We start from the raw sequence: 55,143 nt of genomic DNA on the forward strand, positions 1-55,143 counted from the left end.
TCGCGCCGGCAGTTCCCGCAATGCCGGACATGCCGGGCGCCCCCGATCTTTCCTTGCCCGCCGTGCCCGAGCCACCAGACCTGCCCGTGGTCATGGAGGCCATCGCCAAGGCAGTCCCTGCCGCCGTGCAGGCGATCGAGAAGGTGAAGAGCCTGCCGGCCTCACCCTTCGCCGACTACGCCGTGCCCGCGCTGAACGCCCTGGACGCTGCCCTGGTCGCCCTTCCGCCGGGGCTGGTGCCTCCGGCCGTGCTGGCCGCGCTCGACGAAGTCAGGCAGGGACTGGCCGAAGCTCAGAAAGCCTATGAAGAGGCGGCTGCGAAGGTCGCCGAGCTTGCGGCGAAGGCGCAGCAGAAGATCGACGAGTTGAAGCAGCGCTACAACGAGCTTCTGGCCGAGAAGAAGAAGCTCGAGGACCGCATCAACGAGGCGCGGGCCAAGGCCGAGAAAAAGCTTCAGGAAGCCCGCGAAAAATACGAAGCGGCAAAGGCCAAGATCGAGGAGGCGAAAGCCAAATACGAGGCCAAGAAGGCCGAGTTCGAGGCCAGGAAGGCCGAACTGAAGAAACATATCGACGACGCCAAGAAGCTCGGCAAGGACCTGTCGAAACAGGCGAAGGAATGGGCGAACAAGAAGCCGCCAAGCCTGCCCAAACTGCCCAGCCTGCCCTCCTTCCGCTGAGGATCGCCCCTCGGCTGGCATTGCCGGTCCGGCTCCGATCGGACCAAAAAGAGAACCGGCGGGCGTCGCCGCCCGCCGGTTCACGATAGGTCGCCGCGAAACCCTATTCCTTGGCGTGCAGGTCGGTTCCGAGCGTATCCCTGACGAAGAGCATGCCGACGACCAGCGACATGGCCGCAATCGCGATGGGATACCAGAGGCCGAAATAGATGTCGCCCTTGGCTGCGCTCATAGCAAAGACCGTCGCCGGCAACAGGCCGCCGAACCAGCCATTGCCGATGTGATAGGGCAGCGACATGCCGGTATAGCGGATGCGGGTCGGGAACATCTCGACCAGGATCGCCGCGATCGGCCCGTACACCATCGTCACGTAGAGGACGAGGATGAACAGGATGCCGATCACCATCGGCCAGTTCACCTGATCCGCTGCCGCCACCATGGTGAAGGCGCCGGCGGCGGGGATGCTGAAGGCGGTGATCTCGGTGGCGCTGCCGGCTTCCTCTGCGGTCACCAGCTTGTCCTTGATTGCCTGCGCCACCGGCACCGTCTTCTTCTCGCCGGCGCGGATGGCCGCCGCGTCGAGCGTCAGTTCCGGATTGGCGGCGACGAAGGCGTCGAGCTTCTGGTCGGCGACGGTCGCGGCGCCGCGGACGAGCGGATATCCGCCGCCGTGGAGCGCGATATTGACCGCCTTGTTGAACGCGGCGGTTTTGGCCGTTGCCTGATCGCCCGCCGCCACCGCGTCGAACGATTCGATGGTTTCGTTGCCAATCTTCACCGTCGCCGGCGACCCGGCGGGACCGGCGACCACGTCATACGGCACCGAGTTGCGGGTGAGGAACGACGTAGCGATATCGCAGGACGTGGTAAACTTGGCGGTGCCGACCGGGTTGAACTGGAACCTGCAGTCGCCCGGAGCGGCGGTCACGGTGGCGCGCGTGTTCTGCTGCGCGGTGGCCAGAGCAGGATTGGCGGCCCAGGTCAGCGCCTTGAACAGCGGGAAGTAGGTGACGATGGCGAGCGCCAGGCCGGCCATGATGATCGGCTTGCGGCCGACCTTGTCGGAGAGCCAGCCGAACACCACGAAGAAGATGGTGCCGAGCGCCAAGGCGATGGCGATCATGATGTTGACCGACACGGCGTCGACCTTGAGCACGTTCTGCAGGAAGAACAGCGCGTAGAACTGGCCGGAATACCACACCACGGCCTGGCCAGCGGTAAGGCCGAGCAGCGCGAGCAGCGCGATGCGGGCGTTCTTCCACTGGCCAAAGGCCTCGGTCAACGGCGCCTTGGAGCCCTTGCCCTCCTCCTTCATGCGCTGGAATGTCGGCGACTCGTTGAGCGAAAGCCGGATCCAAACCGAGATGCCGAGCAGGATGAACGACAGCAGGAACGGGATGCGCCAGCCCCAGGCGGCGAATGTTTCCTTCGACATCGATCCCTGGATGATGAGGATGACGACCAGCGACAGGAACAGCCCGAGCGTAGCCGTGGTCTGGATCCACGAGGTGTAGTAGCCGCGCCGGTCGTCCGGGGCATGCTCCGCCACATAGGTGGCCGCGCCGCCATATTCGCCACCCAGCGCCAGGCCCTGCAGCATGCGCAGGGCGATCAGGATGATCGGCGCCGCGATGCCCCAGGAGGCCGAACCGGGCAGCAGGCCGACCAGGAAGGTCGAAAGGCCCATGATCAGGATGGTGACGAGGAAGGTGTATTTGCGGCCGACGAGGTCGCCGATGCGTCCGAACACCAGCGCGCCGAACGGCCGGACAAGGAAGCCGGCGGCAAAGGCAAGCAGCGCGAAGATGTTGCGCGTCGCTTCCGGGTAGCTCGAGAAGAAGGTCGCGCCGATGAAGGCGGCAAGCGATCCGTAGAGATAGAAATCATACCATTCGAAGACGGTACCAAGCGACGAGGCGAAGATGACCTTCTTCTCCTCCCGCGTCATGCCGCGCCCCCTTGCGTCGGCCGTTCCTGCCATTGCCATCGTTGTCCTCCCTTGGCGATGCGCCGAAGCCGGTCGCGACTCGTCGTCCCGTCCGGCTGGAGGAAAAAATGCCAGAAACCGCTCCCGAAAATGAGAGCGTCTTTAGGATTATGACTATGGGATTACAACTTTGGTAGCAGAAGCTTTGTGCTGCTATTTACAAGCATTGTTCCGGCGCATCCTCAACAACTGCAAGGAGCAACCTCTGAACCTGTATCCTGAGCAATGTGGCAGGCGCTGACGGCTTCGTAGCCAGCACTCTGAGGCGAAGATATCCGGGCCGGCGGCCTGCACCGGCCCGGATCGAGGATGCTCAGGCGTCCAGCATCGCGCGCGCCGCCGCCCGCTCGGGCTTGCCGGCGAGATAGCCGTTGTCGCGCAGCCATTTGGCGATGATGAGTTCGACCAGCGAGGAAACCGAACGGTGATCCTCTTTCGCCGCCGAAGTCAGCGCCTGCTTGATCTCCTGCTCAATCCTGAAGCCGAGGGGATGGGTCTTTGCCATGTGTCGTTCCTCTAAATTTGACGGCTCACGAAGCTCCGGTTGGAGATGGTTCGTATGGCCGTGGTCGTGACTGTTGCTTGAAATGGTCCGGCGGACGCCGAAGCAAGCGCCGGCAGGTCGCGTCAGGCGAAACTGGTGGCCGGTGGCGCGCGGGCTTGCGTGCCGGCAGTCTCGGACCGTTCCGAGGTTGCCGACGCGGGCGCCATGCCAAGGGCAAGGCGCGGGGGAATGCCGTTCGAATAACAGGTCGGAGGCAGGCCGAAATGATCACTGGCCTCGGCAAGGTCGTTGCCGGGCGTAGGGCCGTCCGGATCGTCCGGCGCGGAGACGCAGGCCTGGTAGGCAACTGCGCCGTGGAACGGATCGGAGCCGCTCGCCGAAAGCGTCTGCTCAGCGACGTATCTGTAGGCCGAACGGCCGGCGAACTCCGACACCGACGGCGCCTCGCCGAGCGCGATGACAGCAACAAGCCAGAGCATCGTCCTGTAGAGGGCGATGAGAAGACGCTCCGTGGGTTGCTTGCCGCTACCTGTCATCGACCTTGGGCCGCTTCGTCCTGATTCCCTGAAAGATTCAGACTATGCCGTTCATACGCGTTGATGGCTGTCGTGATCAACACGTCGGAGATCATACAAAGTAGGAGCATTGCTTTGCCGGCGCAAGCGGGGGTTTTTTCTTGCCCTCCCATCAAATCGGTGTGACGATGCCGGACAGGCAGGAGCAGTCGAAAAAATGCCCCGCCCGCGACGGTCGCAAGGCCGGCCGCCGCTTCAAGGAAACGCTTGAGTGGAGGTCAGCCATGGGTACACGCGCCGGAGGCAGGCGTACGGGACCGAAATGCATCGCCATTGTCGGTCCCTTCGCCAGCGGAAAGACAACCCTTCTCGAAGCCATTGTCGCGCGAGCCGGCGCGATCCCGCGGCAGAACGCGGTCGGCTCCGGCAATTCGGTCGGCGACCATTCGCCGGAAGCCCGCGCCCACGCCATGAGCGTCGAGGCCACAGTCGCGACCGTCGACTTCATGGGCGAGCAGATCACCTTCATCGACTGCCCCGGCTCGGTCGAGTTTTCTTTTGAGGCGCAGCCCATACTCGCCGCCTGCGATGCAGCCATCGTCGTGACCGAAAACGACGAGAAGAAAATTCCCGCCCTGCAGCTCATCATGCGCAAGCTGGACGATCTCGGCCTGCCCCGCATCCTCTTCCTCAACAAGATCGACAGATCGGCCGCCGGCGTGCGCGATACGCTGAAGCTTCTGCAACCCGTGAGTGAAGCGCCTCTGCTGCTGCGCCAGATTCCGCTGCGCCGCGACGGCATCGTGGTCGGCGCGATCGACCTGGCGCTGGAGCGCGCCTATGTCTGGCGCGAGCACGCCGCCAGCGAAGTGACCGAGATTCCCGACGACGAGAAGGCCCGCGAAATCGAGGCGCGTTTCTCCATGCTGGAGACCCTGGCGGACCACGACGATCATCTGATGGAGCAGCTTCTGGAAGAAGTCGCGCCGGCGCAGGACGAGGTGTTCGACGATCTCGCCGCCGATCTGCGCGACGGCAATGTCACGCCTGTGCTGATCGGCACGGCCGAGAAGGGCAACGGCGTGCTGCGCCTGCTGAAGACCATCCGCCACGACGTCGCCGACGTGGAAGCGACGCGCAAGCGGCTGGGCGTCACGGAAAGCACTGGCACGATCGTTCAGGTGCTGAAGACCATCCACACCTCGCATGGCGGAAAACTCTCCGTGGCGCGCATCCTGTCGGGCGCGGTCAATGACGGCAACGAACTGACGCTGCCGGACGGGGGCACGGCGCGCGTCTCCGGCATCTACCGGCTGCTCGGCAAGGACCAGGCCAAGCTGCCCTCCGCCAAGCTGGGCGATACGGTGGCGCTCGGCAAGCTGGAAGGTGCGCGGACCGGCCAGACGCTGGGTTCCGGCAAAAGCGGCGCCACACAACTTGTGGAAGCGACGCCTTCGCAGCCCGTCTTCGCCATCGCGCTCAGGCCTCGGGAACGTAAGGACGACGTTAAAATGTCAGCGGCGATCCAGCGGCTCGCCGAGGAGGACCCGTCGCTGGTGGTGGCCCATCAGGACACGGGCGAGACCATATTGTCCGGCCACGGCGAGATGCATCTGCGCGTCACCGTCGAGCGGCTGGACGGCAAGAACCAGATCCCCGTGGAGCAGGGAACGCCCGCCGTGCCCTACCGCGAGACCATCCGCAAGGCCGCACAGCAGCGCGGCCGCCACAAGAAGCAGTCGGGCGGCCACGGCCAGTTCGGCGACGTGGTGATCGAGATCAAGCCGCTGCCGCGCGGCTCGGGTTTCCAGTTCACCGACACGATCACCGGCGGCGTCGTGCCGAAAACCTACATCCAGTCGGTCGAGACCGGGGTGCGCGACTTTTTGAAGACCGGTCCTCTCGGCTTTCCGGTGGTCGACGTGGCGGTGAACCTGTCGGACGGCTCCTACCATTCGGTGGATTCCTCCGACATGGCGTTCCAGATGGCGGCGAAACTCGCCATGAAGGAAGGTTTGACAGCCTGCTCGCCGGTGCTGCTGGAGCCGATCATGAAGGTGCAGATCTTCACGCCGTCGGACGCCACCGCGAAAATCACCGGCATCGTGCCGCAGCGGCGCGGCCAGATTCTTGGCTACGACGCCCGGCCGGGCTGGAAGGGATGGGACGTGGTCGAGGCGACCATGCCGCAATCGGAGATCGGCAATCTGATCATCGAACTGCGCTCGGCGACGGCCGGCGTCGCCAGCTACCAGGCGAGTTTCGACCACATGGCGGAACTGACGGGGCGGCTGGCCGACGATGTGATGAACAACGCGCGCGGCAAGGCGGCATAGCGGACGAACGATCGGATGCGCCGGCATAAGGCCGGCGCGTCCCGGTCTGTTCAGGCGTTGCCCGACAGCGGCGCATCCTCGAACTGGCCGCGCGACGCCGCCCACTGCAACAGCGCGTCCAGCGCCGGGCAGAGCGACTGCCCCCAGTCGGTAAGCCGATACTCGACCTTAGGCGGCACCTGATGGTGGACGATGCGGCGCACGATGCCGTCGGCCTCCATTTGCCGCAGCTGCTGGATCAGCATCTTCTGCGAGATCGCCGGGATGGCGCGCTCCAGATCGGAAAAGCGCAGCACCTTGCCGCCGAACAAATGGAAAACGATCACCAGCTTCCAGCGTCCTTCCAAGATGCGCAGGACATTCTCGACGCCGCTGGCTGCGGATACCGGCGTCGGGTATGCCACCTTACTTTCAGGTAAGTACCTTACTTTTTCGTCGGTTCTTGTCATTTCTTCAGCCTAGCGCCAAGTTTGGTGGCAGGCAAGCAGAGGCGCTTCCTCGCAACGATTGCCGAAAATCGAAAGGATATGTGATGACCGTGGAACTCCCTTCCGCGCTGGAAAGCTATTTTGCCGCCAAGAACCGCAAGGACATCGACGCGATGCTTTCGCCCTTCGTCGCCGACGCCGTGGTGCGCGACGAAGGACACGAACATCACGGCCGCGAAGCCATAAGAGCCTGGATGGAAGAGACGACTCGCAAATATGGCGTGAGCGTCGAGGTGAGGGAAGCCGAGCGTAGCGGCGACCGCATCGTCGTAAAGGGGCTCATCTCCGGCGACTTCCCAGGAAGTCCCGCCACCCTCACCTACCGGTTCCGGCTGCATGATACGATGGTAGCCAGCCTGGAGATCGGATGATGAACGCCGCTCCGAAGTTTCCGATCATTCCGGGCGAGTTTGCCGGGAAGCGTATCCTTGTAACCGGCGGCACCAAGGGCGCCGGTCTGGAGATCGTCCGCCGGTTTGCCGCGACCGGCGCCGTCGTCGCCACGGCCTCCCGCTCGCAACTGCCGGAAGGCCAGCCTCCTGACACCCACGTCCAGGCGGACCTCGGCACCATCGCCGGGGTGGATGCAGTCGTGCAGGCCGTTGTCGCGCAATGGGGCGTCGTCGATATTATCGTCCACACGCTGGGCGGTTCCTCCGCGCCGGGCGGCGGTTTTGCCGTACTGACGGAGGAGTTGTGGCAACAGGAATTGAACACCAATCTACTGGCGGCCGTCCGCCTGGATCGCGCCTTGCTGCCGGCAATGGTGGAGCGTGGGTCGGGCGTCGTCATCCACGTTTCGTCGATCCAGCGCAGGCTGCCGCTCCACGAATCCACCATCGCTTATGCGTCGGCCAAGGCGGCGCTATCGGCCTACAGCAAGGTGCTGTCCAAGGAACTCGGGCCGAAAGGAATTCGCGTCAATACGGTCGCTCCCGGATGGATCATGACGAGCGCCGCCGAGGCGATGGTGAAACGGCTTGCCGAGCACGCCGGCAGCGACGAGGAAACCGCACGGCAGGGCATCATAGACGCGCTGGGCGGCATCCCGATCGGCCGCCCCGCCTGGCCCGAGGAAGTCGCCGAACTTGTCGCCTTCCTCGCCTCTGATCGCGCCGCCTCGATCCACGGCGCCGAATACGTCATCGACGGCGGCACGATCCCAACGCTTTGACGTGCTTGCGAGCCGCCGGTAGCTTCCGTAGCGGGTATAGGCGGCACACGATGTCGTGACAGGCGGAAAAACCCGATCCTCTGTAACGTTCGTACCTTGCCGTGCGAATAAAGACGCAAGACCGATCGATCCGGTTGCCGCGAGATTGCGCCGGCATCGTGCCGTCGCCGGAGGATTTTGCATGGTTTTTTCGATCCGCAGCCGCCCGTCCTGGGCGATCCCAGAGGCGCTGGCGACGCCCGAAACGGCCTTCGTCGACCGCCGCACGCTGCTCGCCGGCATGGGGCTGGGCCTTGCGGGCGCCACGCTCGGCCTGTCCCGCAAAGCCCGCGCCGAGGATGCCGATCCGACTGCCGACCTCTATCCGGCGAAGAAGAACGAGGCCTTCAAGCTGGACCGCGATCTGACGCCCGAAGACGTCAACGCCCACTACAACAATTTCTACGAATACGGCACGCAGAAGGGCATCGCCGAGGCGGCCCAGGCACTGAAGACGAGGCCCTGGGATATCGAGATCGGCGGACTGGTGGAAAAACCCTTCACCATCGGCTTCGACGAGCTTGTCCGGAAGATTCCGCTGGAAACAAGGCTTTACCGGCATCGCTGCGTCGAGGCCTGGTCGATGACCATTCCTTGGGCCGGCTTTCCGCTGAACAAGTTGGTGGCGCTGGCGAAGCCGCAGGCTTCGGCAAAATACATCCGTTTCGAGACTTTTCTCGATCCGGAAATGGCGCCCGGCCAGAACGACTTTCTATATCCCTGGCCCTACATCGAGGGCGTCACCGTCGAGGAAGCCGCCAATGATCTCGCCTTCGTGGTGACCGGCGCCTACGACAAGCCGGTGGCGAAACAGCATGGCGCGCCGATCCGGCTGGCGCTGCCGTGGAAGTACGGGTTCAAGTCGATCAAGTCGATCCGGAAATTCGATTTCGTCGAGGAACAGCCTGTTGGCCTGTGGGAAGCGATCCAGCCGCAGGAATACGGTTTTTGGGCGAATGTGAACCCCGAGGTTCCACATCCGCGCTGGAGCCAGGCGATGGAGCGCGTGCTGCACAGCGGCGATTTCGTGCTGACGCAAATCTACAACGGCTATGGAGCGGAGGTGGCGAGCCTTTACGCCAATCTCGGCAACGAGCGCCTGTTCATGTGACAGGCGGCGCACTGCCCAATTCCAGGCAGCGGCGGCCAGTGCCTATATTTTGATTGACGGTCGGACTTGGCGGATTTCTGCCAAACGCCGCGCGGTTGCGTCGCAGTATTCCACCTTTGCAGTGCAGCAGAAAATGCAAGGAATCCAAGGCCCAAGAATCAAAAAAGCCGGATCTGGAAAGACCCGGCTGAGTTGATTGGAAGTGCCTGAAAAGGCTGAACCTCCAGAGGGGAACACTCAAGGGCGCTAATGGGAGGAGGAACGCGCCCCGGAGATGATGAATATATGAGCCTGCCTTGCCCAAGAAACAAGCATGACGTTTGCAAGGCACCCATGCAAAAACGATACCTCTGTGGTCCAATTTTCCAACAGTGTCGAATAGGACAGAATGACGTTGCGGCACGCCTGGGCGGCGTTGCCGAAAGGATGGATTTCGGGAGGCTTCGGCATTGCGCAAAAGCTCGGCGGCACTCGGCAGTGTCCTGTTCTTCATCTTCGTACCTTGCGTCGTTGCCGGGCTGGCGCCGTATCTGCTGACGGATCGCTACCGCATGACGGTCCCGCCTCATCCCGCCGTCGCCGTCGTGGCGGGCATCCTCATCGCCGTGGGGCTCGGCGTGCTGATCCATGCCTTCGTGCGCTTCGCAGTAGAAGGGCTTGGCACGCCCGCGCCCATTGCGCCGACCGCGCGGCTGGTGGTTGGCGGCGTCTACCGCCATGTCCGCAACCCGATGTATCTGGCTGTCCTGTCGATCATTCTCGGACAGGCACTGCTGTTCAGCGCGGTCCTTGTGGCCGTCTACGCGGTAGCGGTCGCAGCCGCGGTGGTGTCCTTCGTTCGCTTCTACGAGGAACCCGTGCTCGCCAGCCGCTACGGCGCCGAATACGAAACCTATCGCCGCGCCGTTCCCGGCTGGCTACCGCGCCTTACGCCATGGCGGCAACCGTAAGCCCTCTGGCCGGCGGCCTTTGGAGCCGTCCCTCAGAACGACCAGTTGCGGGCCTTGGAGATGACGAAGTCGCGGAACGCATGCAGCTTCGCCTGGTTCTTCATCGCGTCGGGATAGCAGAAATAGGTGTCGAAGGACGGCACCTCGGTTTCCGGCAGGAGCTGCACGAAGCCGGAATCCTTGTCGACGAGATAGTCGGGCAGCATGGCGATGCCGGCGCCGCGCTGTACGGCGCGCTTGATCGAGATGATGTCGTTGATCTGCAGCGTGGCGACGCGCTGGCCACCCTCGAAGTCGCCGACCGTCTCCAGCCAGTTGAGTTCGCTGAGATGGGTCGGCACCGGCAGGCCGAAAGTGACGATGCGATGGTTCTTGAGATCTGCGATGGAACCCGGCTTGCCGTGCTTGTTGACGTAGGCCGGCGCGGCGAACAGGTGGAAATGCACGGTGAACAGCCGCCGCTGGATCAGGTCGGGCTGCTGCGGCTGGCGCAGGCGGATCGCGCAGTCGGCCTGCCGCATGGTGAGGTCGAGTTCCTCGTTGGCGAGGATGAGCTGCAACTGGATGTCTGGATAAAGGTCGAGGAATTCCGGGATGCGCTCTGTCAGCCAGCCGGCCCCGAGACCCACGGTAGTCGTCACGCGCAAGATTCCGGACGGCCGGTCCTTGGCCTCGGTCAGGCGCGTCCGCACACTTTCCAGCTTCATCAGCACATCGTGGGCGGTGCGGTAGAGCAGTTCGCCCTGCTCGGTCAGCACCAACCCGCGCGCGTGGCGATGAAACAGCGGCACGCCGACATCGTGCTCAAGCGCGCTGACCTGCCGCGAGATGGCCGATTGCGACAGCCGCAGCGTCTCGGCCGCATGGGTGAACGACCCGGCCTCCGCCGCGGCATGGAACACGCGCAGCTTGTCCCAGTCCAATGACATTGTATTCCCCTGCTCCGCCGACATTGGACTGCCGGTCTAAAATCAATCAATATTCACGCACTTGCGGCCCTGCAATGGGCTTTCGGCGCTCCCGCTACTATACGGCACCGTGCCCAGAACGGTTTTTCGAACTCGTCATGCATCTTGCCGCAGCCTCCCGGCTTCGGCAGACTGCGGTCTACTCCGCGGCCTCGCGGAGTTCCTCGATACTCGCGATGTATTTTTCCGCGTCCAGCGCCGCCATGCAGCCCAAGCCGGCCGCGGTCACCGCCTGGCGGTAGACATCGTCGGCGACGTCGCCCGCCGCGAACACGCCCGGGACGTCCGTGTTGGTGGTGCCCGGCGCCGTCCACAGATAGCCGTTGGGCTTTTGCTTCAGCTTGCCGACGAACAGCTCGGTCGCCGGCGCATGGCCGATGGCGACGAAAATGCCGTCGACCGGCAGATGCGACACCTGGCCGGTGACGACATTGCGCAGCTTCAGCCCATCCGCCGTCGGTGGCAGCGGCGCCTTGCCCGGCCGGCCGGTGATCTCATCGACAACCGTATCCCAGATGACGCGCACGTTTTCCTTCTTCGCCAGCCGCTCGCGCAGGATGCGCTCGGCGCGAAAATCGTTGCGGCGATGGATCACGGTCACGGATTTCGCGAGATGCGACAGATAGAGCGCTTCCTCGACCGCCGAATTACCGCCGCCGATCACCGCCACATCCTTGCCGCGATAGAAAAAGCCGTCGCAGGTCGCGCAAGCGGAAACGCCGAAACCCTTGTAGGTATCCTCGGTCGGGATACCCAGCCATTTGGCCTGCGCGCCGGTGGCGATGATCAGCGCGTCGCAGGTGAAGGTGAGGCCGGCGTCGGTCTTGACACGGAAGGGGCGGACATCGAGATCGACCTCGGTGACGATGTCATTGACGATCTCGGTGCCGACATGCTCGGCCTGCTTCAGCATCTCGCCCATCAGCCAGGGACCCTGGATCGGCTCGGCGAAGCCCGGATAGTTTTCGACGTCGGTGGTGATGGTGAGCTGGCCGCCCTGCTGCAGGCCGGCGATCAGCACGGGCTTCAGCATGGCGCGCGCCGCGTAGATCGCCGCCGTATAGCCGGCGGGGCCTGAGCCGATGATGAGGACGGGCGCGTGTTTCGCGGTCATGAACAGCCTTCTTTCGAGAATCCCTATACCGCTTATGGCATTCGTATGAAGCGCGGTGAAAAGACGCTGCTAATCTAGGTGTTGGCGGCCGGTGCAGCAAGGCGGCGGCGACGGCCGTCCCCGGAAAGCTTACGCTCTCCAACAAATGACGATTCGCGGCTAAATGCGAGGGTCAGGGCCTGACGCGGCCGCATTCTTTGGTTTATGCACGCGGATCACGGCCTAAAACGGGACATGGCATGCCAATCAGGGCGGAACTCGACGCGATCGACTGGAAGATCCTGCGGGAATTGCAGGATGACGGCCGCATGACCAATGTCGAGCTGTCGCGGCGTGTGGGCATTTCGGCGCCGCCCTGCCTGCGGCGTGTGCGAAGGCTGGAGGAGGCCGGCATCATCCGCGGCTACCGCGCGCTGCTCAACGGCCCGTCGCTCGGCATGGATGTCGTCGCCTTCTGCCTCGTCGGGCTGAAACACCAGTCGGACAGCGATCTCAAAGCTTTCGCCGAAAAGACCCGGGGGTGGCCGATCGTGCGCGACGCCTGGATGGTTTCCGGCGAATCCGATTTCATGCTGCACTGCGTCGCCAGCGACCTCGCGACCTTCCAGACCTTCGTCATAGAAGAGCTGACCTCCTCACCCAATGTCGACACGGTGCGCACCGCGCTGACCATCCGCCAGGTCAAGGATGAGGGAATGGTGGCGATTTCGTCATGAAGGCCTACGTCATCAATCTCGACCGCGATCGCGAGCGCATGGCGCATATGGAGCGGCAGGGAAAGCAGTTCGGGATCGACTGGACCCGGATTTCGGCAGCCGACAAGCTTGAGCCTGGGATTGCCGCGCGGGCCGCGCGCGAACGCCCAGGACTTCTCGGATTCGTCATCTCCGCCGGCGCCATCGGCTGTTTCGAAAGCCACCGGAAAATCTGGAAACTGATCGTCGATTCGGGTGACAGCCATGGTGCAGTCTTCGAGGACGATGCCGTCTGCTCGGCGGCCTTGCCTGAATTCCTGGCGACGGCGGAATGGATTCCGCAGGACTGCGACATCGTGAAGCTCGAAACCTTCGGCCGGACCACGATCGGCGCGAAGCCGGCTCGCGTCTTCGCGGGCCGCAGGATCGTACGGCTCCATGGCCGGCATCTGGGCTCAAGCGGCTACATCATCTCGCGCCATGCGGCGGAACGGCTGCTGGCGCTGTCCGAGGATTTCGCCGACCCGGTCGACGAGTTCCTCTTCAATGCCCAGTCCCTGCACTTTCCCCGGCTGACGCTTTACCAGCTCGACCCGGCGCCATGCATCCAGGGCTCGCATCTCGGGCTGGACGAAAATGCCGCCTATATGAAAAGCAGCAACGACCCGAACAAGAAGCCGCGGAAAGCCCAATACACGTTCCGCAAATACGCGACGCGCAAGCTATCCCGGCTGATCGAGAAGCTGTCCATCGTCGCGGGCCGCCTGGAAAGGCGGAAGATCGATTTCAGGTAAAGCGGACAAACACCCACTTCTTGTCCGACGCCATGTTGGACAAGAACCGGGCGACGTGACCGCCGAATTGAACGAACGGGCGCTTGATCTCGCGCCATAGCTTGCCGGTTCCCTTGAGCTTTTCCCCGGTCCGCTCATCGTGCAGATCGCTGCCGAGGCCGATGATCATCGACGGCTCCTTGACGACGAAATCCTGGACGCAAACCGCCGGCAGCAACTGGTAGATGGCAAGCGACGCGGCCGAGGGCAGGTCCAGGTTGAAGACGAACTGGTCGGCCGGGCTTGGAAAGGTTTTGCTCATGGCAAGCAACTTTTCCGCGCCCTTGCGCGTGACGATATAGCCTCCGGCGCCGGCGTGCTTGCTTCTCAGGCGATGCAGCGCCCGGCCATTGACTGACCCTGCGGCTGCCTTGTCGACGCGCGCGTATTGGAGTTTGGTCTCGATCTTGACGACATCGGCCTCAGAGGGAACCCAGGCGCCGTCGCGCAGAAAGGTCGCGGCATCGGCCCCGACATGGAGATCATCCTCGAATATCGCGGCGCAAGGAAGGTCTTCGTCGACAATGCGCCGCCAGCATTCGCGATGGCTGAGGAAACACGCCGTCTCGCCCGGCCGCAGCGGGCGCGAACCGGCGTCCACGCTTTGCCAGCGCCGTATCTCCTCTTGCGAAAGCCGCTGTCCGTCCACCGCGCTGACGCGGTTGAACCGCAGTCCGAGCCCGTCGAACAGCAATTCCATGCGCCTCAGGCGCTCGGGTTGCCGATCGAGATTGATGACAAACAGCTTCATTCGACGGCCTTTGCGGGACGGAGACTAATCGTCGGCGGCGCGGCCACTGGCCGATCGATGGCGTTGCGTCCGGCCTCAGATCGGTTTCCAGTCGGGATCGACCTTGGACGCTTCGGCGCGCCAGAGATCGCCATAGTCGACGTTCTGCCAGTCCTTGAACCACGGACCGCCATTGGTGAAATGAACGGCGGCCGGCGTGCCGGTGGCAGGCTTCTCGCTCCAGCCCTCCAGCCAGTTCCATCGTTCCGGCAGGGCCCCGATTTCGTCGTCGGCGGCCCATTGCATGCGATGCAGATAGGCGCCCGTCTGGCTGTTGATCACCTCCGGCGTCAGCGTCTTCACGGAAGGATGCCCGCAGTTGAAGAGCATGAAGGACGACCAGTTCTTGCGCGGATAATTGGTCTGCACCTTGCCGTCCATCTTGACCGTCGCCTTCGGCGTGTAGTCGTGCTTCACGCAGAGCACCGCCTTCGAGGGATCCAGATATTCGGTCAGCTTGGCGATGTCGTCGAGGAACAGGAAATCGCAGTCGCAGAACAGCGCCCAGCCCTTGTAGCCGGCGAGCCATGGCGTGAAGAAGCGCGAATAGGTGAATTCGGTGGAGGCCAGCGGGTCGACTTCGCGTGTATAGGCGCCCTTCTCCACCAGTTCCTGGAGCTTGATGGCGTGAACCGCGACGGGGATGCTCGCCCGTTCAAGCAGCGTCTTTTCCGCCACGTCATAGGCGATCGGCTCGCGGGAATCCCAGCCGATGTAGATGTCGAACTTGTTTTCCAAGGTGCTAGTCCTTCGCCGCCTGTTTGCGCTTGTATTTGGGCTTCTGGTCGTCGCCCGCCGGCCAGACATGGATATTGCGTTCCGCGACCTTGCGTTCGAGCCACGACCGCTCGTCCGCCCAGGCGTGCTTTTGCCAGCCCTGCCAGCTGAAGCCTGCTATCTCTACATCCCATTGGTCGGCCGGGCATTGCTCCAGCGCAAAGCGGATCCCGAAATATCCGGTACTCGGATAAATGCGCCGCTCGACCAGCGTCGACGGCTCCAGCCCGAGTTCCCGGCACCCGGCCTCATAGTCGGTGACCGGCAGTATCGCCACCATCTTGCCGGCGGCTCCGAACAGGTTGATCGAAGCCCAGGTCCACTCGGTCCGCCTGCCCTTTATGCGCGCCCACAGGCTGGCCTTCGGGGCGTATTTCTCGATCGAGATCGGATGCGAAGCCAGGACGACCAGGTCGGCCGCCTGCACGATCGGCGACCCGGGGTAATCCGGATTGTCCAGCCGGCGCTTCATCGGCTTGCCCGTATTGCAGACGAAAAGCCAGGTGGTCTTCACTCCGCTCATCCCGATCGAGGCTTTCGGCTCGTTGAAACGCATGACGGCGTCGCAGGCATCGACCCGTTCCGACATGTCCTCCAGCAAAACGCCGTTGCCGACGATGAACAGTTTCTTTTTCGCCATCAGGCTCTCCAGGCGCCTGCCGCCCGCCGGGCGGCTGCGCTGTCTAAAACATTGTGCCGCCCGACCGCAAACCGAATCTCTGCCGGCTCAGCAAGGGCGACGGATCGGAAGGCTGGAATTTTCGGCATTCGACGCACCTGGCGTCAGCGCCTGCCGATTGCCGCGACGCGCAAGGCCAGCCGGTACCATGCCCGCTTGACCTCGCGCGACAGCACCTCGCCCAGCGGCTTCGATTTTTTCTGCACGATGGTGCCGCCGAGCAGGTGCCCGATCTGCCGGACCGCCGGCGGCCGCACGGCCAGGATGCGGACTTTCGCCCGCCAGCGCATCTGGATCGTCGTGTCGACCGGCCGGTCGAATGTCTCGGTCATCTTCAAAAGCTCGGCCGCCGCCTGCCGGCCGACAAGCTGCATCTGCATGCCGAGGCCGACATGCGCCGGCTCGACCAGCGTCGCCTCGCCGGCTTTGGCGACCTCCGCGCCGCTATCCGTATGGCTGCGATAGGGAAAACGGATGTAGTCGCCGGCCCGGACCGTCTTCATGGCCAGCGCCAGTGCCGCCTCGAACGAGCCGTCGACCGGCTCGACATCGTCCTCGACGATCAGCCCGGCATCGAGCCCTCGGTCGACGATCGCCTGCCAGGCCTTGCGATGCGACAAGAAACAGCCGACCTCCGCCTTGCGCAGCGCGAACGGATAGCGCGGACCATAAAGATGGCGGCGATAGACCGCTTCGATCTCGTCGTCCCCCAGCGCCATCCCGTCGACCGCGTCGACGACATTGACCGGCAGCGGCAGCGTGGCCGTTAGCCGGTCGACCTGGGGCCTGCGCGCCTCGGCGCGGCCGAGATGGATGATGAATGCTTCGGCTTTCATCCGCCGCGCGCCCAGACCGCATCATAGACGTTCTCGATGCCAGCCGCCTCGCGCTCCAGCCGGAAGCAGGCGCGAGCCTGGACCAGCCCCTCTTCGCCGTGGCGCTTCGCCAGTTCCGGGTCGTCGAGATAGCGGCGGATCGCGTCGATGAGCGCGGCGCCGTCGCCGCCCGGCACGATCGCGCCGGTCACGCCGTCCTCGACCATCTCGGCATAGGCGCCGGCGTCGCTGGCGACCACGGCGCAGGCCGACGCCATCGCCTCCAGCGGCGTCAGCCCAAAACCTTCGTTGCGCGACGGCGCCACGTAGAGGGAAACCCTGCGATACCAGACTTTTATGTCCGGAACCTCACCAAGGAACAGAATGCGCTTTTCCAGTCCCGCCGCCGAGATACGGCGCTTCAGCGCGTCGGCGAACGAGCGGTGTTCGGGCGTGACCCGGCCGGTGATCACTGCCGTCCAGTCCGGATGGTCGGGCAGCAACGCGATCATGGCGTCGACGAACAGGTCCGTGCCCTTCTGCGCCCGTACCCGACCGAAACAGCCGACGGCGTATTTTCCAGGCAGGCCGGAAGCGGAAAATTCGTCTTCCGGCGCCTGCGCCGGATGGAAGGCATCGAGATCGACGCCGTGCATGACGACCGTATGCTGGACTTCCAGGAAGCCGCCGGAGCGCGCGCTCGTCGCGATGACCGCCTCCATGCGCCGGATCAGCCATTTGGTGAAAGCACGGTGGTCGCGCTGCGCCGCGGAGGTGAAGACGAGGTGCAGCGGCATGCGCAGCACGTGCTTCAGAACAAGGCCGCCGATCATCTCGACATTGCGGCGCGCATGCCAGATGCGCTTGCGCCCCGAGGCCGGCCGCAGCCACAGCGACGAAAGCTGCGCGGCCCGCATCTTCGGCAGCCCGGCGGGCAAGCCAGGTCCGAGCGTGACGATGCCGATCCGCAACGCCTGCAGCGGGACGAGCTGGATGATCGTGCTGGTCACGCCCGACAGGCGTTTCTTGAAGTTCGGCGCGATCACCTCGACCCGCGCCATGTCAGGCGCCGCCGTTCCGTCCGCGGACGGTTGCGAGGAGCCGGACATTTGGGCTGGTCCCGCGAGCGGTCAGACGAAGGAGAGCTTTACGATCTCGTAGCCGCGCGGCCCGCCAGGCGCGTTGACCTCGACCGAATCGCCGACAGCCTTGCCGATCAGCGCGCGCGCGATGGGCGACGAGATCGAGATACGTCCGGACTTCACGTCCGCTTCCTGGTCGCCGACGATCTGGTAGGTCTTGGTCTCCTCGGTGTCCTCGTCGACGAGTTGAACGGTCGCGCCGAACTTGATCGTCGAGCCCGACAGTTTCGAGATGTCGATCACCTCGGCGCGCGCCACGAGGTCTTCCAGTTCGTTGATGCGGCCCTCGTTGAGGCTCTGCGCCTCCTTGGCGGAGTGATATTCGGCGTTTTCGGAAAGGTCGCCATGGGCGCGCGCCTCCGAAATCGCCTCGATGATACGCTGCCGTTCCTCCTGCTGACGCCAGCGAAGCTCCTCCTTGAGCGACGTGAACCCACCCGCAGTCATCGGAACCTTGATCATTTCAATACGGCCTTTCCGTCCCCGGTCTACGGCCTGCCCCTCCGCCAGACGTGGCGGACAAGAGTGCGGGCCAAAAAAAGAAAACGGTCCGCTTTGGTATCGAACCGTTCTCAGCTCATTCCGGCTCAATATAGCAATGTTCGGGCGATTTTCACGACAAAAAATGCCTGGCCTCACAGGGCCGCAATTTGTGAGCCGGAAACGCTCACCCACTCGTGAACGAGCCATCACGTGAAATCCGGCGGACAGGCTTGCGATACGATCGGCCACGCCTAACTCGGTCGTATGCATATCTCTAAACAGCTCGCCACCGCCGTCTTTTCCTTCATCCTCGCCGCAGCCGGCACCTTGCCGGCATCTGCCCAAAGCGTCGGCATCGATGCCGATGTGATAGCCGATGGCCTGCAGAACCCTTGGGGCCTCGATTTCCTCCCCGACGGCAACGCCATCGTCACCGAAAGGCCTGGTCGGATGCGGCTCCTGATCGATGGCGCGCTTTCGGACCCCATCGGCGGCGTGCCGAAAGTCGCCGCGCGCGGCCAAGGCGGGCTGCTCGACGTCGCCGTCTCGCCCCGCTTCGCCGATGACAGCCTGATCTTCTTCAGCTTTTCCGAACCGGGTCCGGGTGGCGCGGGGACTGCCGTTGCGGGGGCGAAACTCGTCCGCGAGGGAGACGGCTCTCGGCTGGAGGATGTGAAGACGATCTTTTCCATGAACAGGAAGACCGGCACGACCCGGCATTTCGGCTCGCGGTTGGTCTTTGCCTCCGACGGCACGCTGTTCATCACCACCGGCGACCGGGGCGAAGGCGAGCGGGCGCAGGACATGCAGGACCATGCAGGCGCTGTCATCCGCATCAATGCGGACGGCTCCGTCCCCGCCGACAATCCCAAACCCGAGGGCTGGCTCCCAGAACTCTGGTCGAAAGGTCATCGCAATGTGCAGGGCGCGACGCTCGACCCGGCGACCGGCGCGCTGCTGACCGTCGAGCACGGCGCCATGGGCGGCGACGAGATCAACCGGCCGGAAGCCGGAAAGAACTACGGCTGGCCGGTGATCTCCTACGGGCAGGATTATTCAGGCGACAAGATCGGCGTTGGCACGGAGGCGCCGGGCTATGAACAGCCGCTGCACTATTGGGATCCGTCGATCGCGCCATCCGGCATGGCGGTCTATGACGGCGCGATGTTTCCGGAATGGAAAGGTGACCTGCTCGTCGGGTCGCTGAAATTCGCCTATCTGGCGCGGCTGGACCGCAACGCCTCCGGGGTCATCGGCGAAGAGACAAAACTGATCGACGGCGAATACGGCCGCATCCGCGACGTGAATGTTGCGCCCGACGGCTCGGTCTGGCTGCTCACCGACGAGCGCGACGGCGCGATTATTTGCCTGTCACGCGCGGATTGACCGGAAACGGGCAAGCGCAACAGCCGGCCCGTTTCAACTCTTCGGAAATCGTCTCACCCCTTGAAGGCGTCGATCTGAACGGCGAGCTCCTTGTATTCCTCGCAGGAGACGCCGCAGCGCTTCTCGATTTCGGCGAGCTGGTTCTTGGCCGCGGCGACGTCGCCGAGTTGCAGATGTGCCTCGCCGAGATACTCGTAGACGACGTAGTAGTTGGGGTCAGCCCGCAACGCTTCTTCGTAATAGCCGAGGCCGACGAGCACGCGGCCCGCCTTGCGATGGGAATAGCCGAGATAGTTGAGGATGCGCGGGTCGTTCTTGTTCTGCGCGAGGCTCAAAACCTTGATCGCCTCGTCGTAGCTGCCCCCCTGCGCAAGCTGCCGTCCGGTCCAATAGATGGTGTCGTCGTCGACGGCGCCGCTCTTCTGGGTGACGCACTTTTTCGTCTTCTTGTCGTAGATCTTGCCGGCGGCGCATTTGGGCGTGTTTCCGCCGCCACTTCCGCCCCCACTGCTGTCTCCACCGCCACCGCCCGCTCCCAGGGACGGGCCGACAGCGAGCGGGGCCAGCATGAGCGCGGAAGCGACGATAAGGGCATAACGGTATTGCATCTGCCTTCTCCTCGGAACGATTGTTGATCCAATACACGCATCAACGCTGCCGGATCGCCGGTTCTTCCCGGCGTTCGATGGAGCCTGCGGTCAGGCGCGAAAGATGAAGGCAGCGCCGCCGCAGATCATCGCAAAACCGATCACATGGTTCCAGGTGATGCTTTGACCGAGATACAACACCGAAAACACCATGAAGACAACGAGCGTGATGACTTCCTGGATCGTCTTCAGCTCGGCCGCCGAATAGGCGGCGCTGCCCCAGCGGTTGGCCGGCACCGCAAGCCAGTATTCGAAGAAGGCGATGCCCCACGAGAACAGCACGGCCGCATAGAGCGGCGAGGCCTTGTATTTGAGATGCCCGTACCAGGCGAAGGTCATGAAGACATTGGAGGCAAGCAGCATAAGGATCGGCAGGATTTTTGGCGACAGGATCATGCTCATGAATGGCACCGGGCTGGGAAGGACGCGCCATTTCGGGCAAACGGCCAAAACTGTCAATCCGGGCGCCGTTGACCACATTGGCTCGCCGGACGTGACGTTACGCGCAATTTCTGTATCATCGCGGGTACGCCAGCAGGGAGACCGCCCGTGCAAAGGAAACTCGACAAGGACTGGGACCTGACCATCGGTCCGGACACCGTCCGCATTTTCATCGAGAAGGCCAAGTCGATCAGCGCGGCCGTCAACGAGGACTATGCCGGCGGCCAGGATCACGAAGTCGAGTTCGACGGCGACGTCAGGGACAATCACCGCCATGACGGGCTGGCCGAAGAAGAGGCGGAGAACCTGACCGAGGAAGAACTGCGCGAGTTGATCGACGATCTGAATGTCGACGAAGCGGCGGAACTCGTCGCCTTGGCCTGGATCGGTCGTGGCGACTATGAGGCGGCCGAATGGGCCGAAGCGGTGACGGCGGCAAGGGAGCGCGGCAACAGGCGCACCTCGAAATACCTGATGGGCATGCCGATGCTGGGCGACTGGTTGGAGGAAGGACTGGAAGCAATCGGCGCCTGAGCGGCACGGCAACCAAACCGCCGCGTCGCCGTTGACCGCCGATGGATTGGCAGATGTCTTTGGCCGGCGTGGCCGCTCTATGCATTGCGACCTTCTCGGTCCCCCCTGCCCTTTCGCAGTCGCCGACACTTCCGGACAAAGTTCCGGCGCCCAAAGTTATTGCTCCGCCGGCAGGCAACATCCCGCCCAGGCACCTAGGCGACACTCCTGTGCCGGAGCCGCGCCCGGACGACCAAGCCTCCGGTAGCGGGGCAAAAGCGGACGGGACGCCAGTCAGCGGAGATACGGATGGCAAACCTCCCTCAGACCCGACGACGCCCGCCACCGCGCCGCTGCCGCAGCAATCGCCCGAGCCCCCTAAGCCGCAGACGCCCTCCGATCCCCGCTCGGCCGAAACGCCTTCACGCCTAATGCCTACCGCGGAGGTCGCGTGCCGCCAGCGCCTGCGGACCCTCGGTGTCGACTTCGAAGCCCGCCCCGCCGAAAAGGACGAGACGGGATGCTCCACGCCCTATCCCATATCGGTCCGCACGCTTGGCAAGGACATCGCGCTGGAGCCTGAGGCACTGATGAACTGCGCCATGACGGAGGCGGCAGCCCGCTTCGTCGCCGGTGTGGTCGCGCCCGCCGCAAAGCGCGAATTCGGGGCGGAACTGAAATCGATCTCGCAAGCCTCCGCCTATGTCTGCCGGCCGCGCAACGGCACGACGAAACTCTCCGAGCACGCCTTCGGCAACGCGCTGGATATCGCGCGCTTCAACCTGTCCGACGGCAAGGCGGTGGACGTGATCCTGCGGCCGGAGGAGCGGGAGGCGCGTTTTCTAGGCGCCGTGCGGAAAGCTGCCTGCGGGCCGTTCAAGACAGTGCTCGGCCCTGGCAACCCCGACCACGATACGCATTTCCATCTTGATCTAGCGCCCCGCAAGCATAGCGGCACGGTGTGCGAATAGGCGCGGGCTCGCGCAGAACGAGACACCGACAAATCCGTTTCACCACAAGCGGATACGGCGGCATGGTGAATCAGTTCGTCAGGCCGAACGCAGCCACCCGGCCACAATCGCGCCGCATGCGTGAACGCCAACGCTGACCTTTCCTTTACCGCTTGCCGCATAGGATTTCCCTCCGACGGGACAGGGAAACCATCGATGCGCCGAAATGCTTCGCGCGTGCTTCCGCACGCCTGCGCGGCGGGCCTCCTTGCGGCGCTCGCCACCGCCTGCTCGACCGAAAGCGTGATGTCGCTTCGGCCGGATGTCGATGTCGGCGTGCAGACCGCCGGAGTGCCCGCCGCCGTTCCAATGACGCCCGCTCCGGCTGACGCGACAGCGCCGACTCCCGTCGAGCCGATGACGGCGGCTCCGGCTGATCCGATGACGCAGGCGCCTGCCGATCCGACACTCGCCGCGTATCCGCGTTTCGAGGTTCCAGCCGAACCGCAAGACGTGATGCCCGCCGACGAGGTCGATTGCCGCCGCGACCTGAAGCGGCTCGGCGTAAAATTCCGCGACCTTTCGCCGATCCACGAAGGAAGCTGCGGCATCGACTGGCCGGTCGAGGTTTCAGCCATCGGCAGCGTCCGCATGAAGCCGGCCGCGACGCTGAGCTGTTCGATGGCGGCCACATTTTCGCGCTGGACGAAGAAGGAACTCGTGCCCGCCGCGCGCTGGCGCTATCTCTCCGGCGTGAAAACCATCCACCAGGGATCGAGCTATTCCTGCCGCAACATTCGCGGCTCGCGCGGCACGCCCTCGCAACATTCGCAGGGCAACGCGCTGGACGTGATGCGCATCGAACTGAACAATGGCCGGGATATCGACGTACGCAAGCCCGGCTGGTTCGCCTTCCGTCAGCGCGGCTTTTTGAACACGGTGCGGCAGGACGGCTGCGACTATTTTACCACCGTGCTCGGCCCGGGCTACAACGCCGACCACGCCGACCATTTTCATTTCGACATCATGCAGCGGCGCAACGGCTACGTCGCCTGCAGGTAGGCCCGTCCTGTTACCGGTGCAACAGATGGGCATTGACCAGCCTTCCCCGTTGCCACGCTGCCTTTCGGCCCTGGCCATTTTCAAAGAACGCTCCCCGCCGCGGAGGGAGAAGTCGGGAAGCGGGCGCAACAAGCCTTGCCTCACAGACTAACAATATGGCGCAGCTTCCCACGCCCGCCGGCGATTTTTGGCCTCGTCCCGTTCCGCTTCGCCTTGCTCCGGCTCCGGCATTTTCGCCTCGGCTGGCCCGGTCTTAAGCACTCGTCCAGTGCGCCCCGACCGTAGTGTCGGGGGAGGAACCTTCGGACGCGGCCTCCCCGGCCATGCTGCTTCGTCAGCAGCATGACGGAGGCGCCGGTTCCTCCCCGCTTACGAACGACTCCGGAAGCGTTCCCGGCAGGAGAAACTGCGGAGGATTATGAGGCAGGTTTTGGGGACGGGGATGAAATGGGCAGAAAAAACGCGCCGTTGAATTTTCTTTCGAGCAGATGAAGTTCTCTAAGCATCGAGAATCGCTATCGTTTTTTGACTCCTACAGGTCGGTCGTGGCCGACGTTTTCCGCGAAAACAAGGGAAAGCCGTCCCCCTCGATCAGATCTGTGATATGGCGCGCCCGGCTCATCCAGGTTCTATGCGGACAGCGATGGGCAATACCATCGATTGGCAACTGCCAGCGCCGCAGCTAGCCCGGACCGGCGACAAGCGGCAACGGCGTCCAGACGATCGTTCCGAATAGGCTTGGAGGCGAGCGCCGATCGATTTACAAAGCAGTCCCGCAAGGCGCTCGCGCGAATGGCAGACAAACAAATCCAACGCCGGCTCGCCGCCATCCTGGCCGCCGATGTCGTCGGCTACAGTCGGCTGATGGAGCGCGACGAGACCGCCACGCACACGCAGCTCACGGCACGCTGGAGGGAGGTGCTGGATCCCCTCGTCGAGCGGCATCTCGGCCGCATCTTCAAGCGGACCGGCGACGGCGTCTTCATCGAGTTTGGCAGCGCAGTCAACGCGGTCGAATGCGCCGCCGCCTTGCAGCGCGCCATGGCGTCCGCGAATGAGGGCGTCCCGGACGGCCGCGCGATCGTGCTGCGCGTCGGCGTCAACCTCGGCGACGTGCTGGTCGAAGGTAGCGACCTGTTCGGCGACGGCGTCAACCTTGCGGCCCGGATCGAGACCCTGGCCACGCCCGGCGGCGTCGCCATCTCTGACAACGTCCACCAGTATGTACACGGGCGGGTCGGCATCGACTTCGCCGACAGCGGCCACCACGAGGTCAAGAACATCGCGAGGCCGGTCCATATCTGGAGTTGGTCGCCGGACGGAGCGGTGGTGGCCGCTCCTCTGCCCTCGCCGGAGCCGCCGCCATCCCTGCCCGACCGGCCGTCGATAGCCGTTCTGCCCTTCGACAACATGTCCGGCGATCCCGAACAGGGTTACTTCGCCGACGGCATCACCGAGGACATCATCACCGACCTGTCGAAGGTCTCGGGCCTGTTCGTCATCGCCCGCAATTCCTCCTTCGCCTACAAAGGGACCAGCCCGGACGTGCGCAAGGTGAGCCGCGAGCTTGGCGTCCGCTACGTGCTGGAAGGCAGCGTGCGGCGCGCCGCCAACCGCATCCGGATCAACGCCCAAATGATCGACGGCACCACCGGCGGCCACCTGTGGGCCGACCGCTTTGACCGCCAGGTCGAGGACATCTTCGAGGTCCAGGACGAGGTGACGCGCACCATCGTCACCGCCTTGAGGGTGAAGCTGACCGATGGCGAGGAGGCGCGGCGCGAAAGCCACGCCAAGATCGAGCCCGAGGCCTACGACCTTCTCGTGCGCTCCCGCCAGGTGGTGCTGCAACTCTCGCCCAAGACGGCGGTAGAGGCGCGCGGCATGCTGGAGCACGCGCTGGAGATCAATCCCGGCCTGGCGCTTGCCTACGCCCGCCTGTCGATGATCGCTTTCGCCGACTACGCAAACCAGTGGAACGGTGCCACACCGGATAACCTGGACCGGGCGCTGGAACTGGCGCGCAAGGCGATCGCCACCGACGAGACGGAACCGCAGGGCTATATCGCGCTGGCGCTGGCGCTGTCCTGGCTGAAACGCCTCGATGAGGCCGAGCCGGCGGCCGAACGCGCCATCGCGCTCAGCCCAAATCTCGCCGACGCCTATGTCGGCCTCGGCAACATAAGGGATTTCCAGGGCCGCTTCGAGGATGCGGTTGCGCTCTACACGCGCGCCCACCGGCTCGACCCGCAATTCGACATGGCGCTGAATTTCCTCGGCCGCGCGCTGCTGGCGCTGGGGCGCTACGACGAGGCCGAGATCGCCTTCAAGCGCCGTCTGCTGCTCGCCCCGCGCTCCGACATGACGAGATTCTACCTCGCCTGCCTCCATGGCCTGACGGGGCGATACGACGAGGCACGGCGCTATTGGAGCGAGGTGCTGGAGGTCAATCCCGGCTTTTCCGTCGAACACCTGAAGAGCGCCCTGCCCTACCGCGATCCGCATCAGATCGACCGATGGGTCGAGGGGCTGAGACAGGCCGGAATCAAGTTCTGAGGCGACCAGGCTGGCCCCTGATCGGTCCTGAGCCGGCTTTCGGTTGCCGCATCTTGCCGCTATTCTCCCCTCGGCATGAGGACGGGGACAATGCGCCGGAAAACAGTTTCAGCGACGCTTTCAGTGCTGCTCGTGATCGGCATAGCCTATGGTGCGGTTGCCTATTTCGCCTTGCCCGAATTCTGGACGGTGCATGACCGCCACCTCGCCGACCGGATCAGCAATTTCCTGACGACAACGCCGCAAGGCATTCCGGGCGACCCGATCAATGTCGGTCTCGTCGGCACGAAGGAAGAAATGCTGCGCGCCTTCGCCAAAGCGGGATGGAGTGCGGCGGATCCCATTACCTTGCGCAGTTCGATCGACATCGGGCTCAGCGTCGCGCTCGACCGGCCTGATGACGACGCGCCGGTAAGCACCCTGCTCTACGAGGGCAGGCGACAGGACCTGGCCTTCGAAAAGCTGGCCGGGGAAAGCGCCGATAGACGCCACCATGTCCGCTTCTGGAAGACCGCGGTGCTCGACAATGACGGCCGGCCGCTCTGGCTGGGCTCCGCGAGCTTCGATCGCGGCGTCGGCTTCAGCCACGATACCGGCCAGATTACCCATCACATCGCCCCGGACATCGATGCCGAGCGCAACAACGTGATCGACAGCTTGCTGGAAGCGCATGTGATTTCCTCGGTCGACGAGGCTGTCGGCATCGGCAAGACCACCGACGGCCACAATGGCGGCGGCGACCCGTATTTCACCGACGGCATGATCAAGATCGGCGTGCTTGTACCGGAAGATGCAACCGCGGCTTCTTCGCCGCAAGCCGGCCCAAACAGCGACTGAGCCTTTTCGAGGGGGGCCGGCGGATGCTAAGCAGCGTCCATGCTTTATGTTGAAATCGGCATCGTGGTCGTCCTCATCTGCGTGAACGGCCTGTTGGCAATGTCCGAGCTTGCCGTCGTCTCCTCGCGCCCGGCGCGGCTGAAGGCGATGATCGACCGCCACGTCAAGGGTGCCGACCGAGCGCTGAAGCTCGGCGCCAATCCGGGAAAATTCCTGTCCTCGGTGCAGATCGGCATCACGCTGGTCGGCGTTCTGTCCGGCGCCTTCTCCGGCGCGACGCTGGGCGAGCGCCTGTCTGGTGCCCTGGAGGGTGCCGGGGTTCCCGAGCGGATCGCCGCATGGCTCGGCGTCGGCATCGTGGTCGCGCTGATCACCTATGCGTCGCTTATCGTCGGCGAACTGGTCCCCAAGCAGATTGCGTTGCGCAATCCTGAAGGCATCGCCGCGCGCGTCGCCCCGGCGATGACGCTGCTGGCGACAATCGCCGCGCCGCTGGTGTTCCTGCTCGATATTTCCGGCCGCGCGGTCCTGTGGCTGCTCGGCCAGAAGGGCCAATCGGAAGAGAAGGTCACCGACGAGGAGATCAAGATGCTGGTCGCAGAGGCCGAGCATCACGGCACCATCGAATCCGACGAGCGGCGCATGATCGCCGGCGTGATGCGCCTCGGCGACCGCGCCGTGCGCGCCGTGATGACGCCGCGCACCGACGTCGACTGGATCAACCTCGCCTGGGACGAGGCGGCGATCCGCAAGGCGATCACCGAAACCGAACATTCACGGCTGCCGGTAGCCGAGGGATCGGTCGACGCGATGGTTGGAGTGGTCCAGACGCGCAGCGTGCTTGCGTCGATGCTTGCGGGAGCCAAGCTCGACATCACGCGCCATATCCGCTCCGCGCCGATCGTCCACGACCAGGCGGACGCGCTCGACGTGCTGGCGACGCTGAAGGAATCGGAAGTGCCGGTGGCTCTTGTCCACGACGAGTACGGCCATTTCGAAGGCATCGTCACCCCCGCCGACATCCTTGAGGCGATCACCGGCGTGTTCCGCTCAGACCTCGAGGCCGAGGAGGAGCCGTCGGCGGTGCAGCGCGAGGACGGTTCCTGGCTGCTCGCCGGCTACATGCCGGCCGACGAGATGCGCGATCATCTGGGCATAGACATTCCGGAGAACCGCGACTACGAGACCGTCGCCGGCTATATCCTGTCGCAATTGCATCACCTGCCCGCGACCGGCGAATGCGTTGACGCGCAGGGCTGGCGCTTCGAGGTCGTAGACCTCGACGGACGCCGCATCGACAAGGTGATCGCGTCCAAGCTTCCCGGCGTGCATCGCCGCGCCGGCTAAGCCGGAATAGACTCTGAAACCAGCGGCTTGCGCTGAGCCGATGAATCAAGCCAGCAGCCAGTTGAATCGGAATATCAGCGGCTTCATCCACCGCGCGAGCATGACGGATCCAGCCTGTTGGAGCCCCTTTAGAGGCTCTGCGTCCGATCGCGAGAAACTGGAAAGATCGCTCATCTGAATTTGCCGCCTTGATTTGAACGCAGTCCATCCCTAGCTACGGGCATCGGCTGCCCAACACCGGGTCGAATGTTCTTCGGGATACGAGGTCAAGGTTCCTCGGCAGGGCGGCTGAATTGATCCGATCGACGGTTCGCCGACCATGAATGTACCGGCGGCGTCTCAAGTCTCGGAAACGAGGGAAGCGGGCTTAGGCCCGCTTTTTTGTTGTCCGCGACAGACGCGCTGCGTGCTTTTTCACCCTCGCGACCTTCCGCAGGGTAAATTCGACTTTCGGATAAACGGCCGGCGATTAAGCTAATTTTCACCATGGGCCACCATTGTCGCGGGCCTGCGGTCATGTATTGAGTACCGTGGTGCTTCGGCACCCAGGCAACAGCCCGTCGTCCCGCGAGGGTCGACGGGTTTTTCGTATGGCCGTGCCGGCAACGCCGATAAAGCAAGGGCGACCCGAAGGCCGCCCCGCAAATCCCGACAAGAATCGGCGGATCAGGCCGCCCGGGCTTCCTCGGCCTGGATGTCGGCTTCGCGCGCTGTCTTCAGGGCCTTCGACCACCAGGAAATGTCGTTGAGCAGGCCCTTGGCCGCCTGGTTCAGGTGCTCGAATTCTTCCAGCTTCTTGCTGCCGTTCATAACCTGCGCCATGTCGGCCCAGACGATGTGGACGGCATTGCGCACCGGCGCCATCTGCAGTTCGACCGCATGCAGGCGAAGCTGCTCGATGGCGCGGGCACCGCCGACGCCGCCGTAACCGACGAAGCCGACCGGCTTCTTGTTCCACTCGGTATAGGCGTAGTCGAGCGCGTTCTTCAGCACGCCGGTCGGGCCGCGGCTGTACTCGGCGGCGGTGAAGATGAAGCCGTCGAAGCTACCGACCTTCTTCTGCCAGCGCTGGGCCACTTCGCTCTTCGGCGGAACATACAGCGACGAGCCAACCTCGTCGAAGAAGGGGAGCGGGAAGTCGCGCAGATCGACGACCTCGATTTCGATGTCGTGATGCTCGGCGGCGAGCTTGGCGAACCATTCGGCGGGCTTGTCGGCGAAGCGGTTGGCGCGTGTCGAGCCTATCACAAGGGCGATTTTCGGTTTAGACATTGCAAGTGACCTCTTGAAATCTGGTATCTTAGGGATACCGACGCTATATAGGATACTGACAAAGATTGCCGCAAGGAGGCACTTTTTTGAAACCTAGGCACCAGCACCTCAGTGAGGATTGCCGCGCCGTCAGCGGCGTGCTCAACCGTGTCGGCGACAAGTGGACCGTGCTGGTCGTCACCAAGCTCGGCCCGGGCCGCATGCGTTTCAGCGAATTGCGCGGCGCGGTCGGCGGCATATCGCAGAAGATGCTGACCGCGACGCTGCGTGGCCTGGAGCGCGACGGTTTTGTCGTGCGCGAACAGTTCCCGACCATTCCGCCGCGCGTCGAGTACGAACTGACCGACCTCGGCCGCGAATTGCTGGAACCGGTCACCGCGCTCGCCGAATGGGCGCGCCGCAACGGCGAACGTGTCGCAAGGGCGAGGGAGCGATTCGACAAGGCCACGGGCAATGTTGGCAAGGGCGACTGGGACGAAGCGGAAGAACTTCGGCTATAGCCGCAGGGTCTGCCGGGCTTCGACGCAGCATCCCTACTGCCCTACTCCGCCGGCACCGCCTTCGGCCGGCCTTCGCTATCCAGCGCCACCATGATGAAATCCGCGTCTGTGACCTTTTCCATCAGGTCGCTCAGATAGCGCTGCGCCCAGGCTTCGACCTTGAGCGTCATCGAGGTGCGGCCGACTCGCGTGACATGCGTGTAGATGCAAAGCGTGTCGCCGATCTTCATTGGCTTGGCAAACGACATCTCCTTGACCGCCGCGGTCACCACCCTGCCCTTGGCGCGCTCGGCGGCGCGGATACCACAGGCAAGGTCCATCTGCGCCATCACCCAGCCGCCGAAGATGTCCATCGCCGCATTGGCGTCCGACGGCATGGCCAGCGTGCGCAAGGTGAGTTCGCCGGTGGGTTCCTGCCCATTCGCGTAGTGGACCATCGCGCTCCCTCCCTAATCTTCCGACTGCCCTAACCGCAGCGAAGGGAACGGTCAACGCGGCTTTGCCCGGCCGCCCGGTCGCATTTCTCACAGCCCATGCCGGAAGACCCCGCTACCGTTGAAGTGGCGGCCCGATAGACTGACGAAGATCATCGCTCATCGGGATTCCCGCGCCTTCATGCAGACCTACGACTTCATCATCGTCGGCTCCGGCTCCGCGGGATGCGTGCTGGCCGAGCGCCTGTCGGCAAGCGGGCGATTCTCCGTGCTGGTGCTGGAAGCCGGCGGCACGGATCGCCGTTTCTTCGTGCAGATGCCGCTCGGCTACGGCAAGACCTTCTACGATCCCGCAGTCAACTGGAACTACAAGACCGAACCCGATCCCGGACTGGCCGGCAATGCCGACCACTGGCCGCGCGGCAAGGTTTTGGGCGGGTCGAGCTCGATCAACGCCATGGTTTGGATCCGTGGCCATCAGGCCGACTACGATTCCTGGCGGGACCAGGGCAATCCCGGCTGGGGTTTTGACGAGCTGCTGCCCGCCTTCAAGGCGATCGAGGACAACGAGGCCGGCGCCGACCGGCTGCGCGGCAGAGGTGGGCCAGTGCATGTCACCGACTGCACGAAGCTGGTCCATCCGCTCACCGCGCGCTATCTCAAGGCCGCCGAACAGGCCGGGCTTCCGCAAAATCCCGACTTCAACGGTGAGACCCAGGAAGGCGTGGGCGTCTACCAGATTTCGACCCGCGACGGCCGCCGCATGTCGGCGGCGCGCGCTTTTTTGCGCCCCGCGATGAATCGGCCGAACGTCCACGTCGAGACCGGCGCGCTGGCGACAAGAATCTTGTTCGAGGGCAAGCGCGCCATCGGCATCGAATTCGAACAGAACGGCGCACGGCAGACGGTCCGCGCCGGCCGCGAGGTGATCCTGTCGGCCGGTTCGATCAACTCGCCGCAGCTTCTGCAATTGTCGGGCATAGGCCCGGCGGACCATCTGAAAAGCCTGAGCATCGACATTTTGCACGCCAACGAAAATGTCGGGCGCAATCTCGAGGACCATGTCGGCATCAACTACACTTATAGGGGACGCGAGGCGACACTCAACCAGATCCTGCGGCCCTGGTGGGGCAAGCTTTGGGTCGGCATGCAGTATCTGTTGCTGCGCACTGGCCCCCTTTCGCTGTCGATGAATGCCGCCGGCGGGTTCTTCCGTACCGATCCGCAGCAAGCGCGCCCCAACATGCAGCTCTATTTCCAGGCCTTTTCGACCGTGAAGCCGAAGGCCGGCGAGCGTCCTATCCTCACCCCCGACGACTGGCCGGGTTTTTCGATCGGCCTTTCCAATTGCCGGCCGACCAGCCGCGGCGAGATCATGATTCGCTCGAAGAATCCGCGCGATTATCCAAAGATCGTCGCCAATGCCTATTCGACCGAAGAGGATGTCGCCGAGATGCTGGCGGCGGTGAAGTTCGTGCGCAAGATCGCCACGCAGCCGGCCATGGCCGAAGTGATTGTGGAAGAGGTCCTGCCCGGCCCGTCGATCACGTCCGACGAGGATTTGATCCTCGATTTTCGGAAGCGCTCCGGCACGGTCTACCATCCCGTCTCGACATGCCGCATGGGTCCGGACGCGGCGAAGGCAGTGGTCGATCCGCGGTTGAAGGTGCATGGGTTGGAGGGCCTGCGCATCGTCGACGCCTCGATTTTTCCGGACAACATTTCCGGCAACACCAACGCGCCATCGATCATGACAGGATGGAAAGGCGCTGAACTGGTGCTGGAGGATCACAAATGACCGCTGAGGGCATCCGATGAAAATCACCGACGTAAAGACCTGGGTCGTCGGCAATCCGCCGCCGGGCATCGGCGGCCGCTATTTCATCTTCGTCAAGCTAACCACCGACTCCAACGTCGTCGGTTACGGCGAAGCCTACAGCGCAACCTTCGGCCCGCATGTAACGGCAAGGATGATCGAGGACATCGCGGCGCGCTACCTCGTCGGCCGCGACCCGCACGACATCGAGACTTTTTTCCGCCGCGCCTATTCTTCCGGCTTCTCGCAGCGGCCCGACATTTCGGTCATGGGTTGCGTCTCGGCGCTGGAGATCGCCTGCTGGGACATCATCGGCAAGGAAGCCGGAAAACCCGTCTACAAGCTGCTCGGCGGCCAAGTGCACGAGACCCTGCGCAGCTACACCTATCTCTATCCGAATTCCGGCAGCGTCGTGCCGGTCGAGGCCGGGCCGGTGAACGTCTACAACGATCCCGACCTCGCCGCCGCCTGCGCGCTGGAATATGTGCGCCAGGGTTTCAACGCGGTAAAACTCGACCCGGCCGGACCCTATACGGTCTATGACGGCCACCAGCCGCGCCTCCACGACATCGACCTGTCGGCCCGGATGGTGAAGGCGATCCGCGAGGCAGTGGGTACGAAGGCGGACATTCTGTTCGGCACCCACGGCCAGTTCACCGCTTCCGGCGCGCTACGCATGGCCCGCGCCATCGAGCCCTACGATCCGCTGTGGTTCGAGGAGCCCGTGCCGCCGGACATGCCGGAGGTGATGGCCGAGGTGGCACGCGGCACAAAGATCCCGATTGCCACGGGCGAGCGGCTTACCACCAAATTCGAGTTCGCACGTGTCATCGAGAACCGCGCCGCCACCATCCTGCAGCCCGACCTCGGCCGCTCCGGCGGCATTCTCGAAACCAAGAAGATCGCAGCAATGGCGGAGGCCTATCACATACAGATCGCGCCGCACTGCTATTGCGGACCGGTGGTCGGCGCCGCCAACATCCAGCTTGCAGTGACACTGCCCAACTTCCTCATCCTCGAATCCCTGAAGCAATGGGACGGTTTTCACGAGACGCTGCTGAAGAAGAAGATCGAATGGCAGGACGGCCGCGTCATCCCCTCGAAGGAGCCCGGCATCGGCGTCGAGCTCAATGAAGCGGTGTGCGACACGCATCCCTACGATGGCGCCCTGCTGCATCTCGAAATGACGCAGGAAGCCCTCTTTCCCTGAGCCGGAAGGCTGGCGGTCGGGCCGCAGTCCGCTCCGCGCCGCTCGGCGGCGTGGATTGTCCGATCATATAGACGGCGCAGATGGGCGGCGGATTCTGATACCCGCTCATCGACGGATGTTTCCATATAGAAAAGTATAATTTAAATATTATAACGACGAACTTCTAGAGTAAACTGCAAGATATATTGTCCGGATAAGCTCAATGCCTCAGCGAGCGGCGGCCTGCAAACGGCCGTTTACTATACGAAAACCTGCTCCCAAAGGGGCTATTCCCATGTGCGTCAAACGCGCTATGCTTACTTAACGATAGGTAAACGATCGCCTGCGCGATCGAGAGTTGTAGTATCAGGGGGTAGTCGCCATGAATCTCGCAAACATCCTGACACGTCGGGATCCGTTGAAGCGGGCGTTCGTAACGCTGGAAGACGGTATGTCCAATGTCCTCAACGAGGAATTCCTGCTGCCGCTCGACGAGGCGGATGATGCGCCCAGGCAAGACCTTGTCGATAGTCTTGAGCCGGTCAGCGAAGAACAGGCAAGCCTGGAGTTGCCGGAGCAACCGGTGATCGAACATGGTGACCGCGTCACCGCCCACACGCAGGGCCGGCTTGCCGGCTATTCCGCCTTTGAAGAGGCGCGCGCCCGCACCCAGGACGATCTGAACCGCATCGGCGAGGCGCTGGCGAGTATCCTTGCCGCGCAGCACATGAGCCGCGACTTCGTCAACGATGCCTTCGCCGACATCCATCGGGCCAATGACCTGGAGAACGGCAACGCCGCCTACGCCGCTGAAAACCGCCGGCTGCTGGAGCGCGTCGACAAGCTTGAGCGGCTGCGCGCCCGCTACGACCAGCTCGTCGAGGTGTTGAAGCGTCGGGAAGCGAAGCTGCTCGGCGAAGCGGAGACGATGCGTGAGACCATCGGCGGCCTTCGGCTCGACGTGGTCGAGGCGCGCAACACCATCGTGCGATGCGAATCGCTCTATGGCGAGCTCCAGACGGCCCACGCCGCCCGTACCAACGAGGCGGAGCGCTTCATGCGCGAATCCGAGATGCTGCGTGAGAAGAATGTCGGCCTTTCGGTCGAGCTTGACCTCACCCAGAAGAAGCAGGCGGAATCCCGCCGCCGGGTCGAGGAACTGTCGGGCATGCATGCCAGTGACTCCGCCCGTCTTGCCGAGATCATGTCGCGGCTCGTGGCGGAGGAAGCGGACGGCACGCGCCTGCAGAAGCTGAACGACGCACTAGAGGCGAAACTGATCGAAGCGAACGAGAATGCCGCCAGGCTGGTGGCCGAACTGGCCGAGCGCGACAAACGGTTCCAGAGCGAGAACCAGGCGCTGCGCGGTGAGATCCAGACCCTCAACGCCCGCCTCCAGAGCGCCGCCAGCGAACAGCGCGACGCCGTCTCGGATGTGACGACGCTGCGTTCCAGGCTGAACGACATGGAGGCGGATCGGCAGGTGCTGGAGAAGCGGCTCACTGCGCTGAGCGGCGAAACGGACGACGAACGCCAGGTGCAAGCCGAGGCAGTGGCGGAAGAACCCGCCAATGAGCAGCCGGCCCACGATGAAACCGAGTACATGCGCAACCAGATCACAGAATTGCAGGCGACCGTCGCCGAACTGAAGCAGTATGAGAGCCTCTACACGGCGGCCAAGTCACGCAAGGCAAAGGCCGAAGCCGCCACTGGCTTTACCGTCGAAGGCGGCAAGGTCATTCCGGAATTCGCCCAGATGAAGCAGGCCGGCAGCGCCTGATGGCCGTCAGACGGGCGCGCGCTCCGCTCGCCCGCCGTCGGTGACGAGCAGCAGCAGCAGCGATACGACCGTCAGCACGGCGAAACCGCCGGCATAGAGCGGCGGCATCGGCAGGCCGGCGGCCTTGTTCATCAGGCAGGCCGCAACCACCCCTGCCCCATAGGCGCCGGCAAACACCAGTGAAAGCCTCGCCCGCCCCGCGTCACCGCGTGACAGCAGGAACGCCGCCGCTATGGTGAACAGCATGGCCGCGATGAGGCGGGACGACAGCGGATCCTTCGCCCAGTTGAAAACCAGCGGGTAATTCGTCGAGGGCGCCGCGAACAGCGCCAGTCCCCAGATACCCAGCACGATCCCGGCAATCAGCAGCCAGGCCGAGATCGGACCGCTTGGCGCGCCGCCGCTGCCGGAACCGGCCGACCGCGACAACGTCAGCAGCGAACCCACCGACAGGACGACGACGACCGCGAAAAAGCCGTAGGTGACCGGCGCGGTGAAGTCGAACCGGTCCAGATGCAGCAGCACGACGGCGACCGCCAGCGGCACCAGATAGATGGGGATCAGCGTCAAATAGAGCCGGGTGCGCGCCTCGCTCGGCCGATCCAGCACCACGATGCCGGCCAGTCCGAAGGCAAATGCTGCGGCGGCCAGCATGCGCGAGGCGACTGGCGGCAGATCCCAGGCAAAACTCGGCGTCAGGTCGAGCCACCAGAACGGCGCGCCGACAATGCCGCCGACCGCCGTCGACACCAGGACGAACCGAGCAACCGCCCCCGAGCCGGACGGGCCGAGATCGGCGCCGCCCCAGCGGCGGAAACCGAGCGTCAGCGCGATCAGCAGCAGGATCACCGCAATCGCGAAAAGGGCGGCGTCGGACATATGTGGTCCCCCGGACGGACGAAGGATGTCACGTATCGCGACCGGGAAATAGCACCCGCATGCGCGGCCGAAGTAAAAATGGCCGGGCTCCCCGCCCGGCCACCTTCGAGGCTGCCCGATCAGTTCATCTTTTCGACCATCGTACCCATCTTGTTGCTGTCGGTCTCGATCTTGACCTTGTCGCCGGCCATGACGTTGTCGAGCTTGACGCTCTCATTGGTCATGACCGACATGCCGTCTTCAAGCACGATCATGTGCTTGGCCATGTCGACTTCCTTCACCGTTCCCGTCATCTCACCGGCAAAGGCGACAGACGACAGCAGCATGCCGAGAACGGCCAGTCCCGCGGTCCTTTTCATGTGATGATCCTCCAGAGGCGCCCGGCCAGTCCGGGCGACAGAAGGACGATAAGCCAGCCGAGGTCGCCACGCCAAACACGACAGATCACGATTTATGGCAAAAAATTGTGTTATTTCAAAAGGTTATTTCTAACCTGGCAATGTAACGAAAGCCCTGCCAGCTACGAATAAGCATATTCGGTCGTCACGCTTCATCGCCGCTGCCGACCTTGCGCACCAGCGCCGCCGTGGCGAGCAGCGAGGCCATGTCGGCGATGATTGGCTCGACATGCGCCTTGTAGTCGAGCGGCACGGAAGCCGGCGGCAGTTCGAAGAAATCCTTCGGCGTCGGCAACAGCAGGAAGCCGTCATTGCCGCGCAACGCCACGCGCGCCGGCTCGCCCGGCCAGGCCTCGCCGAGCCATTGCAACGCCTGCGCCAGACGTCCGCGCACCAGCGGCTGGGCCGCCTCGGCATTGTCGGTGCGGAACTCGTATTTTTCGTCGATGGCGGGAATGCCGCTTTCGACTTCATCGACGGACGCTCCGAAAAGCCCGCGGAAAAAGGAGACCACATGGTTCTCCTTGCGCGTCGCGACCAGCAGGCCCGGAAACGGCTGTTCCGTCTCGAAAGCCATGACCACTCCGTGAAACAGGGTGGTTTCAACCTTGCCGACCTTGTCCTTGAGCGTTGCCTCATAGAGTTCGAAGCTGAAGCCATGGTAGACGCCGGCGATCACGTCGTCGAAAGTCTGGCGATCGAAGTCGCCCACGACCTCGGGCGGCAGCCGGTCGAACGATTCCGGCCTTATGCCCTTGCCGTAGCGGAGGTTGTCGATGAAACCGAAGACGATCGGCAGCAGTTTCGAGCGGAAGGATTGCTGCAGGTCTGCGGCCGGTTTACGCGCCCGCCAGTAGAGGACGAAAGCCAGGATGACGCCGACGACATAGAGAAAGACATGCGGCGTCGATGTCCACTGCTCGAACGGGTCGGCGAAGCGGTTGAAGACGAGCGCAAGCAGCCAGACGGCCGCGGCCAGCAGCAGGAGAAAGAGCGGTACGCGCCACATCACCTTGCGGTGCGCAGAGACGCGATCCCGCTCGTAGCGGGCGATGTCCTGCCTGATCGAGGCGATCATTTTTTCGTCCGGCAGGAATTCCTGTGCGTCCATGATCCCGCTCCCATCGCTGGCCGGCATCTTTTGGCGATCACTGCGGGCTTTGCAAGCGGCGTCGGCCGACAACGCCTACAAGGGCGCAATATCCGGCGGCCGCCGGACGGATATCGGGAATTCACCCAGCGAAGGGCGTCTCGGTCAATTGCAGCGGGTAGTTGGCCTCGGATTGCGTCTCCGTGACGACCACCGAGTTGATGTCGCAGGCGTCGGCCCAGTCCGGCCCGTCACCGCGCAAAGCGAGGCTGTCGGCGACCAGCATCTGCTTCATCCTCTCCAGCGGCGCTCCGGCCGGCTGCTCGGGCCAACGGAAAACGCCCGAGGCGGTGTGGCCGAACTTGATGTCGTGGCAGACGAAATCGACCACGACGCTCCAGTGCCGGAGCGGCCGAGCGTCGCCGATCGGCGGGCCGGGAGGAACGGGCAGTTCGGACAGCGTGGTCACGCTGAGGCTAACCGGTTCAGTGTCGGCTATGCCGCGGCGGGCGAAAGCGGCGCGTGCATCGACGGCGAAAATCCGCATCAGAACGTCCCGCGACGGCCGCTGGTAACGCGCGATGAAGCCGCCAGCCCAAACGGTCTCGCCGCCGGCATTGGCAACCAGGACCGTGGTGTGGAAGCGGCGAAGCCGAGGCGTCAGGGCCGGCCAGTCACATTCCGCTGAAGTGGCTGAAACAGTGATGTAGAGATCGATGTCCGTGGAACTCGTTTGGCCGAGCACCTTGCAGTCCTCGCCGTAGAGGAACCACAGGCTGCGCAATTCGCCGGCCGCAATTCCCTGCTTGCGCAGTTCCTCGACCGAGGACCGCACCCGCGCCTCGGCATAGGCACGGGCCTCGGCCAGGCTACCGAAGCCGGGCACAATGCGCTCGGCATCCGGCTCGCCACGATGCGCCATGTCGAAGACGAGGACGGAGAATTCTTGATCGGCAGGGCAGTCGGCTTCGGGCATGGGCGATCATGGCAAGCGGGTAGACACGCTGCAAGCCGCTGCGATTGCCCCCAAGGCCGTGAGATCATGACAACGACTTGCTGACAGCCTGTTGTCAGGATCGGAAAGACCCCGCCGCACGCGTGCGATCGCCGCCCTTTCCATTTGCGAGGACTCCGCCCATATTCCGCATATGGCCAGATCACCCGAAAAGAAGCCGCCGGCGGCGAAGGACGACGGTTACCGCAAGCGTGGCAACCCGCTGACCGACTATCACGACGCATCCGAGCCCTTGCATCGTGGCGGCTTCGAGGAAGCGCCGCAGTCGGAGTTCTTGGGCGCACCGCTCTCCGGCTCGGTTTCGGAATGGGCGGAGCAGATTTCCCGCGAGGTGGAGCGCGATGGGCGTTCGCCCCCGAAGCAGGATGCCAAAGCTCCGAAAAAGATTCCCGAACGCTCCTCCGCCCCGACCAAGACGGCGCGCGGCACCTCGATGGGCGGGGCGGCGAGCGCGCGCGAACGCACGGCGGCGGGCCTGAACCCGATCCCCGGCCTCGACATCAGCCTTGAGGACGCCGAGGCGCTGCCGAAATCCGGTGTGACCGCCACGGTCGAGGCGCTGTCGGCGTTGATCGAAAGCGGCAACCCGCTGCACAAGAACGGGCAGATCTGGACGCCGCACCGCCCTGCCCGCCCCGACAAGTCGGAGGGCGGCATCGTCATCAAGATGGTGTCGGATTTCGAGCCGGCCGGCGACCAGCCGACGGCGATCAAGGACCTCGTCGAAGGCGTCGACAATGCCGACCGCACCCAGGTGCTGCTCGGCGTCACCGGCTCCGGCAAGACGTTCACAATGGCCAAGGTGATCGAGGAGACGCAGCGCCCTGCCCTGATCCTGGCTCCGAACAAGACGCTGGCCGCACAGTTGTATTCCGAGTTCAAGAAATTCTTTCCCGAGAACGCGGTCGAGTATTTCGTCTCCTATTACGACTACTATCAGCCGGAGGCCTACGTGCCCCGGACCGACACCTATATCGAGAAGGAATCGTCGATCAACGAGCAGATCGACCGGATGCGCCATTCGGCGACGCGCTCGCTGCTGGAGCGCGACGACGTCATCATCGTCGCCTCGGTGTCCTGCATCTACGGTATCGGCTCGGTCGAGACCTATACGGCGATGACGTTCCAGATGACGGTCGGCGACCGCATCGACCAGCGACAACTGCTCGCCGACCTCGTCGCCCAGCAATACAAGCGCCAGGACATCAATTTCGTGCGCGGCTCGTTCCGGGTGCGCGGCGACACGATCGAACTGTTTCCAGCTCATCTTGAGGACCGCGCCTGGCGGGTCACGCTGTTCGGCGACGAGATCGAGTCGATCACCGAATTCGACCCGCTGACCGGCCAGAAGACCGGCGACCTGAAGAGCGTAAAAATCTACGCCAACTCGCACTACGTCACGCCGCGCCCGACCTTGAATCAAGCCATCAAGTCCATCAAGGAAGAATTGCAGCACCGCCTGCAAGAGCTTGAAAAGGCTGGGCGTCTTCTGGAGGCGCAACGGCTGGAGCAGCGCTGCCGCTTCGACCTGGAGATGCTGGAGGCGACCGGCTCCTGCGCCGGTATCGAGAACTATTCGCGTTACCTGACCGGCCGCATGCCTGGCGATCCGCCGCCGACGCTGTTCGAATACGTGCCCGACAACGCCCTGATCTTCATCGACGAAAGCCACGTCACCGTTCCGCAGATCGGCGGCATGTATCGCGGCGACTTCCGCCGCAAGGCGACGCTGGCCGAATATGGATTCCGGCTGCCGTCCTGCATGGACAACCGGCCGCTGCGCTTCGAGGAATGGGACGCCATGCGCCCGCTTTCCGTCGCCGTCTCGGCGACGCCGGGCGGCTGGGAGATGGAGCAGGCCGGCGGCGTCTTTGCCGAACAGGTCATCCGCCCCACCGGCCTGATCGACCCGCCGGTAGAGGTGCGTCCGGCGAAAACCCAGGTCGACGACGTGGTCGGCGAGATCAATGAGACGACCGCCAAGGGATACCGGACGCTGGTCACCGTGCTGACCAAGCGCATGGCGGAAGACCTGACCGAATATCTGCACGAGCGCGGCGTGCGCGTCCGCTACATGCACTCCGACATCGACACGCTGGAACGCATCGAGATCCTCCGCGACTTGCGGCTAGGCGCCTTCGATGTGCTGGTGGGCATCAACCTGCTGCGCGAGGGCCTCGACATTCCGGAATGCGGCTTTGTCGCCATCCTCGACGCCGACAAGGAAGGGTTTTTGCGCTCCGAAACCTCGCTGATCCAGACGATCGGCCGCGCGGCGCGAAACGTCGACGGCAAGGTGATCCTCTACGCCGACACCGTCACCGGCTCGATGGAGCGGGCGATGGCGGAAACCAACCGCCGCCGCGAAAAACAGATGGCCTGGAACGAGGCCAACGGCATCACGCCGGAGAGCGTCAAGTCACGCATCTCGGATATCCTGGACTCGGTCTATGAGAAGGACCATGTGCGGCCCGACATTTCCGGCTTCGCCGACAGCGGCGCCATGATAGGCAACAATCTCCAGGCGCATCTCGAGCATCTGGAGAAGGAGATGCGCAACGCCGCCGCCGATCTCGATTTCGAGCGCGCGGCCCGGCTGCGCGACGAGATCAAGCGGCTGCGCGAGACCGAACTCGCCATCGCCGACGACCCGCTGGCGCGCGAGGCCGAGGGCCTCAGCCCTGTTTCGGGCCGTCAGAAAGGCAAGCACAACAAGGGCGTCGCAAAACACCGCACGGCCGAGGAGCAGGAGCGGTTCCGCAAGCTCGACGCGGCGCGGGCAAAGGAAGCTGCAGAAAAGGCCGCGCGGCCGAACCTGTTCGCGAAGCCATCGCTGGACGAAATGGGCCGTGCCGGCGACTACGCCGTGCCGGCCCGCCGCGAGCGGCAGGGCAAGCCGTTGTTTGCAAAGCCCTCGATCGACGACATGGGTCCCGGCACCGACATGCCGACGCCTGCCGGCGCGGTCTCGCGGTCTCTGTTCAAGAAGCAGAGCGCGAGCGAGGCGCATGGCGCCGACTACGGCACGCCGGACGACGGCAAATCGCTGTTCCGGAAGAACACGCTGGACGAGATGACCGTGCGCCGGACGGAAAAGCCGGTGGAGGGCGTCAAGCCGGTGAAGCGGGAGAGGGTTGGTATTGGTTCATATGAGGACCCCACCGAAGAGCGGGCACGGGGAAAGCGACCGAAGAAAAGCGGGCGCCCGGGACATTGACAGTGCTCAGCCGGAACAGCCGGCTGGACGGCGGATGATCCGCGATCTTGCTTGCGGGCAAGGCGATGGTATTTTGAACCATGACCAAGCTCGAGCAAATTGAGAACTCCGTGTCGGCTCTTTCGGACGAGGAACTGAAAAGCTTCGCCGAGTGGTTTGCCGAACTGCGATGGCAGCGATGGGATCGGCAGATTGAAGCCGATGCGGAGGCGGGCCGCCTCGACAAGTTCATTGCCGAGGCCAAGGCGGAAATCGCCGCGGGCAAAACACGACCGTTGTGAGACACAGAGCAACCTGGAGTTTCTGGAAATCATACCGGGCGTTGCCGAAGCCAATCCGTCTTTTGGCAAGGAAGAATTTCAAGCTGTTGAAAAGCAATTCGAGGCATCCGTCGCTTCGGCTCAAGAAAGTCGGCGAACTATGGTCGGCGCGCGTTGGTATCGACCATCGTGCTGTCGCGCTTGAAAGCGACGACGGCCTTACTTGGGTCTGGATTGGGACTCACGCCGAATACGACAAGTTGCTGGACTGAGGATGTTCATCCGCATCGAATGGCGGCCTGGGATGAGCGAATTTGATGTTGTGGTGCGAAACCGCATTAAACTTCATATATTCCAGGAATCGAGCGTCGTCGCATGGGTAAGCGCGAAAGCTTTACTCCAGTTCGCCCGTACCGAGATATTGTCGATAGCTCGTCAGACCGTCAGGCCCCGACTGCATCCAGCCCGGCGCTGACGAGGTTCAGCGGCAGCCGCCGTCCGTCGCGCCAGGTCGAGGTTATGCCGGAAGCGATGCGCGCCCGGCGTTCGTCGCGGAGTGTGTCAAAGCCGAGTTCCCAGCAAACGGCTTCGATGGCGCGTTCGATCTCGGCGCGCTCCATCGGGTCGAGCACCATGTCCCGCTCGATCGAATCGGCGTCGAGGCTTTTCGGTACAGTCGGATAACGGATCATTGCCGAGCCTCCTTCCGCTTGTTCGGCGCCACGTTTCCTCCCGGCGGGCTCTGTCGGCTCACCTTCCCCATAGGGAACCCTGTGATTCGGGATTCAGGAAGGCCCTAGAAATCACTTTTTATTTCATGGTGAAGATTACCGTGACAATACGCCGGCTTCATCCCCTCCGAGGCTTCAGAACTCCACTTCGAGCTCGATGATCTCGTCGGGTTCGGCCAGCGCTCCTTCCGTCCACTCGCGCATCAGCGGCCAGTCGAAAATGCTTTCGCAATAGGCGGAAAGAACCGGATCGAGCTCGACCGCGTAGGTGCGGAAACGGGTGCATACCGGCGCATACATGGCATCCGCCACCGACAGCGCGCCGAACAGATACGGCCCGCCATAGGTCGAAAGGCACTCGCTCCAGATCGTCTTGATCCGCTCGACGTCGGGCCGCGCTCCGGAAAAAATCTTGAACGCCTTGTGCCGTGCTTTGAGATTCATGGGGAGCGCCGAGCGCAGATTGTGGAAACCCGAATGCATCTCGCCGGAGACGGCGCGGCAATGCGCGCGCGCCACGCGTTCAGCCGGCAGCAGACCGGCATCGGGCGCGATCTCTGCCAGATATTCGGCAATCGCCAGCGTGTCCCACACCGTCACGTCGCCATGTGTCAGCCGTGGCACCAGCACCGAGGGCGACAGCAGCAGCAATTCCTGCCGCGCCTCCAGATCGTCGAGATCCACCCGCTTCTCCTCGAAGTCGAGTCCCGCCATGCGGCACAGCAGCCAGCCGCGCAGCGACCAAGAGGAATAGTTTTTCGACGAGATGGTGAGCGTCGCTTCTGTCATGACTTGCCTGCTGATGCGGTCGATGGCTGCATTTCACAATCCTCTCGCAATGCAGCAAAATTTGCACTAGCTTTTTTGCACTGCAATAGATCCTTTGGCGGGGAGGAGCGGAAAATGCTCTACCAGATCTACCAGATGCAGGAGGACATGATCGCGCCGGTCCGCTTGCTGGCCAATGCCATGCGCTCCTTCGCCGGCCCGGGCTTCTGGGGTTTGGGCAAAGACCTCGGCGCACGTTTCGCGGCGGCGCTGGAAATGATCTCGCGATACCAACTGACACACACGAGGCCGGATTTCGCTGTTTCGTCGGTGCGGAGCGGCAACCGCGACGTGCCGGTGACTGTGGAAACCGCCCTCGACCTGCCCTTCGGCAAGCTGCTGCATTTCTCCAAGGACATCGACACGGCGCAGCCCCGCGTTCTGGTGGTGGCGCCGCTGTCCGGACACTTCGCCACGCTGCTGCGCGGCACGGTCGAGACGCTGCTGCGCGATCACGACGTTTACATCACCGACTGGGCCAATGCCCGCGACGTACCTGTCGAGGCCGGCAGCTTCGGTGTCGAGGACCATATCGACTATATTATTCGTTTCCTCGAACATGTTGGCCCAGGCGCCCACATCCTCGCGGTCTGCCAGCCCTGCGTGCAGGCGCTGGCCGCCGTCGCCATCATGTCGGAGGACAGGCACCCGGCGACGCCGTTGTCGATGACGCTGATGGCCGGGCCGATCGATCCACGCGAGAGCCCGACCGAAGTCAACGAATTCGCGGTGGCGAAATCGCTCGCCTGGTTCCAGCGCTCGGTCATCGCCCGGGTGCCAACGCGCTATGCCGGTGGCGGTCGCCGCGTTTATCCGGGTTTCCTGCAACTCACTGCCTTCGTGGCGATGAACATCGACCGCCACCGCACCGCGCACAAGAAACTGTTCGAGAATCTGGCCAGGGGCGAGACAGCCGAGGCCGACAAGATAAAAACCTTCTACGACGAGTATTTCGCGGTGCTCGACCTGACGGAAGAATTCTACATCGAGACCATCGACCGCATTTTCCAGAAAGCCGAACTCGCCACCGGCGACTTCACCTATCGCGGCCGCAAGGTCGATCCGGGCGCCATCCACCGCACCGCGCTGCTGACCGTCGAAGGAGGACGCGACGACATTTGCGCGCTCGGCCAGACCTCCGCCGCGCACGATCTCTGCCGCACGCTGCGCCCGCATCTGAAACGCCACCATTTGCAGGCCAATGTCGGCCACTACGGCGTCTTCAACGGCAAACGCTGGGAGCGCGAAATCTATCCGGTCGTGCGGAACATGATTTTAGCGATGGAGTAACTGACCCTCCCCTCCAGGGAGGGTCGAGGGCGCATCATCCCTGCGGCGGCTCGACCACCTTCCGATACAAATGCCAGGTCGCATGGGCGAGCACCGGGATGACAATGATCAGGCCAGCGAAGACTGGTACCGAGCCGATGGCGAGCAGCAGGGCCACGATCAATCCCCAGGCGGCCAACATCACGGGATTCGCCGCCACCGCCCGGAACGATGTCGCCATCGCCTCGTAGGCGCCAACATCGCGGTCGAGCAGCAGCGGGAAGGCGATGACCGTCGTGCACAGCACCACCGCCGCGAAGACGAAGCCGACGAGACCGCCGACGATGATGAGTTGCCAGCCTTGCGACGTTGTCAGCACGTCGGAAAGGAAAGTCGTCAGCGAGGCGGGCGCCACGTTGCCGTAGATCGAAATGTAAATGGCGCGGGCTGCAAGCAGCCAGGCGATGAACATCACGAACAGGAAGAAGCCGACCGCCGCTATGGCCGGCACGGCCGGTGAATGGCGCACGTCGAAAGCGTGATGCCAGGAGGTGTCAAGCCCGGCCTCGCGCCGCCGGCTGATCTCGTAGAGGCCGATGCCGGCGAATGGACCGATGAGAGCAAAACCCGACATCAGCGGGAACAGCATCTGCAACGCGCCGTCGCCCGAGGTCCAGGCCGCCAGTACGACGCCGACCAGCGGATAGACGATGCAGAGGAAGATGACATGCGACGGCTTGGCCATGAAGTCGTCAAAGCCACGCCGCAGCGCGTCGGTAAGGTCGGCGAAGCCGATCTTGCGGATATTGGGGTGGACGATCCTGTCGTCCGGGCCTGCGATGACATGAAAACCTGCCAAGACCGTTCCTCCTCTCGGGTTCGGATCGGTCGCGTCACGGCGGGCCGTGTGCTCAGGTCGGTCGGCCACGTCGAACGCGACCCATCATCGCTACTATAGCGCAATCGCCAGGATTTTCGCAGTGATTTGTTGTGAAGATACTGACGAATGCCGGAGCATCACCCTACCGGCCGAACGGCCGCACCGAAACGCCGCGCGGCAGGATCGCCAGAACCTTGAACAGGTCGCCCATCTGGTCCGGTCCGGCCAACCGCTCGACGGCCGCGCGGATCTCGTCGCGCTTTGCCTCGTCAGCGTTGGCGCCCAGCACGCCCGCGCGTTCCAGCAGGCCGAGGCCGAGCAGGAACTGGCTCTGGGTCATCAGATACGCGTCCAGCCCGGCCGCCCGCGCTGTCGCGGCAAGCGCCGCAAAATCGACATGCGAGGTGAGGTCGGCCTCGCCGGGATTTTCCAGCACGTCCTCCGGCCGGTGTTTTCGCACCGCCTGCAGCGTGTCGCCGAAACCGGGCGCGAAGTGGCCGTAGTCGATGAACAGCCCCGCTCCGCCCTCTTCCGCGATGCGTTCGGCTATGGCCTGCATCAGTGCGGTGCGCGCCGGTGCGACCTCGAAGATCGTTCCCTCCACCGCCGCGTCGGCGCCCGGTGGCAGCAGCGACGGGTCGAGCGAGCCGGCTCCCGCCGTGAAGATCAGCCGGTCCTCCAGGTCGATCCCAATCATCCGCTCACGCCAGGCGCCGCCGGCATTGACGTATTGTCGTGTCGGGATCGCATCGAACAGTTCGTTGCCGACGATGAGCAGCGGCCCCTCGGGCAGTTCGTCGACGCTCTTCACCCAGTCGAAGCGGCCGCCCGTTCCCTCCAGCGTCGTCGCCTGCGCCCAGCCGAGCTTCGGGCTGGTCTCGATCAGATGGAAACGCGCGGAAGGCCGCAGCGCCGGCTCAAGCTGGTCGAGCGTGCGCGCAATATCCTTGGCGAGCGTGCCGCGGCCCGGACCAATCTCGGCGATAACCGGATGCTCCGGCCGGCCCAGCGCCCGCCAGGCGAGCACCAGCCAGACGCCGATCGCTTCGCCGAACATCTGGCTAATCTCCGGCGCCGTGGTGAAGTCGCCCTCGCGCCCGAACGGATCGCGCGTCATGTAGTAGCCATGCGTCGGATCGGAGAGGCAGAGCGAAAAATATTCGGAAACGCTGATCGGCCCCAGCGCCTCGATGAGGTCGACGATGCGCGCTTTCAGCGTGTTCATGCCGGGCGGAGCGCCTCGGCCGGTCTGGCCGTTGCCATCGCCCAGACACCCGCGAGCACCATGGGGACCGACAGGACCATGCCCATCGTTAACCAGCCGCCCAGGAGGTAGCCGAGCTGGGCGTCCGGCTCGCGGAAGAATTCGACGAAGATGCGGGCGCATCCGTAGAAGGCGACGAATGCGCCGGCGACAAAGCCAGGGGTCTTCAGCTTGAGGAAGACATGCGTGAGGATGCGCAACAGGATGAACAGCACCAGCCCTTCCAGCAGTGCTTCATAAAGCTGGCTCGGGTGACGCGTAAACGGCCCTCCATTGGGGAACTCGAATGCCCAGGGCACGTCGGTCGGTCTTCCCCACAGTTCCGAATTGATGAAGTTGGTGCAGCGCACCAGTCCCAGCGCCACCGGCACCCCGGCGGCGATCACGTCGAACATTGTCCAGACCCGGATGCCACGCGAGCGGGCGAACAGGATCATGGCGAGCGTCGTGCCGGCAAAGCCGCCGTGGAACGACATGCCGCCCTGCCAGACGGCAAAAATGTCGAGCGGGTTCTGCAGGTAGCGTGCGAAATCGTAGAAGAGCACGTAGCCGACCCGCCCGCCGAGCACGATGCCGATCGCCGCCCAGACGAGAAAGTCGTCGATGTCTTCCGGGCGCATCGGCCGCTCGCCATTGGCCCAAAGCCTTTCATCGGAAACCAGCCGCTTCGAATACCACCAGCCGAAGAGGATGCCGACGATGTAGGCGACGCCGTACCAGTGGATCGCCAGCGGTCCGAGGCGGACGATGACCGGGTCGATGTTGGGAAACGGCAGCGCCGCGAGCGGCAGGATAATGGAATCGATCAAGACGGTCTCGCGGCTGGCTTCGGAATGGCGCGGACCATGATGCAGCCTTTGGGCAGGGTCAAGGCAAGCGGTGGCATCGCTTGGGAGATGTGCCATAATAGGGAATGCGTATAGAAAGCGACCTGGAACTTTGGCTGCGGTGGCATCTCTACAGAAAACGAAAGCACTCCAAGAGGCGCGGCGCGATCTACCAATTCCGCCAATGCCTCTGGTCATTGCCGAAAGGGTCGGTTTGCATTGATTGTGGGGCGAATGTCGGCGACGTCACCGATTTGATGCGGCGCAAAGGGCTCCGCGTCATAGCCTTCGAGCCGGACTCGATTGCCATCGAGAGGCTCAGGTCCCGCTTCGGCAACGATCCGGGCGTGACCATCATCGAAAAGGCCGTTGGCGCCAGCAGCAGGAAGGCGATGTTCTACCAGCGGCCCGGCGCTGGCGGAGACATAACGCAGACGGAAGGATCGTCCCTGGTCAAGAAGGATGCCCACTCGGATGGGGCCGTGGCCGAGATTGACGTGATCGACCTGCCTGCCTTCATCGCCGGCCTCGGTGAACCCGTGGCGCTGCTCAAGCTCGACATCGAGGGTGCGGAAGCCGAACTTCTGGAGGCCCTGCTGGATGCCGGGCTTCACAAGCGCATAGGCCAGATCTTCGTCGAGACGCATGAACGCTTCTCGCCGGAACTGGCCAGCAGGATCGAAGCCATACGCAACCGGATCCGGGCAGATAACATCACCAACATCAACCTCGACTGGATGTGAGGCGCGAAACTTTCGATCTTCTGAAATCTGAGCAGCAGCCGACAGCCGCTGCAGCTCGAAAAACCGAAATGCAGGGCAGAAAACGCGAGCCTGAGCTCGTTTTTTGCGCGGTTGGAGCTTGTGCTACACTGGCGTAGCAATCTTGCATTCACGACTATGCGTCATTACGTCGAAGGAAACGGAGGCTTTTCGCCATGTCGACCGGACCGAACCGCATTCTCGACGAGTTCGCCAAGCTGATGACCGACGCCGCCGGCGCTGCCCAGGGTGTGCGACGCGAGGTCGAGACCGCCTTCAGGGGCCAGGCCGAGAAGATCCTCAACACGATGGACGTCGTCCAGCGCGAGGAGTTCGAGGCGGCGCGCGACATGGCGGTGAAGGCGCGCGCCGAGAACAAGAAGCTTACGGCCCGCATCGACGCGCTGGAGGCAAGGCTGGCTGTTCTGGAGGCGGATGCCGGCAAGATTCCTGGCGAGGAGCCACTGGAGGAGCCGAAAGGCAGGACCAGACGCACCGCCAAGACTGATCCCCAAAAATAATTCGTTAAAATTTTCCACAGCCGACTCGTCGAAAAAGCGCTTTCCCCTGAATCGCTTATGCGGATTGCGTGAATCTTTTTCGCAACTGCTTTCCACAGGCCGGCGGCCCTCCCGATAAAAAGGGACTGGTCACGCGACTCCCGATCAATACACTGAATTTGTTGCATGATTCGGGGCGGGATCATGCGCCGGCAGATGAGCCCGGCGCAGTATCGGTTACGCCAGCGTTTCTTGTTGGTCCGATCTGCGACGGACGTGCCCGCATCCAGCCGTTGCCGGACTTCCGGCGCACGGGGAACGACAGGATTAGCCTTATGGAACTGGTCGAACTCGACGTCGGACGTGATATCCACCCCGTCGATGTCATCGAACAAGTCGCGCATAACAACGACTGGGCGTTCGAGCGCACCGGCGACGACGAGATCGCCATCTCGGTCGTCGGCAGTTGGACCGACTATCACGTCTCCTTCTCGTGGATGGAGGATTTCGAGGCGCTTCATCTCGCCTGCGCCTTCGACATCAAGGTTCCGGAAGCGCGCACGCTGGAGGTTATGCGGCTGCTGTCGCTGATCAACGAGCAACTGCTGTTCGGCCATTTCGACCTGTGGGAGCAGGAAGGCGCGATCATGTTCCGCCAATCGCTGCTGCTGGCTGGCGGTGTCGAGCCCTCCAGCCAGCAGGTCGAGGTGCTGCTCTCCAGCGCGCTGGAAGCCTGCGAATGTTATTTCCAGGCGTTCCAGTTCGTCGTCTGGTCGGGAACCTCGGCCAGGGACGCGCTCGCCGGCGTGCTGTTCGAGACGCAGGGCAACGCCTGAGACATGCATGAGTCGGGGCCGGTCAGGCCGGAAATCACCTTCGCCGATTTCGACAAGGTCGACATCCGCGCCGGCACCATCGTCGAGGCCGAGCCCTATCCGGAAGCGCGAAAACCGGCGATCAAGCTGAAGATCGATTTCGGGCCGGCGATCGGCGTGAAGCGTTCGTCGGCGCAGATCACCAAATATTATGCGCCCGAGACGCTCGTCGGCAGGCAAGTCTTTGCCGTGGTGAACTTCCCGCCGCGCCAGATCGGAAAGTTCATGTCGGAAGTGCTGACGCTGGGCTTTCCTGACGAGGAAGGCGCGGTGGTGCTCGGCGCGATCGAACGGAAAGTGCCGGACGGCGGCCGGCTGTTCTGAATCACGCCTTTTGGACGGCCTTTCGGCGGGACACCGCGATTGCCGCCTTCGCTCAAATATCCGGTGCGTTGCCGATCCGCTTCTTGAGTTCGATCGCCCATGCCCTGCCCTCGTCGCCGCCCCACAGCAGCCAGGCGACGTAGCCGGCCGACGGATTGGCGTCGTTGCCGAAATTCCTCGCCCGCTTGTCGACCTCGTGGCGAGCGAAATAGCTGACCATGCGGCGAATGACCGACGGCGCCAGCGGCCGGCGGGCAACCAGCTCCTTCGCCCGACCGACGCCGATCTCGGTGCCGCCCCTACCGAATTTTTCGCGGTAGGCGAGACCGCGCGCGGCATTGTCGGCCACCACTTGCGGGCAAATCAGGTCGATCTCGTCTTCGTCGGCCTTGGACATGAAGCCTCCAGAAAAATCTTCAGAGACGATACGAAACCCCCGACCGATCGGATGCGTCCGTGCTGAACGACAGGCGAGATCGCCGCCCGCCGGTTCCGCGGAACCACTCCCGCACCAGGCGATTTGTTGTCCACCGAAGGCAACGCAGGAAGCAACCATGTTGAAGAGGGAAGGTCCGTCGCGTCCGGAACCGGCGGCAGCAGCAGAGGACGCATCGCTGAGCTATGTCAGCGACGAGGAACCAGGCATCCGGCGGCGCAAGTCCGGCAAGGGATTTTCCTACCGGGACGCCAGCGGCAAGACCGTTTCCGACGCGAAAACCCTCGACCGCATTAGATATCTGGCGATCCCGCCGGCGTGGACCGACGTCTGGATCTCTCCCCGCGAAAAAGGCCATATCCAGGCGACCGGCCGCGATGCAAGGGGCCGCAAGCAATACCGCTATCACGAACGCTGGTCGCTCTGCCGCGACGAGGCGAAATTCTCGAGCCTTGCGGCCTTCGCGGACGCTTTGCCGGAACTGCGCGCTCAGGTCGATACCGATCTGCGCCGCCACAATCTGCCGCGCGAAAAAGTCGTCGCCTCGATTGTCTGGCTGCTCGACAACACCATGATCCGGGTCGGCAACGCCGCCTATGCGCGCGACAACAAGAGCTTTGGCCTGACCACGCTGAAGAACCGGCATGTGGCCGTCGAAGGCTCGCGCCTGCGCTTCGCCTTCAAGGGCAAATCGAACAAGGAGTGGCGCATCCAGTTGGTCGACCGCCGCATGGCGAAGATCATCCGGCTCGTCCAGGAACTGCCGGGCCAGCAACTGTTCCAATATGTCGACGCCGACGGCGAACGCCGAAAGCTCGGCTCGCAGGACATCAACGGCTACATCCGCCAAGCCTGCGGCCAGGATTTCACGTCAAAGCATTTCCGCACCTGGGGCGGCACGATCCATGCCGCCTCGCTGTTTGCGGAGACGCCGGTGCCGGAAGCCGAGGCGACCCGCAAGCGCATCATGAACAGCGTGATCGACCTGGTCGCGGCAAGGCTGGGCAATACCCGCGCCGTCTGCCGCGCCTGTTACATCCATCCGCGTGTGCTGGCCAGTTGGGAGGAAGGACGGCTGGCCGGAGAACTGGCGCAGGCCCGCCGGTCCCGGCGCAAGGTGCCGGAAGGGCTGGACGAGGAGGAGGCGATGGTTCGCACCTGGCTTGCCGCGGGATAGGTGTTTTGACACGCCGCCGCACCGAGGCGCCCCACCCACGCAGTTGGTAACGGACGCCCGCATGCGCATTGCTTCGCGGCTAAAAATGCCCGATATGCACGAAAAGATCGCGCTTGGGGGCAAGTATGAGCGATTCGTTCCGGGAAGTGACGTCAACCTCATGGTTCGGCCGCATCGGCCGCTCGATCGGCGGCGTGCTGATCGGCCTGCTGCTGGTCATCGGCATGGTCATCCTGTTGTTCTGGAACGAGGGGCGTGCAGTGACCACGGCAAAGGCGCTTGCCGAGGGCGCGGGCGTCGTGGTGTCGATCCGGCCCGATGCCGTTGATCCGGGCAATGACGGCAAGCTCGTGCATGTCGGCGGCAAGGTCACGACGGATTCGACGCCGGCCGATCCCGACTTCGGCATTTCCGCGCCCGGCCTGCGGCTCGAGCGCTCCGTCGAAATGTACCAGTGGAAGCAGGATTCCAAATCCGAGACGAAGACCAAGCTGGGCGGCGGCGAGGAGACGGTCACCACCTACACCTACTCGAAGGACTGGTCGGACCGACCGATCGACTCGTCGGACTTCAAGCAACCTTCCGGCCATTCCAATCCATCGATGGAAATCCGCGACCAGCGCTATCAGGTGCCGCGGGCCGCGCTCGGCGCCTTCACCCTCGACCAGCCGGTGATCGACCTCGTCGGCGGCGACGAGCGGCTGGCGCTTACGTCCGGCCAGCTCGGCGCGGTGCGCGACGCTTTTTCGGGCACCACGAAAGTCAGCATTGCCGGTGGAGAGATCTATCTCGGCCCAAACCCTGCCTCGCCCGCGGTCGGCGACTATCGCATCAGCTACACAATCGTGCCCGCCGGCGATATGAGCATCATCGGCAAACAGACTGGCAGCCGGTTCGAGCCCTATACGACGAAGGCCGGCTACGACCTGCTGATGGTCGACAGCGGCCTCGTGCCGGCTGAAAAGATGTTCGCCGAGGCGGTCACGGAAAACACGATACTCACCTGGATCCTGCGCGCCGTCGGCCTTGTCGTGATATTCATCGGCTTCGCGCTACTGCTCGGGCCGCTCGGCGTCATAGCCGACGTCATCCCCTTCCTCGGCAGCATCGTGCGGCTGGGTGCCGGCGTACTTGCTTTCGTCGCCGCCTTGCTGGTCGGCGTGACGACGATCGCGGTCGCCTGGTTCTGGTACAGGCCGTTGCTGTCGATCGGACTGGTGGCGATCACGCTCGGCGTCGCCTATGTTCTATCGCGCATGGGAAAGGCCAAAGCGCCGGCGCCAGCCGCGGCGCCCGCAACGGCTCAGTAGGAAGGCGCCGCCTCGCCGGCGGGCAGCACCGCCGGCTGCTCGACATGCGCGGCGCGCACATGCCGCATGAACAGCGCCGCGCAGGCCGCCCAGCTATAGGTCGTCGCCTTGCGCCGAGCCGTCTCGCGGTCGACCGCGAGTGCCGCGAGCGCCGCCTCGCGCAGATCGTCGGATAGCACGCCGCCGACACCGTCGGCGAAGACGTCGGCCGGCCCGGTGACATTGTAGGCGGCGACCGGCAGGCCGCTGGCCAGCGCTTCCAAAAGCACGATGCCGAACGTGTCGGTGCGGCTGGGGAACACGAACACGTCGCAGGAGACGTAGATGTGGGCCAGCGCATTGCCGGTATGCATGCCGAGGAAATGCGCGCTGGGATACCGCTCCCGCAGTGAAGCCAGCGCCGGCCCGTCGCCGACCACGACCTTGCTGCCGGGCAGGTCGAGGTCGAGGAAGGCCGGCAGGTTCTTCTCCACGGCGACCCGCCCGACGGAAAGGAAGATCGGCCGCGGCAGGTCGAGCACCGGCTTGCGGTCCGGCCGGTAGAAGTCAGTATCGACGCCGCGCGTCCACAGCCGCACATGCTCGAAACCGCGTTCGGTCAGTTCCTTCGCCAGCGAAGGCGTCGCCGCCAGCGTGCCTGCCCCGGAATTGTGAAAACGCCGCAGCCGCCGGTAGATCCAGCTTTCCGGGATCGGCACGCGTGCGCGCACATATTCGGGGAAGCGCGTGTGATAGCTGGTGGTGAAGATGTAGCCGCGCTTGAGACAGTGCCGCCGGGCGAGAATGCCTAGCGGGCCTTCTGTGGCGATATGGATGTGGTCGGGCCTGAACGCCTCGATGCGCCTGCCGACCTTGCCGGGCGTGGCAAGCGCCAGCCTGATGTCGGGGTAGGACGGCATCGGGATGGTACGGAATTCCTGAGGCGTCAGGAACTCGACGGTGTTGCCGGTCGCCGCGAGATTGTCAGCAAGATGCTGCAACGTGCGCACCACGCCGTTGACCTGCGGATGCCAGGCATCGGTGACGATCAGGATACGGCTGAAGCCATAGGCACCGGAAACGGCGTCTTCCATCGGCTCCGTCCCGGCGTTGGCATCGTGCGCAGCATGCAATCGCATACCGGCCATATGTGCGGATTCGATGACAGCCGGATGACGTAGAAGCTTGACGCTCCGATGACTTGCTGGATTTGCGCGCCGGACAGCAGAAACTGATCTATGTTGGCGTGTTTTGCAGGCCGCTGCCTCACATAGGAGATATTTCGTGTCCCGCCCTGTCGACAGAGCCATCACCATTGCAAAGGAGATCTAGATGCCGCTCGAAACAACCAAATGGGATGCCACCGAATTTCTCAACAACGAAGAGGCGATCCTTGCTTACGTCGAGGCTGCTTTCGAGGATGGCGATCCTGCTGTGATCACCAAGGCGCTCGGCAATGTTGCAAGAGCGCGAGGCATGACCTCTATCGCCAAAGAGGCTGGAGTTACGCGCGAAGCGCTGTACAAGGCGCTGAATGAGAACGGCGACCCTAGATTATCCACGCTTGCGGGAGTGACCAGGGCGCTGGGGTTCAAGCTGACAGTCACTCCAGCCTGATAAGCAAACTAGGCTCTGCGGCTCGGCTGAAGTGCAATCGATCAATGACAGAACGCGCAAGAAACTGCGCGACGGGCCTTTTCAATCAGTTCGTCAACCTACGCCGGCACCCTCAAGATAACCCGCAGTCCGCCAAGCGGGCTGTCCTCCAGCCAGATGTCGCCGCCGTGGCTGCGCGCGATGTCGCGGGCGATCGACAGGCCGAGACCGGTGCCGCTGGAGTCGAGGTTGCGGGCGTTGTCCAGCCGCACGAAAGGCTTGAATACCTCCTCCCGCTTGTCGGCGGGGATGCCCGGGCCGTCGTCGTCGATGACGACCCGCAGCGTGCCGCGCGTATGCGTCGACTTGACGTCGATGTTCCTGGCGTAGCGGAAGGCGTTGCCGGTCAGGTTGGAGAGCAGCCGGCCGAAGGCGTTGGGCCGCACATGGATGTCGGTCGCGCCTGCCAGCGTCGTCGTCAGCTTGCGCTTGCGCAGCTTCGCCTCGTCGCCGAGCTTGTCGAAATAGGCGGCAAGGTCGAAGCGGCCGGGATCCTCCAGCGCCTCGCCGCGCGCGAAGGAGAGATAGCCTTCGAGCATCGCCTGCATGTCGTTGACGTCCTGGTTCAGCGCCTCGACGTCCGGCTTCGAGCCGCTCAGCGCCAGTTGCAGCTTGAAGCGCGTCAGAATGGTCCGGAGGTCGTGGCTGACGCCGGT

58 protein-coding genes (2 of these 58 only partly in view) are annotated in these 55,143 nt (G+C 63.7%); 30 read left to right on the plus strand and 28 right to left on the minus strand.

The features are described 5' to 3' along the window. On the plus strand, positions 1-680 hold the 3' portion of the coding sequence (locus ACH196_RS15420) for a PAAR domain-containing protein (RefSeq protein ID WP_396647793.1). The gene continues 460 nt to the left of window position 1, outside the view; the window shows 680 of its 1,140 coding nt (coding positions 461-1,140); its start codon lies beyond the left edge, outside the window; its stop codon occupies positions 678-680. 103 nt (positions 681-783) lie between these two features. On the opposite strand, the gene ACH196_RS15425 is transcribed toward ACH196_RS15420, so the two are convergent. The 3 genes from ACH196_RS15425 to ACH196_RS15435 all read right to left on the minus strand — a co-directional run bounded on the left by ACH196_RS15425 (position 784) and on the right by ACH196_RS15435 (position 3,708). Beyond that, positions 784-2,667 (minus strand): MFS transporter, encoded by a 1,884-nt coding sequence (locus ACH196_RS15425; RefSeq protein ID WP_396647794.1) that lies wholly within the window; start codon positions 2,665-2,667, stop codon positions 784-786. A 313-nt stretch (positions 2,668-2,980) separates the two neighbouring features. Continuing rightward, on the minus strand, positions 2,981-3,172 hold the full coding sequence (locus ACH196_RS15430) for a hypothetical protein (RefSeq protein ID WP_396647795.1): 192 nt from the start codon (positions 3,170-3,172) through the stop codon (positions 2,981-2,983). 122 nt (positions 3,173-3,294) lie between these two features. Beyond that, positions 3,295-3,708: a hypothetical protein gene (locus tag ACH196_RS15435; protein WP_396647796.1), complete on the minus strand. Its 414-nt coding sequence runs from the start codon at positions 3,706-3,708 to the stop codon at positions 3,295-3,297. A gap of 263 nt (positions 3,709-3,971) precedes the next feature. Here ACH196_RS15435 and ACH196_RS15440 point away from each other — a divergent pair, with 263 nt between their 5' ends. Further along, entirely contained in the window at positions 3,972-6,023 is a 2,052-nt protein-coding gene (locus ACH196_RS15440) for an elongation factor G (RefSeq protein WP_396647797.1), read from the plus strand. Between the two features lie 50 nt (positions 6,024-6,073). Here the strand turns inward: ACH196_RS15440 and ACH196_RS15445 are convergent, their stop codons facing one another. After that, entirely contained in the window at positions 6,074-6,472 is a 399-nt protein-coding gene (locus ACH196_RS15445) for a winged helix-turn-helix transcriptional regulator (RefSeq protein WP_396647798.1), read from the minus strand. An 83-nt stretch (positions 6,473-6,555) separates the two neighbouring features. Between ACH196_RS15445 and ACH196_RS15450 the strand changes: the two genes are divergently transcribed. From ACH196_RS15450 to ACH196_RS15465, 4 genes are all read left to right on the plus strand, one after another. Then, positions 6,556-6,882 (plus strand): nuclear transport factor 2 family protein, encoded by a 327-nt coding sequence (locus ACH196_RS15450; protein WP_396647799.1) that lies wholly within the window; start codon positions 6,556-6,558, stop codon positions 6,880-6,882. Beyond that, positions 6,882-7,685 carry an SDR family oxidoreductase gene (locus tag ACH196_RS15455; RefSeq protein WP_396647800.1) on the plus strand — a complete coding sequence of 268 codons (804 nt, stop codon included), beginning with the start codon at positions 6,882-6,884 and terminating at the stop codon, positions 7,683-7,685. The genes ACH196_RS15450 and ACH196_RS15455 overlap by 1 nt, the downstream gene beginning before the upstream one ends. Positions 7,686-7,866: 181 nt before the next feature. After that, positions 7,867-8,835 carry a protein-methionine-sulfoxide reductase catalytic subunit MsrP gene (msrP, locus tag ACH196_RS15460; RefSeq protein WP_396647801.1) on the plus strand — a complete coding sequence of 323 codons (969 nt, stop codon included), beginning with the start codon at positions 7,867-7,869 and terminating at the stop codon, positions 8,833-8,835. A gap of 449 nt (positions 8,836-9,284) precedes the next feature. Then, positions 9,285-9,785, plus strand: coding sequence for a methyltransferase family protein (locus ACH196_RS15465; RefSeq protein WP_396647802.1), 501 nt, complete (start codon positions 9,285-9,287; stop codon positions 9,783-9,785). 32 nt (positions 9,786-9,817) lie between these two features. On the opposite strand, the gene ACH196_RS15470 is transcribed toward ACH196_RS15465, so the two are convergent. Together ACH196_RS15470 and trxB are read right to left on the minus strand one after the other, a co-directional pair. Further along, positions 9,818-10,714, minus strand: coding sequence for a LysR family transcriptional regulator (locus ACH196_RS15470; RefSeq protein ID WP_396647803.1), 897 nt, complete (start codon positions 10,712-10,714; stop codon positions 9,818-9,820). A gap of 178 nt (positions 10,715-10,892) precedes the next feature. Then, positions 10,893-11,867 (minus strand): thioredoxin-disulfide reductase, encoded by a 975-nt coding sequence (gene trxB / locus ACH196_RS15475; RefSeq protein WP_396647804.1) that lies wholly within the window; start codon positions 11,865-11,867, stop codon positions 10,893-10,895. Between the two features lie 239 nt (positions 11,868-12,106). Here trxB and ACH196_RS15480 point away from each other — a divergent pair, with 239 nt between their 5' ends. Further along, positions 12,107-12,583 carry an Lrp/AsnC family transcriptional regulator gene (locus ACH196_RS15480; protein WP_396647805.1) on the plus strand — a complete coding sequence of 159 codons (477 nt, stop codon included), beginning with the start codon at positions 12,107-12,109 and terminating at the stop codon, positions 12,581-12,583. Further along, the gene (locus ACH196_RS15485) at positions 12,580-13,356 is read left to right on the plus strand and encodes a glycosyltransferase family 25 protein (RefSeq protein WP_396647806.1); all 777 of its coding nucleotides are present in this window, start codon (positions 12,580-12,582) and stop codon (positions 13,354-13,356) included. The genes ACH196_RS15480 and ACH196_RS15485 overlap by 4 nt, the downstream gene beginning before the upstream one ends. Here the strand turns inward: ACH196_RS15485 and ACH196_RS15490 are convergent. The 6 genes from ACH196_RS15490 to greA all read right to left on the minus strand — a co-directional run bounded on the left by ACH196_RS15490 (position 13,349) and on the right by greA (position 18,060). Further along, the gene (locus tag ACH196_RS15490) at positions 13,349-14,146 is read right to left on the minus strand and encodes a glycosyltransferase family 25 protein (protein ID WP_396647807.1); all 798 of its coding nucleotides are present in this window, start codon (positions 14,144-14,146) and stop codon (positions 13,349-13,351) included. The genes ACH196_RS15485 and ACH196_RS15490 overlap by 8 nt on opposite strands. 75 nt (positions 14,147-14,221) lie before the next feature. Next, positions 14,222-14,923: a glycosyltransferase gene (locus ACH196_RS15495; protein WP_396647808.1), complete on the minus strand. Its 702-nt coding sequence runs from the start codon at positions 14,921-14,923 to the stop codon at positions 14,222-14,224. Positions 14,924-14,927: 4 nt separating this feature from the next. Next, complete coding sequence (locus tag ACH196_RS15500; protein WP_396647809.1) at positions 14,928-15,602, minus strand: hypothetical protein; 675 nt, start codon at positions 15,600-15,602, stop codon at positions 14,928-14,930. Positions 15,603-15,745: 143 nt separating this feature from the next. After that, on the minus strand, positions 15,746-16,477 hold the full coding sequence (locus tag ACH196_RS15505) for a glycosyltransferase family 25 protein (RefSeq protein ID WP_396647810.1): 732 nt from the start codon (positions 16,475-16,477) through the stop codon (positions 15,746-15,748). Beyond that, positions 16,474-17,517 carry a glycosyltransferase family 4 protein gene (locus ACH196_RS15510; RefSeq protein WP_396647863.1) on the minus strand — a complete coding sequence of 348 codons (1,044 nt, stop codon included), beginning with the start codon at positions 17,515-17,517 and terminating at the stop codon, positions 16,474-16,476. Before ACH196_RS15510 ends, ACH196_RS15505 begins: the two co-directional genes overlap by 4 nt. Before the next feature lie 69 nt (positions 17,518-17,586). Beyond that, on the minus strand, positions 17,587-18,060 hold the full coding sequence (gene greA / locus ACH196_RS15515) for a transcription elongation factor GreA (RefSeq protein ID WP_396647811.1): 474 nt from the start codon (positions 18,058-18,060) through the stop codon (positions 17,587-17,589). Between the two features lie 285 nt (positions 18,061-18,345). On the opposite strand from greA, the gene ACH196_RS15520 reads away from it, so the two are divergent. Then, positions 18,346-19,467, plus strand: a complete 1,122-nt coding sequence (locus tag ACH196_RS15520; RefSeq protein ID WP_396647812.1) for a PQQ-dependent sugar dehydrogenase — start codon at positions 18,346-18,348, stop codon at positions 19,465-19,467. A gap of 53 nt (positions 19,468-19,520) precedes the next feature. Here ACH196_RS15520 and ACH196_RS15525 read toward each other — a convergent pair whose 3' ends face one another. Further along, positions 19,521-20,075, minus strand: coding sequence for a tetratricopeptide repeat protein (locus ACH196_RS15525; protein ID WP_396647813.1), 555 nt, complete (start codon positions 20,073-20,075; stop codon positions 19,521-19,523). A 90-nt stretch (positions 20,076-20,165) separates the two neighbouring features. Beyond that, positions 20,166-20,516, minus strand: coding sequence for a DMT family protein (locus ACH196_RS15530; protein WP_396647814.1), 351 nt, complete (start codon positions 20,514-20,516; stop codon positions 20,166-20,168). Between the two features lie 147 nt (positions 20,517-20,663). Between ACH196_RS15530 and ACH196_RS15535 the strand changes: the two genes are divergently transcribed. The 6 genes from ACH196_RS15535 to ACH196_RS15560 all read left to right on the plus strand — a co-directional run bounded on the left by ACH196_RS15535 (position 20,664) and on the right by ACH196_RS15560 (position 27,820). Beyond that, entirely contained in the window at positions 20,664-21,089 is a 426-nt protein-coding gene (locus tag ACH196_RS15535) for a DUF3775 domain-containing protein (protein ID WP_396647815.1), read from the plus strand. A gap of 410 nt (positions 21,090-21,499) precedes the next feature. Continuing rightward, the gene (locus ACH196_RS15540) at positions 21,500-22,039 is read left to right on the plus strand and encodes an extensin family protein (protein ID WP_396647816.1); all 540 of its coding nucleotides are present in this window, start codon (positions 21,500-21,502) and stop codon (positions 22,037-22,039) included. 195 nt (positions 22,040-22,234) lie between these two features. Next, the gene (locus ACH196_RS15545) at positions 22,235-23,080 is read left to right on the plus strand and encodes an extensin family protein (protein ID WP_396647817.1); all 846 of its coding nucleotides are present in this window, start codon (positions 22,235-22,237) and stop codon (positions 23,078-23,080) included. 792 nt (positions 23,081-23,872) lie between these two features. Beyond that, positions 23,873-25,636: an adenylate/guanylate cyclase domain-containing protein gene (locus tag ACH196_RS15550; protein WP_396647818.1), complete on the plus strand. Its 1,764-nt coding sequence runs from the start codon at positions 23,873-23,875 to the stop codon at positions 25,634-25,636. 90 nt (positions 25,637-25,726) lie between these two features. Continuing rightward, entirely contained in the window at positions 25,727-26,473 is a 747-nt protein-coding gene (locus ACH196_RS15555) for an LssY C-terminal domain-containing protein (RefSeq protein WP_396647819.1), read from the plus strand. Positions 26,474-26,512: 39 nt separating this feature from the next. After that, positions 26,513-27,820, plus strand: coding sequence for a hemolysin family protein (locus ACH196_RS15560; RefSeq protein WP_396647820.1), 1,308 nt, complete (start codon positions 26,513-26,515; stop codon positions 27,818-27,820). Positions 27,821-28,486: 666 nt separating this feature from the next. Here ACH196_RS15560 and ACH196_RS15565 read toward each other — a convergent pair. After that, the gene (locus ACH196_RS15565; RefSeq protein WP_396647821.1) at positions 28,487-29,092 is read right to left on the minus strand and encodes an NADPH-dependent FMN reductase; all 606 of its coding nucleotides are present in this window, start codon (positions 29,090-29,092) and stop codon (positions 28,487-28,489) included. Positions 29,093-29,178: 86 nt separating this feature from the next. Between ACH196_RS15565 and ACH196_RS15570 the strand changes: the two genes are divergently transcribed. Beyond that, entirely contained in the window at positions 29,179-29,592 is a 414-nt protein-coding gene (locus ACH196_RS15570) for a winged helix-turn-helix transcriptional regulator (protein ID WP_396647822.1), read from the plus strand. Between the two features lie 41 nt (positions 29,593-29,633). Here the strand turns inward: ACH196_RS15570 and ACH196_RS15575 are convergent, their stop codons facing one another. Next, positions 29,634-30,029: an acyl-CoA thioesterase gene (locus ACH196_RS15575; RefSeq protein WP_396647823.1), complete on the minus strand. Its 396-nt coding sequence runs from the start codon at positions 30,027-30,029 to the stop codon at positions 29,634-29,636. Positions 30,030-30,207: 178 nt separating this feature from the next. Between ACH196_RS15575 and ACH196_RS15580 the strand changes: the two genes are divergently transcribed. From ACH196_RS15580 to ACH196_RS15590, 3 genes are all read left to right on the plus strand, one after another. Then, positions 30,208-31,824: a GMC family oxidoreductase gene (locus ACH196_RS15580; RefSeq protein ID WP_396647824.1), complete on the plus strand. Its 1,617-nt coding sequence runs from the start codon at positions 30,208-30,210 to the stop codon at positions 31,822-31,824. Between the two features lie 16 nt (positions 31,825-31,840). Next, entirely contained in the window at positions 31,841-33,052 is a 1,212-nt protein-coding gene (locus tag ACH196_RS15585; protein WP_396647825.1) for a mandelate racemase/muconate lactonizing enzyme family protein, read from the plus strand. Between the two features lie 361 nt (positions 33,053-33,413). Then, the gene (locus tag ACH196_RS15590; RefSeq protein WP_396647826.1) at positions 33,414-34,811 is read left to right on the plus strand and encodes a hypothetical protein; all 1,398 of its coding nucleotides are present in this window, start codon (positions 33,414-33,416) and stop codon (positions 34,809-34,811) included. 6 nt (positions 34,812-34,817) lie between these two features. Here the strand turns inward: ACH196_RS15590 and ACH196_RS15595 are convergent, their stop codons facing one another. The 4 genes from ACH196_RS15595 to ACH196_RS15610 all read right to left on the minus strand — a co-directional run bounded on the left by ACH196_RS15595 (position 34,818) and on the right by ACH196_RS15610 (position 38,154). Next, entirely contained in the window at positions 34,818-35,690 is an 873-nt protein-coding gene (locus ACH196_RS15595; RefSeq protein ID WP_396647827.1) for a hypothetical protein, read from the minus strand. Between the two features lie 119 nt (positions 35,691-35,809). Next, positions 35,810-36,049 (minus strand): hypothetical protein, encoded by a 240-nt coding sequence (locus tag ACH196_RS15600; protein ID WP_396647828.1) that lies wholly within the window; start codon positions 36,047-36,049, stop codon positions 35,810-35,812. A 184-nt stretch (positions 36,050-36,233) separates the two neighbouring features. Beyond that, positions 36,234-37,199, minus strand: a complete 966-nt coding sequence (locus ACH196_RS15605; RefSeq protein WP_396647829.1) for a hypothetical protein — start codon at positions 37,197-37,199, stop codon at positions 36,234-36,236. A 121-nt stretch (positions 37,200-37,320) separates the two neighbouring features. Further along, entirely contained in the window at positions 37,321-38,154 is an 834-nt protein-coding gene (locus ACH196_RS15610) for a hypothetical protein (RefSeq protein ID WP_396647830.1), read from the minus strand. A 172-nt stretch (positions 38,155-38,326) separates the two neighbouring features. On the opposite strand from ACH196_RS15610, the gene uvrB reads away from it, so the two are divergent. The 3 genes from uvrB to ACH196_RS15625 all read left to right on the plus strand — a co-directional run bounded on the left by uvrB (position 38,327) and on the right by ACH196_RS15625 (position 41,942). After that, positions 38,327-41,410: an excinuclease ABC subunit UvrB gene (gene uvrB, locus ACH196_RS15615; RefSeq protein ID WP_396647831.1), complete on the plus strand. Its 3,084-nt coding sequence runs from the start codon at positions 38,327-38,329 to the stop codon at positions 41,408-41,410. 80 nt (positions 41,411-41,490) lie between these two features. Next, a complete protein-coding gene (locus ACH196_RS15620; RefSeq protein WP_396647832.1) occupies positions 41,491-41,691 on the plus strand; it encodes a hypothetical protein in 201 nt (66 codons plus the stop codon). A 41-nt stretch (positions 41,692-41,732) separates the two neighbouring features. Further along, a complete protein-coding gene (locus ACH196_RS15625; protein ID WP_396647833.1) occupies positions 41,733-41,942 on the plus strand; it encodes a hypothetical protein in 210 nt (69 codons plus the stop codon). 171 nt (positions 41,943-42,113) lie between these two features. Here the strand turns inward: ACH196_RS15625 and ACH196_RS15630 are convergent, their stop codons facing one another. Together ACH196_RS15630 and ACH196_RS15635 are read right to left on the minus strand one after the other, a co-directional pair. Then, positions 42,114-42,362, minus strand: a complete 249-nt coding sequence (locus tag ACH196_RS15630; protein WP_396647834.1) for a hypothetical protein — start codon at positions 42,360-42,362, stop codon at positions 42,114-42,116. 174 nt (positions 42,363-42,536) lie between these two features. Further along, a complete protein-coding gene (locus ACH196_RS15635) occupies positions 42,537-43,190 on the minus strand; it encodes a glutathione S-transferase (protein WP_396647835.1) in 654 nt (217 codons plus the stop codon). Positions 43,191-43,304: 114 nt separating this feature from the next. Here ACH196_RS15635 and ACH196_RS15640 point away from each other — a divergent pair, with 114 nt between their 5' ends. Beyond that, positions 43,305-44,519: a polyhydroxyalkanoate depolymerase gene (locus ACH196_RS15640; protein WP_396647836.1), complete on the plus strand. Its 1,215-nt coding sequence runs from the start codon at positions 43,305-43,307 to the stop codon at positions 44,517-44,519. 34 nt (positions 44,520-44,553) lie between these two features. On the opposite strand, the gene ACH196_RS15645 is transcribed toward ACH196_RS15640, so the two are convergent. From ACH196_RS15645 to lgt, 3 genes are all read right to left on the minus strand, one after another. After that, a complete protein-coding gene (locus ACH196_RS15645) occupies positions 44,554-45,357 on the minus strand; it encodes a DUF2189 domain-containing protein (protein ID WP_396647837.1) in 804 nt (267 codons plus the stop codon). A 163-nt stretch (positions 45,358-45,520) separates the two neighbouring features. After that, positions 45,521-46,603, minus strand: coding sequence for a class I SAM-dependent methyltransferase (locus ACH196_RS15650; protein WP_396647838.1), 1,083 nt, complete (start codon positions 46,601-46,603; stop codon positions 45,521-45,523). Further along, a complete protein-coding gene (gene lgt, locus ACH196_RS15655; RefSeq protein WP_396647839.1) occupies positions 46,600-47,451 on the minus strand; it encodes a prolipoprotein diacylglyceryl transferase in 852 nt (283 codons plus the stop codon). The genes ACH196_RS15650 and lgt overlap by 4 nt, the downstream gene beginning before the upstream one ends. Positions 47,452-47,555: 104 nt before the next feature. On the opposite strand from lgt, the gene ACH196_RS15660 reads away from it, so the two are divergent. From ACH196_RS15660 to ACH196_RS15675, 4 genes are all read left to right on the plus strand, one after another. Beyond that, a complete protein-coding gene (locus ACH196_RS15660; protein ID WP_396647840.1) occupies positions 47,556-48,212 on the plus strand; it encodes an FkbM family methyltransferase in 657 nt (218 codons plus the stop codon). 194 nt (positions 48,213-48,406) lie between these two features. Further along, positions 48,407-48,751: an accessory factor UbiK family protein gene (locus ACH196_RS15665; RefSeq protein ID WP_396647841.1), complete on the plus strand. Its 345-nt coding sequence runs from the start codon at positions 48,407-48,409 to the stop codon at positions 48,749-48,751. Between the two features lie 314 nt (positions 48,752-49,065). Next, on the plus strand, positions 49,066-49,566 hold the full coding sequence (locus ACH196_RS15670; RefSeq protein WP_396647842.1) for a YbjN domain-containing protein: 501 nt from the start codon (positions 49,066-49,068) through the stop codon (positions 49,564-49,566). A 3-nt stretch (positions 49,567-49,569) separates the two neighbouring features. Then, positions 49,570-49,929: a tRNA-binding protein gene (locus tag ACH196_RS15675; RefSeq protein ID WP_396647843.1), complete on the plus strand. Its 360-nt coding sequence runs from the start codon at positions 49,570-49,572 to the stop codon at positions 49,927-49,929. A gap of 52 nt (positions 49,930-49,981) precedes the next feature. On the opposite strand, the gene ACH196_RS15680 is transcribed toward ACH196_RS15675, so the two are convergent. Further along, positions 49,982-50,326: a hypothetical protein gene (locus ACH196_RS15680; protein ID WP_396647844.1), complete on the minus strand. Its 345-nt coding sequence runs from the start codon at positions 50,324-50,326 to the stop codon at positions 49,982-49,984. Between the two features lie 157 nt (positions 50,327-50,483). On the opposite strand from ACH196_RS15680, the gene ACH196_RS15685 reads away from it, so the two are divergent. Both ACH196_RS15685 and ACH196_RS15690 read left to right on the plus strand, forming a co-directional pair. Beyond that, positions 50,484-51,542, plus strand: coding sequence for a DNA topoisomerase IB (locus ACH196_RS15685; protein WP_396647845.1), 1,059 nt, complete (start codon positions 50,484-50,486; stop codon positions 51,540-51,542). A gap of 125 nt (positions 51,543-51,667) precedes the next feature. Further along, positions 51,668-52,852 carry a TMEM43 family protein gene (locus ACH196_RS15690; protein ID WP_396647846.1) on the plus strand — a complete coding sequence of 395 codons (1,185 nt, stop codon included), beginning with the start codon at positions 51,668-51,670 and terminating at the stop codon, positions 52,850-52,852. Here the strand turns inward: ACH196_RS15690 and ACH196_RS15695 are convergent. Continuing rightward, entirely contained in the window at positions 52,846-53,925 is a 1,080-nt protein-coding gene (locus ACH196_RS15695; protein ID WP_396647847.1) for a glycosyltransferase family 4 protein, read from the minus strand. The two genes, ACH196_RS15690 and ACH196_RS15695, sit on opposite strands and share 7 nt — an antisense overlap. A gap of 238 nt (positions 53,926-54,163) precedes the next feature. Between ACH196_RS15695 and ACH196_RS15700 the strand changes: the two genes are divergently transcribed. Next, a complete protein-coding gene (locus ACH196_RS15700) occupies positions 54,164-54,448 on the plus strand; it encodes an addiction module antidote protein (RefSeq protein WP_396647848.1) in 285 nt (94 codons plus the stop codon). Between the two features lie 98 nt (positions 54,449-54,546). On the opposite strand, the gene ACH196_RS15705 is transcribed toward ACH196_RS15700, so the two are convergent. After that, a protein-coding gene (locus ACH196_RS15705) for an ATP-binding protein (protein WP_396647849.1) crosses the window boundary here: on the minus strand, positions 54,547-55,143 show its 3' portion. 822 nt of this gene lie beyond the right edge of the window; only the last 597 of its 1,419 coding nucleotides appear in the window; the start codon falls outside the window, past its right edge; the stop codon is at positions 54,547-54,549.

It is taken from the genome of Mesorhizobium sp. IMUNJ 23232 (assembly GCF_044326205.1).
Classification (GTDB): Bacteria; Pseudomonadota; Alphaproteobacteria; order Rhizobiales; family Rhizobiaceae; genus Kumtagia.

Bases quoted from the DNA above. Each gene is read 5' to 3' on its own strand.
- ACH196_RS15425 (WP_396647794.1), bottom strand. From the start codon at position 2,667: ATGGCAATGGCAGGAACGGCCGACGCAAGGGGGCGCGGCATGACGCGG.
- ACH196_RS15430 (WP_396647795.1), bottom strand. From the start codon at position 3,172: ATGGCAAAGACCCATCCCCTCGGCTTCAGGATTGAGCAGGAGATCAAG.
- ACH196_RS15435 (WP_396647796.1), bottom strand. From the start codon at position 3,708: ATGACAGGTAGCGGCAAGCAACCCACGGAGCGTCTTCTCATCGCCCTC.
- ACH196_RS15440 (WP_396647797.1), top strand. From the start codon at position 3,972: ATGGGTACACGCGCCGGAGGCAGGCGTACGGGACCGAAATGCATCGCC.
- ACH196_RS15445 (WP_396647798.1), bottom strand. From the start codon at position 6,472: ATGACAAGAACCGACGAAAAAGTAAGGTACTTACCTGAAAGTAAGGTG.
- ACH196_RS15450 (WP_396647799.1), top strand. From the start codon at position 6,556: ATGACCGTGGAACTCCCTTCCGCGCTGGAAAGCTATTTTGCCGCCAAG.
- ACH196_RS15455 (WP_396647800.1), top strand. From the start codon at position 6,882: ATGAACGCCGCTCCGAAGTTTCCGATCATTCCGGGCGAGTTTGCCGGG.
- msrP (WP_396647801.1), top strand. From the start codon at position 7,867: ATGGTTTTTTCGATCCGCAGCCGCCCGTCCTGGGCGATCCCAGAGGCG.
- ACH196_RS15470 (WP_396647803.1), bottom strand. From the start codon at position 10,714: ATGTCATTGGACTGGGACAAGCTGCGCGTGTTCCATGCCGCGGCGGAG.
- trxB (WP_396647804.1), bottom strand. From the start codon at position 11,867: ATGACCGCGAAACACGCGCCCGTCCTCATCATCGGCTCAGGCCCCGCC.
- ACH196_RS15480 (WP_396647805.1), top strand. From the start codon at position 12,107: ATGCCAATCAGGGCGGAACTCGACGCGATCGACTGGAAGATCCTGCGG.
- ACH196_RS15485 (WP_396647806.1), top strand. From the start codon at position 12,580: ATGAAGGCCTACGTCATCAATCTCGACCGCGATCGCGAGCGCATGGCG.
- ACH196_RS15490 (WP_396647807.1), bottom strand. From the start codon at position 14,146: ATGAAGCTGTTTGTCATCAATCTCGATCGGCAACCCGAGCGCCTGAGG.
- ACH196_RS15500 (WP_396647809.1), bottom strand. From the start codon at position 15,602: ATGGCGAAAAAGAAACTGTTCATCGTCGGCAACGGCGTTTTGCTGGAG.
- ACH196_RS15505 (WP_396647810.1), bottom strand. From the start codon at position 16,477: ATGAAAGCCGAAGCATTCATCATCCATCTCGGCCGCGCCGAGGCGCGC.
- ACH196_RS15510 (WP_396647863.1), bottom strand. From the start codon at position 17,517: ATGGCGCGGGTCGAGGTGATCGCGCCGAACTTCAAGAAACGCCTGTCG.
- greA (WP_396647811.1), bottom strand. From the start codon at position 18,060: ATGATCAAGGTTCCGATGACTGCGGGTGGGTTCACGTCGCTCAAGGAG.
- ACH196_RS15520 (WP_396647812.1), top strand. From the start codon at position 18,346: ATGCATATCTCTAAACAGCTCGCCACCGCCGTCTTTTCCTTCATCCTC.
- ACH196_RS15525 (WP_396647813.1), bottom strand. From the start codon at position 20,075: ATGCAATACCGTTATGCCCTTATCGTCGCTTCCGCGCTCATGCTGGCC.
- ACH196_RS15530 (WP_396647814.1), bottom strand. From the start codon at position 20,516: ATGAGCATGATCCTGTCGCCAAAAATCCTGCCGATCCTTATGCTGCTT.
- ACH196_RS15540 (WP_396647816.1), top strand. From the start codon at position 21,500: ATGCCTACCGCGGAGGTCGCGTGCCGCCAGCGCCTGCGGACCCTCGGT.
- ACH196_RS15545 (WP_396647817.1), top strand. From the start codon at position 22,235: ATGCGCCGAAATGCTTCGCGCGTGCTTCCGCACGCCTGCGCGGCGGGC.
- ACH196_RS15550 (WP_396647818.1), top strand. From the start codon at position 23,873: ATGGCAGACAAACAAATCCAACGCCGGCTCGCCGCCATCCTGGCCGCC.
- ACH196_RS15555 (WP_396647819.1), top strand. From the start codon at position 25,727: ATGCGCCGGAAAACAGTTTCAGCGACGCTTTCAGTGCTGCTCGTGATC.
- ACH196_RS15560 (WP_396647820.1), top strand. From the start codon at position 26,513: ATGCTTTATGTTGAAATCGGCATCGTGGTCGTCCTCATCTGCGTGAAC.
- ACH196_RS15565 (WP_396647821.1), bottom strand. From the start codon at position 29,092: ATGTCTAAACCGAAAATCGCCCTTGTGATAGGCTCGACACGCGCCAAC.
- ACH196_RS15575 (WP_396647823.1), bottom strand. From the start codon at position 30,029: ATGGTCCACTACGCGAATGGGCAGGAACCCACCGGCGAACTCACCTTG.
- ACH196_RS15580 (WP_396647824.1), top strand. From the start codon at position 30,208: ATGCAGACCTACGACTTCATCATCGTCGGCTCCGGCTCCGCGGGATGC.
- ACH196_RS15585 (WP_396647825.1), top strand. From the start codon at position 31,841: ATGAAAATCACCGACGTAAAGACCTGGGTCGTCGGCAATCCGCCGCCG.
- ACH196_RS15590 (WP_396647826.1), top strand. From the start codon at position 33,414: ATGAATCTCGCAAACATCCTGACACGTCGGGATCCGTTGAAGCGGGCG.
- ACH196_RS15595 (WP_396647827.1), bottom strand. From the start codon at position 35,690: ATGTCCGACGCCGCCCTTTTCGCGATTGCGGTGATCCTGCTGCTGATC.
- ACH196_RS15600 (WP_396647828.1), bottom strand. From the start codon at position 36,049: ATGAAAAGGACCGCGGGACTGGCCGTTCTCGGCATGCTGCTGTCGTCT.
- ACH196_RS15605 (WP_396647829.1), bottom strand. From the start codon at position 37,199: ATGGACGCACAGGAATTCCTGCCGGACGAAAAAATGATCGCCTCGATC.
- ACH196_RS15610 (WP_396647830.1), bottom strand. From the start codon at position 38,154: ATGCCCGAAGCCGACTGCCCTGCCGATCAAGAATTCTCCGTCCTCGTC.
- uvrB (WP_396647831.1), top strand. From the start codon at position 38,327: ATGGCCAGATCACCCGAAAAGAAGCCGCCGGCGGCGAAGGACGACGGT.
- ACH196_RS15620 (WP_396647832.1), top strand. From the start codon at position 41,491: ATGACCAAGCTCGAGCAAATTGAGAACTCCGTGTCGGCTCTTTCGGAC.
- ACH196_RS15630 (WP_396647834.1), bottom strand. From the start codon at position 42,362: ATGATCCGTTATCCGACTGTACCGAAAAGCCTCGACGCCGATTCGATC.
- ACH196_RS15635 (WP_396647835.1), bottom strand. From the start codon at position 43,190: ATGACAGAAGCGACGCTCACCATCTCGTCGAAAAACTATTCCTCTTGG.
- ACH196_RS15640 (WP_396647836.1), top strand. From the start codon at position 43,305: ATGCTCTACCAGATCTACCAGATGCAGGAGGACATGATCGCGCCGGTC.
- ACH196_RS15650 (WP_396647838.1), bottom strand. From the start codon at position 46,603: ATGAACACGCTGAAAGCGCGCATCGTCGACCTCATCGAGGCGCTGGGG.
- ACH196_RS15660 (WP_396647840.1), top strand. From the start codon at position 47,556: ATGCGTATAGAAAGCGACCTGGAACTTTGGCTGCGGTGGCATCTCTAC.
- ACH196_RS15665 (WP_396647841.1), top strand. From the start codon at position 48,407: ATGTCGACCGGACCGAACCGCATTCTCGACGAGTTCGCCAAGCTGATG.
- ACH196_RS15670 (WP_396647842.1), top strand. From the start codon at position 49,066: ATGGAACTGGTCGAACTCGACGTCGGACGTGATATCCACCCCGTCGAT.
- ACH196_RS15675 (WP_396647843.1), top strand. From the start codon at position 49,570: ATGCATGAGTCGGGGCCGGTCAGGCCGGAAATCACCTTCGCCGATTTC.
- ACH196_RS15680 (WP_396647844.1), bottom strand. From the start codon at position 50,326: ATGTCCAAGGCCGACGAAGACGAGATCGACCTGATTTGCCCGCAAGTG.
- ACH196_RS15685 (WP_396647845.1), top strand. From the start codon at position 50,484: ATGTTGAAGAGGGAAGGTCCGTCGCGTCCGGAACCGGCGGCAGCAGCA.
- ACH196_RS15690 (WP_396647846.1), top strand. From the start codon at position 51,668: ATGAGCGATTCGTTCCGGGAAGTGACGTCAACCTCATGGTTCGGCCGC.
- ACH196_RS15695 (WP_396647847.1), bottom strand. From the start codon at position 53,925: ATGGAAGACGCCGTTTCCGGTGCCTATGGCTTCAGCCGTATCCTGATC.
- ACH196_RS15700 (WP_396647848.1), top strand. From the start codon at position 54,164: ATGCCGCTCGAAACAACCAAATGGGATGCCACCGAATTTCTCAACAAC.